The 41982-nt window shown below is 43.8% G+C and carries 45 protein-coding genes, 1 tRNA gene and 1 pseudogene; 11 read left to right on the top strand and 36 right to left on the bottom strand.

The genetic code is table 11. The annotated features are described in order from the left end of the window. The 21 genes and pseudogenes from KDK67_RS14655 to coaBC all read right to left on the bottom strand — a co-directional run. Positions 1 to 133 (bottom strand): annotated as a pseudogene (locus tag KDK67_RS14655) (IS1 family transposase); the annotation flags it as partial. Between the two features lie 165 nt (positions 134 to 298). Then, positions 299 to 610, bottom strand: coding sequence for a 30S ribosomal protein S10 (gene rpsJ, locus KDK67_RS05780; RefSeq protein WP_250867885.1), 312 nt, complete (start codon positions 608 to 610; stop codon positions 299 to 301). Positions 611 to 644: 34 nt separating this feature from the next. Next, entirely contained in the window at positions 645 to 1916 is a 1272-nt protein-coding gene (gene tuf, locus KDK67_RS05775; RefSeq protein WP_250867889.1) for a translation elongation factor EF-1 subunit alpha, read from the bottom strand. Between the two features lie 120 nt (positions 1917 to 2036). Next, entirely contained in the window at positions 2037 to 4229 is a 2193-nt protein-coding gene (locus KDK67_RS05770) for an elongation factor EF-2 (RefSeq protein ID WP_250867884.1), read from the bottom strand. Positions 4230 to 4276: 47 nt separating this feature from the next. Beyond that, positions 4277 to 4837: a 30S ribosomal protein S7 gene (locus KDK67_RS05765; RefSeq protein ID WP_250867883.1), complete on the bottom strand. Its 561-nt coding sequence runs from the start codon at positions 4835 to 4837 to the stop codon at positions 4277 to 4279. 4 nt (positions 4838 to 4841) lie between these two features. After that, on the bottom strand, positions 4842 to 5270 hold the full coding sequence (locus tag KDK67_RS05760) for a 30S ribosomal protein S12 (protein WP_250867882.1): 429 nt from the start codon (positions 5268 to 5270) through the stop codon (positions 4842 to 4844). A gap of 78 nt (positions 5271 to 5348) precedes the next feature. Next, complete coding sequence (locus tag KDK67_RS05755) at positions 5349 to 5774, bottom strand: NusA-like transcription termination signal-binding factor (RefSeq protein ID WP_250867881.1); 426 nt, start codon at positions 5772 to 5774, stop codon at positions 5349 to 5351. Positions 5775 to 5790: 16 nt separating this feature from the next. Then, positions 5791 to 6078, bottom strand: a complete 288-nt coding sequence (locus KDK67_RS05750) for a 50S ribosomal protein L30e (RefSeq protein ID WP_250867880.1) — start codon at positions 6076 to 6078, stop codon at positions 5791 to 5793. A gap of 90 nt (positions 6079 to 6168) precedes the next feature. Further along, positions 6169 to 7299: a DNA-directed RNA polymerase subunit A'' gene (rpoA2, locus tag KDK67_RS05745; RefSeq protein WP_420846922.1), complete on the bottom strand. Its 1131-nt coding sequence runs from the start codon at positions 7297 to 7299 to the stop codon at positions 6169 to 6171. A gap of 29 nt (positions 7300 to 7328) precedes the next feature. Beyond that, positions 7329 to 9974, bottom strand: a complete 2646-nt coding sequence (locus KDK67_RS05740) for a DNA-directed RNA polymerase subunit A' (protein WP_250867888.1) — start codon at positions 9972 to 9974, stop codon at positions 7329 to 7331. 11 nt (positions 9975 to 9985) lie between these two features. Continuing rightward, entirely contained in the window at positions 9986 to 11800 is a 1815-nt protein-coding gene (gene rpoB, locus KDK67_RS05735; RefSeq protein ID WP_250867878.1) for a DNA-directed RNA polymerase subunit B, read from the bottom strand. Next, a complete protein-coding gene (locus KDK67_RS05730; protein WP_250867877.1) occupies positions 11797 to 13428 on the bottom strand; it encodes a DNA-directed RNA polymerase subunit B'' in 1632 nt (543 codons plus the stop codon). The genes rpoB and KDK67_RS05730 overlap by 4 nt, the downstream gene beginning before the upstream one ends. Before the next feature lie 240 nt (positions 13429 to 13668). After that, the gene (locus KDK67_RS05725) at positions 13669 to 13905 is read right to left on the bottom strand and encodes a DNA-directed RNA polymerase subunit H (protein WP_172368762.1); all 237 of its coding nucleotides are present in this window, start codon (positions 13903 to 13905) and stop codon (positions 13669 to 13671) included. Positions 13906 to 13951: 46 nt separating this feature from the next. After that, positions 13952 to 14028 (bottom strand) — tRNA-Lys (locus tag KDK67_RS05720). A gap of 555 nt (positions 14029 to 14583) precedes the next feature. Beyond that, complete coding sequence (locus KDK67_RS05715) at positions 14584 to 15819, bottom strand: adenosylhomocysteinase (protein WP_250867876.1); 1236 nt, start codon at positions 15817 to 15819, stop codon at positions 14584 to 14586. Positions 15820 to 15870: 51 nt separating this feature from the next. After that, positions 15871 to 17175, bottom strand: coding sequence for an amidohydrolase family protein (locus tag KDK67_RS05710; RefSeq protein WP_250867875.1), 1305 nt, complete (start codon positions 17173 to 17175; stop codon positions 15871 to 15873). A gap of 15 nt (positions 17176 to 17190) precedes the next feature. Beyond that, positions 17191 to 17829 carry an HD domain-containing protein gene (locus tag KDK67_RS05705; RefSeq protein WP_250867874.1) on the bottom strand — a complete coding sequence of 213 codons (639 nt, stop codon included), beginning with the start codon at positions 17827 to 17829 and terminating at the stop codon, positions 17191 to 17193. An 8-nt stretch (positions 17830 to 17837) separates the two neighbouring features. After that, complete coding sequence (locus KDK67_RS05700; RefSeq protein ID WP_250867873.1) at positions 17838 to 18593, bottom strand: 4-phosphopantoate--beta-alanine ligase; 756 nt, start codon at positions 18591 to 18593, stop codon at positions 17838 to 17840. A gap of 14 nt (positions 18594 to 18607) precedes the next feature. Continuing rightward, positions 18608 to 19558, bottom strand: coding sequence for a prohibitin family protein (locus tag KDK67_RS05695; RefSeq protein WP_250867872.1), 951 nt, complete (start codon positions 19556 to 19558; stop codon positions 18608 to 18610). A gap of 94 nt (positions 19559 to 19652) precedes the next feature. Then, the gene (locus tag KDK67_RS05690) at positions 19653 to 20534 is read right to left on the bottom strand and encodes a pantoate kinase (RefSeq protein WP_250867871.1); all 882 of its coding nucleotides are present in this window, start codon (positions 20532 to 20534) and stop codon (positions 19653 to 19655) included. Then, a complete protein-coding gene (gene coaBC / locus KDK67_RS05685) occupies positions 20524 to 21768 on the bottom strand; it encodes a bifunctional phosphopantothenoylcysteine decarboxylase/phosphopantothenate--cysteine ligase CoaBC (RefSeq protein ID WP_250867870.1) in 1245 nt (414 codons plus the stop codon). The genes KDK67_RS05690 and coaBC overlap by 11 nt, the downstream gene beginning before the upstream one ends. A gap of 95 nt (positions 21769 to 21863) precedes the next feature. Between coaBC and KDK67_RS05680 the strand changes: the two genes are divergently transcribed. From KDK67_RS05680 to KDK67_RS05670, 3 genes are read left to right on the top strand one after another with little or no spacing between them, the layout of a single operon-like run. Beyond that, positions 21864 to 22874: a Vms1/Ankzf1 family peptidyl-tRNA hydrolase gene (locus tag KDK67_RS05680; RefSeq protein ID WP_250867887.1), complete on the top strand. Its 1011-nt coding sequence runs from the start codon at positions 21864 to 21866 to the stop codon at positions 22872 to 22874. 11 nt (positions 22875 to 22885) lie between these two features. After that, positions 22886 to 23659: a DUF7109 family protein gene (locus KDK67_RS05675; RefSeq protein ID WP_250867869.1), complete on the top strand. Its 774-nt coding sequence runs from the start codon at positions 22886 to 22888 to the stop codon at positions 23657 to 23659. Between the two features lie 30 nt (positions 23660 to 23689). Next, positions 23690 to 24490, top strand: a complete 801-nt coding sequence (locus tag KDK67_RS05670; protein ID WP_250867886.1) for a 23S rRNA (uridine(2552)-2'-O)-methyltransferase — start codon at positions 23690 to 23692, stop codon at positions 24488 to 24490. An 18-nt stretch (positions 24491 to 24508) separates the two neighbouring features. On the opposite strand, the gene KDK67_RS05665 is transcribed toward KDK67_RS05670, so the two are convergent. Next, a complete protein-coding gene (locus tag KDK67_RS05665; protein ID WP_250867868.1) occupies positions 24509 to 24799 on the bottom strand; it encodes a DUF211 domain-containing protein in 291 nt (96 codons plus the stop codon). A gap of 208 nt (positions 24800 to 25007) precedes the next feature. Here KDK67_RS05665 and KDK67_RS05660 point away from each other — a divergent pair, with 208 nt between their 5' ends. Further along, the gene (locus tag KDK67_RS05660) at positions 25008 to 25646 is read left to right on the top strand and encodes a histidinol phosphate phosphatase domain-containing protein (protein ID WP_250867867.1); all 639 of its coding nucleotides are present in this window, start codon (positions 25008 to 25010) and stop codon (positions 25644 to 25646) included. 8 nt (positions 25647 to 25654) lie between these two features. On the opposite strand, the gene KDK67_RS05655 is transcribed toward KDK67_RS05660, so the two are convergent. The 4 genes from KDK67_RS05655 to KDK67_RS05640 are packed head-to-tail and all read right to left on the bottom strand — an operon-like array spanning position 25655 to position 28398. Continuing rightward, positions 25655 to 26248 (bottom strand): hypothetical protein, encoded by a 594-nt coding sequence (locus tag KDK67_RS05655; protein ID WP_250867866.1) that lies wholly within the window; start codon positions 26246 to 26248, stop codon positions 25655 to 25657. A 32-nt stretch (positions 26249 to 26280) separates the two neighbouring features. Then, positions 26281 to 26826, bottom strand: a complete 546-nt coding sequence (locus KDK67_RS05650) for an XTP/dITP diphosphatase (RefSeq protein ID WP_250867865.1) — start codon at positions 26824 to 26826, stop codon at positions 26281 to 26283. Further along, entirely contained in the window at positions 26819 to 27391 is a 573-nt protein-coding gene (locus KDK67_RS05645) for a Kae1-associated kinase Bud32 (protein WP_250867864.1), read from the bottom strand. The genes KDK67_RS05650 and KDK67_RS05645 overlap by 8 nt, the downstream gene beginning before the upstream one ends. Further along, positions 27391 to 28398: a bifunctional N(6)-L-threonylcarbamoyladenine synthase/serine/threonine protein kinase gene (locus tag KDK67_RS05640; RefSeq protein WP_250867863.1), complete on the bottom strand. Its 1008-nt coding sequence runs from the start codon at positions 28396 to 28398 to the stop codon at positions 27391 to 27393. The genes KDK67_RS05645 and KDK67_RS05640 overlap by 1 nt, the downstream gene beginning before the upstream one ends. 116 nt (positions 28399 to 28514) lie before the next feature. On the opposite strand from KDK67_RS05640, the gene KDK67_RS05635 reads away from it, so the two are divergent. Continuing rightward, positions 28515 to 28778: a hypothetical protein gene (locus KDK67_RS05635; protein WP_250867862.1), complete on the top strand. Its 264-nt coding sequence runs from the start codon at positions 28515 to 28517 to the stop codon at positions 28776 to 28778. Positions 28779 to 28858: 80 nt separating this feature from the next. On the opposite strand, the gene KDK67_RS05630 is transcribed toward KDK67_RS05635, so the two are convergent. The 8 genes from KDK67_RS05630 to KDK67_RS05595 form a co-directional block, all read right to left on the bottom strand. After that, positions 28859 to 29980 (bottom strand): DNA topoisomerase IV subunit A, encoded by a 1122-nt coding sequence (locus KDK67_RS05630; protein ID WP_250867861.1) that lies wholly within the window; start codon positions 29978 to 29980, stop codon positions 28859 to 28861. A 1-nt stretch (position 29981) separates the two neighbouring features. Continuing rightward, a complete protein-coding gene (locus tag KDK67_RS05625) occupies positions 29982 to 31850 on the bottom strand; it encodes a DNA topoisomerase VI subunit B (protein ID WP_250867860.1) in 1869 nt (622 codons plus the stop codon). Between the two features lie 238 nt (positions 31851 to 32088). Continuing rightward, a complete protein-coding gene (locus tag KDK67_RS05620; RefSeq protein WP_250867859.1) occupies positions 32089 to 32520 on the bottom strand; it encodes a nucleoside deaminase in 432 nt (143 codons plus the stop codon). A gap of 82 nt (positions 32521 to 32602) precedes the next feature. Further along, a complete protein-coding gene (locus KDK67_RS05615; RefSeq protein ID WP_250867858.1) occupies positions 32603 to 33823 on the bottom strand; it encodes a peptidase U32 family protein in 1221 nt (406 codons plus the stop codon). A gap of 79 nt (positions 33824 to 33902) precedes the next feature. Continuing rightward, positions 33903 to 34388 carry a GyrI-like domain-containing protein gene (locus tag KDK67_RS05610; protein ID WP_250867857.1) on the bottom strand — a complete coding sequence of 162 codons (486 nt, stop codon included), beginning with the start codon at positions 34386 to 34388 and terminating at the stop codon, positions 33903 to 33905. Positions 34389 to 34517: 129 nt separating this feature from the next. Then, on the bottom strand, positions 34518 to 34844 hold the full coding sequence (locus KDK67_RS05605; protein WP_250867856.1) for a hypothetical protein: 327 nt from the start codon (positions 34842 to 34844) through the stop codon (positions 34518 to 34520). A gap of 150 nt (positions 34845 to 34994) precedes the next feature. Beyond that, positions 34995 to 36116: a cytochrome c biogenesis protein gene (locus KDK67_RS05600; RefSeq protein ID WP_250867855.1), complete on the bottom strand. Its 1122-nt coding sequence runs from the start codon at positions 36114 to 36116 to the stop codon at positions 34995 to 34997. Beyond that, positions 36079 to 36534, bottom strand: a complete 456-nt coding sequence (locus KDK67_RS05595; RefSeq protein ID WP_250867854.1) for a hypothetical protein — start codon at positions 36532 to 36534, stop codon at positions 36079 to 36081. Before KDK67_RS05595 ends, KDK67_RS05600 begins: the two co-directional genes overlap by 38 nt. Before the next feature lie 221 nt (positions 36535 to 36755). Between KDK67_RS05595 and KDK67_RS05590 the strand changes: the two genes are divergently transcribed. From KDK67_RS05590 to KDK67_RS05565, 6 genes are all read left to right on the top strand, one after another. Next, positions 36756 to 37022, top strand: coding sequence for an N-6 DNA methylase (locus tag KDK67_RS05590; RefSeq protein ID WP_250867853.1), 267 nt, complete (start codon positions 36756 to 36758; stop codon positions 37020 to 37022). Positions 37023 to 37034: 12 nt separating this feature from the next. Beyond that, the gene (locus KDK67_RS05585) at positions 37035 to 38756 is read left to right on the top strand and encodes an ATP-dependent nuclease (protein ID WP_250867852.1); all 1722 of its coding nucleotides are present in this window, start codon (positions 37035 to 37037) and stop codon (positions 38754 to 38756) included. After that, positions 38731 to 38898, top strand: coding sequence for a hypothetical protein (locus tag KDK67_RS05580; RefSeq protein WP_250867851.1), 168 nt, complete (start codon positions 38731 to 38733; stop codon positions 38896 to 38898). The genes KDK67_RS05585 and KDK67_RS05580 overlap by 26 nt, the downstream gene beginning before the upstream one ends. Positions 38899 to 38931: 33 nt before the next feature. Continuing rightward, positions 38932 to 39207 carry a zinc ribbon domain-containing protein gene (locus KDK67_RS05575; RefSeq protein ID WP_250867850.1) on the top strand — a complete coding sequence of 92 codons (276 nt, stop codon included), beginning with the start codon at positions 38932 to 38934 and terminating at the stop codon, positions 39205 to 39207. A gap of 43 nt (positions 39208 to 39250) precedes the next feature. Continuing rightward, positions 39251 to 39427: a hypothetical protein gene (locus tag KDK67_RS05570; protein WP_250867849.1), complete on the top strand. Its 177-nt coding sequence runs from the start codon at positions 39251 to 39253 to the stop codon at positions 39425 to 39427. A 128-nt stretch (positions 39428 to 39555) separates the two neighbouring features. Continuing rightward, positions 39556 to 40089 carry a J domain-containing protein gene (locus tag KDK67_RS05565; protein WP_250867848.1) on the top strand — a complete coding sequence of 178 codons (534 nt, stop codon included), beginning with the start codon at positions 39556 to 39558 and terminating at the stop codon, positions 40087 to 40089. A gap of 23 nt (positions 40090 to 40112) precedes the next feature. Here KDK67_RS05565 and KDK67_RS05560 read toward each other — a convergent pair whose 3' ends face one another. Beyond that, the gene (locus KDK67_RS05560) at positions 40113 to 40715 is read right to left on the bottom strand and encodes a hypothetical protein (RefSeq protein WP_250867847.1); all 603 of its coding nucleotides are present in this window, start codon (positions 40713 to 40715) and stop codon (positions 40113 to 40115) included. A gap of 165 nt (positions 40716 to 40880) precedes the next feature. After that, a complete protein-coding gene (locus KDK67_RS05555; RefSeq protein ID WP_250867846.1) occupies positions 40881 to 41435 on the bottom strand; it encodes a cohesin domain-containing protein in 555 nt (184 codons plus the stop codon). Positions 41436 to 41982: the final 547 nt, after the last annotated feature.

The following is a 41982-nucleotide window of genomic DNA, read 5'->3' as shown; positions in this document are numbered from 1 at the left end:
TAATACGTTTACCTTTGATCTGATAAGTTCCATTACCTACAACATTACCTTTTCCAGTAAGGCCATAGTATTCACAGTCTTCATTAGGACAAGCAACATCATTAAATTTTGGTTTTGGTCCCCGTTTCCCCATGATATATATGTATATGATTCACATTACATAATATCAACTAAATATTGATGGACTACCATAAAAGTATAAGCTCAAATAATAAGAAAAAAGAGAAGTAAGTAAAGTGGGAGGAGAAATGTTACAGATATAGATCTGTAACTAATTTAAGTCGTTTTTCAATAGTACTCAATTCTGGAGTACGATCTCAATACTGATATCTTTTGGAACATTAATTCTCATGAGCTGTCTAAGTGCACGCTCATCAGCTGCAATGTCAATAAGTCTTTTGTGGACACGCATTTCCCAGTGGTCCCATGTTGCTGTACCGTCGCCACTAGGGCTCTTCCTTACAGGAACTACCAACTTCTTTGTTGGAAGTGGAACTGGACCGGATATGCTTACTCCAGTGCGGTTTGCAATGGCTTTCACCTGGTCGCAAACACCATCGAGGTTTACAGGACTTGTGCCTGATAATCGTATTCTTGCTTTCTGTGCCATGTTTTTCTCCTATTAAAAAAAAAGAGAAAGAGTGTTATTTCTTCTGTGTAACACTCATACACATACCGGCAGCGATCGTCATACCCATATCACGGATAGCGAATCTGCCGAGCTGTGGAATCTCACTTACAGGCTCAATACACATTGGCCTTGTTGGCTTGATTGTAACGATAGCTGCATCTCCAGCCTTGATGTAGGTTGGGTTCTCTTCCTTGACCTGACCGCTCTTTGGATCCAACTTCTTGTTGATGGCCATGAGAGTACATGCAGTCTGAGCTGTGTGGCAGTGGAATACAGGAGTGTATCCGACTGTGATAGCGGATGGGTGCTGAAGGACAACGATCTGTCCGGTGAACTCTTCAGCTACCGATGGTGGCTTTTCTGCAGGACCACATACGTCACCTCTCCTGACGTCGTTCTTTCCAATACCTCTTACGTTCCAACCGATGTTGTCACCAGGTACAGCCTGATCCCATTCTTCGTGGTGCATCTCAATTGACTTGACCTCACCAGTTGCGCCGCTTGGCATGAAGGTGACCTTCTGGCCCTTCTTCATGATACCGGTCTCTACCCTACCTACTGGAACGGTACCGATGCCGGAAATGGTGTATGCATCCTGTACTGGGATACGGAGTGGAAGTGTGTCTGGCTTACTTGGCACAGTAAGATTGTTGAGGCACTCAAGCAATGCAGGACCAGTGTACCATGGAGTGTTCGCGCTTGATTTTGTTATGTTGTCGCCTTCGAATGCGGAGGTTGGAATGAATGGGACATCCTCTGCCTTGAATCCTACCATACCGAGGAGCTGTGATACTTCTTTCTTTACCTCGTTGTATCTGTCCTCGCTGTATTCAGCTGCGTCCATCTTGTTAATAGCAACGATAAGCTGGTTGATACCAAGGGTCCTTGAAAGGAAAACGTGCTCCTTTGTCTGGGCCATTACACCGTCAGGTGCTGCAACTACAAGAACAGCTGCATCTGCCTGGGAAGCACCGGTGATCATGTTCTTTACGAAGTCACGGTGACCTGGACAGTCCACTACTGTAAAGTAGTACTTGTCGGTGTCGAATCTCTTGTGTGAGATATCGATGGTAACTCCTCTCTCACGCTCTTCCTTGAGTGTATCCATGACCCATGCGAATGCGAAGGATTCCTTACCCTTCTCTTTTGCTTCTGCCTTATATTTCTCGATAAGGTGTGCAGGTACTGCGCCTGTCTCGAACATCAACCTTCCGACAAATGTTGATTTACCGTGGTCAACGTGTCCGATAACTGCTAAGTTCATATGTGGTTTCTCAGCCATGATAATATTCTCCTTTATTTTTAATTGGTATAATCTGTAATTTTGAGCATAATGGTTGTTTCTACTCTTAAACCTTTCCAGCGAATTGTCTCAAGCAGAAAAAAAGATGGATTGATATCCACCTTACAAGCTCATAAAGTCTTCTGCCTGTGGCAAAGCTGCTTTGAGTCCTTTTCGCTTGCGGATGCCTGTAACAACTTCAGCCATGAGGCTCATTGGGAGTGGTTCGAAACCTGCGAACTCTGTACTCCACATTGCACGGCCTTCTGTTGCGGATCTGATATCACCAGCGAATCCGAACAACTCTGAAACTGGTGCTTTGGACTCGATGATGGTTGTGTCACCTTCGGAAGTCATGTCTATAATGACACCGCGACGACCCTGGATCTCCTTGGTTGCTCCACCCATCTGCTCCTGTGGGACCTGGATGAATACCTTCTGATATGGTTCAAAGAGCGTATCATCAGCCATAAGCATTGCAGCCTGGATTGCCTGTCTTGATGCAGGAATTACCTGTGCAGGACCTCTGTGGACAGCATCCTCGTGGAGTTTTGCATCCATGAGCTTTACTTTGACACCCATGCATGGTTCCTTGGAAAGTGGTCCAGCCTTCATGACCTCGGTGAATCCCTCAAGGATAAGCTCCATTGTTTCGTTCAGGTACTGAATACCCTTTGTCATATCGAAGTAAGCATTGCTCTCGAAGATATTTACGATCTTCTTTGCTTCATCCTTATTAAGACCTGCTGCCATGAGCTTCTCCCTTCTCTCAACTTCAGGCATCCTCATGGAGATCTCGTCATTGCGTATAAGCTCACGGACTTCTGGCTCCAGTGGCTCGACGATAACATAGAATCTGTTGTGCCTGTTAGGGGATTTACCTTCCACAGGACCAGCTGTACCTACGATCGTCTCACGATATACGACAAGCGGAGGTGTTGTTGTGATCTCCACACCTTTGTCACGCTCGATCCTGTGAGCAATGACCTCAAGGTGAAGTTCACCCATACCAGCCATTAAGTGCTCACCGGTCTCTTCATCAAGAGTGATCTTGAGTGTTGGGTCTTCCTTAGCGACCTGGCGAAGAACTTCAACGAGCTTTGGAAGGTCCTTCATGTGCTTTGCTTCGACCGCAACAGTAACTACAGGTTCACTTGCGTGCTTGATACTCTCGAAAGGCTCCATGCCTTCAAGTGTGGTTACTGTGGCACCTACAAATGCATCCCTGAGACCTGTTACCGCTGCAATGTTACCTGCAGGGATCGCATCAACTTCAAGTCTCTCAGGGCCCATGAAAACACCGACCTGCTGGATTCTGTTCGTCTTTGATGCGCCTGAAACGTAAACTTCCATACCACGGGAAAGTGAACCGCTGAAAAGTCTACCTGTTGAAACTTCTCCTGCGTGTGGGTCCATGGTAATATCAGTTACCATGAAAGCAACATCTCCTGTGGCATCTGCAACAGACATCTGCTTACCGATACCGGACTCACGATCACCATGCCAGATAGCTCCGACCCTGCCCTTCTGTGCATCGATAGGACTTGGAAGGAATCTGATAACCATATCGTTAACTGCTTCGTGGAGTGGACATTTCTCTGCAAGTGCCTTCATGTCTTCTTCACGGCAGTAATTGAAAACGTCACTAAAGCTTACACCGGTCTTCTTCATCATAGGGACACTGATAGCCCAGTTATAAAGAGCGGAACCGAATGCTACAGTACCCTCAGCTGCATTTACCTTCCAGCCTGCGTTGTAGCGCTCTTCGTTCATACCTTTGATAAGCTTGTTTACGTGATCGATGAGCTTTCCGAGCCTGATCTGCATCTCCTGATCATCGACCTGCAACTCGTTGATAAGACGGTCTACCTTGTTAATGAAAAGTACCGGCCTTACGTGCTCTTTCAGTGCCTGTCTCAGAACGGTCTCGGTCTGAGGCATTGTACCTTCAACAGCATCGATGACAACTACTGCACCATCTACTGCACGCATTGCACGGGTAACGTCGCCACCAAAGTCAACGTGACCTGGTGTATCAATAAGATTGATAAGATATTCCTTGTCCTCATATTCGTGCACCATTGACACGTTAGCGGAGTCGATTGTGATACCTCTTTCCTGCTCCTCTGCGTCAGAATCCATGAACAACTGGCGACCTGCGAGCTCCTTAGAGATCATCCCAGCGCCTGCGAGGAGGTTATCTGAAAGAGTTGTTTTTCCGTGATCGATGTGAGCTACAATACCGATGTTCCTAATCATTACTGGATCGCTCATCAGCGCTGTAACACGCTCAACCATTTTCTTCCTTCGTCCCATGATAAAACCTACAATTGAATATTATATAAAATAAAAAAGCAACACGGTTAACGTGCTGCCTTTGCGACTCTTTCCTTTCCATCCTTCCTGTTGATGGAGTAGCTCTTTGCATCACGGTTAGAAGCTGCGATGAGCTCAGATGCAAGGCATTCTGCTGCAGTGCGCTTTGATTTGAAAGCTGCCTGATTAGAACCTATTGAGATATTTCTCAATGCATGGTCAACACGCCTCTGTGGAGCTGTGTCAACTGCCTTTGGTACAGATATACCACCGTATTTAAGTCTGACAACTTCTTCCCTTGGGCCTGCATTTGAAATAGCTTCCACGAGAACCTGAACAGGATTCTTCTTTGTCTTCGAGTTAACGATATCTAAAGCCTCATCCACAATACGAAGAGCAATCTGCTTCTTACCGGTGTTCTGTGCATTACGCATTACATTGTTCACAAGACGCTCGACGATTGTAATGTCGGACTTGTTGAACTGCTGCCTTGCGTGTTTACCTGATGTATGTGGCACGATAACAGGATCTAGGTTGACATATCTCTTGATACCAGCGTCAGCAACTTCGACCTCTGTAAGGTCCCACTTTCCGAATAACTTGTACATGGAATTATCTCCTTGGTTTTTCCTTTCTGCCAATGACCATTTCTCTCAATGATACATTGTTCACAGCAATGACCTTGAAGCGCACGCCAGGGATATCACCCATTGCACCACCCATACGGCCACCTATTCTTTCTACGGTCACTTCATCGTGCTCATCAATAAAATTGATAGCACCATCACCAGGACAGAAAGCTGTTGCCTGACGACCGTTTTTGATCAACTGGATCCTAACACATTTCCTGATAGCGGAGTTAGGCTGTTTTGCCTCGACACCCACTTTCTCAAGTACTATTCCACGACCCTGTGGCGCACCACTTAGAGGGTCAGATTTAATGTCCAGACCTAAGGTACGCCTGCTGTAGTTGGTGTCTTTCCACCTAGCGTCTTTGCGAACCTGCTGAAGTCTGTGAGCTGCATACTTTCCATTTGGCATATATTATCCTCCCAATTAATTTTCCGTAAATTTTCGTAAATAAATCAGTTGAATTAGATAATTTGTGTGAACAAAAGTTCACTGTAAGATAACATCATCGATATAGTGATGGCGACCTACCACCCTTTTTATCTTATCGATATTGCTTCCGTTACGCCCTATAGCAAGCCCTTTTTCATTTGCTGCCACATCCACATAGGCAATTTTCTTATCGCCTTTACTGGATATCCTGACGGACTTAACAGACACAGTACCGAAAGCATTCTTTATAAATGTAACCGGTTCGGCCGAATATTCGATGAGTTCAATGTGTTTGTCAACGGACTTTTTAACCCGATTGAGATTATCCCCACATTTACCAATAGCTGCACCCATGTCACCAGTATTTACGACATAGATGATCCTATCATCATCGACAATGCAATCCTTAATAGAAGCGTGAGTCACACTTTCAAACAGTGCAATGTATCTGATACATTCTGTTGAAAGTCTGATCTCGCCCAAATAAACAACTCCTGACTTAGATCCCTGCAAGTATATCGGATTCGCCTGCATCCATGATCGCCATGGTAGCAATGGTAAATGGCTTACCGCATGCAGGACCGAGATCGACACCGGTACCAGCATAATCTAAAATAGGTACGCTGGTTGCCTCGATCTGCTCTCTTATGTTTGCAGGGCAGTTGGATGCAAGAACTACCATCTTTGCTTCATTTTTAACTGCTGCCTCAATAGTGCGGTTCGCACCCATGATAACAGTACCTGTCCTGATAACTTTGATAAGTGCTTTATCAATATTAATATCCATTTTACATCAACCCATCTATATTGTCAATTTGAGATTTGTATTCTAATATCTGAATCCTTATATCTACTTTCTGGTTGCAACCTAATGCTCTTAAAGGTCTTTGAGAGGATTTCTTGCAACCAGGTGAACATCACCAGTACCGAGCTTGATCGGCTGACCGACAATAATGTTCTCAGTAACACCATTAAGCTCATCGATATCACCGCGCATACCAGCATCAAGCAAGTGATTAACAGTAACCTCGAACGCTGCACGGGCAAACACACTGGCCTTCTCACCGGAAATACCGTGACGACCGATCTGCTTTACCTCTCCATCACAGGTCATGATGTCTGACACAAGCATGAGGTGGCGGATATCCACAGTAAGACCCTGCTCACGCAGAGTGTCACTGGCTTCCTTAATGATGGCAAAACGAGCAGCCTCAATACCGAACACTTCATAGATCTCACCAATATTGTTAGTAGAAGTCCTTGAAAGGTCTATACCTTCGACTTCGAGAATTTCCTTGAGCATTGAGCCTTCAGTATAAAGAGTGTATTCTTCACCATCTTTTCTGATGACTACCCTCTTGATACCCTCAATACCTTTCAAAGTGATACCATGAATGTTCTTGGCAAGCTGGAGCAGATCCCTGTACAAAGGTTCCTTCGGGATCACAATGATCTGATTTGCAACCTCACTGGGGATCTTTACCTTTACACCAAGACCAGCTTCAAGCTTTTCAGCAATGGCCTCAACGCCAATGCCCCTCTGCAAAAGAATCTTCTCATTAAGATCGAGGATAAGGTTCATGTTAGCAAGATCGGTCGTAACGTCCGCCAGATGCTCGATATGAGTAGCTTCGATCTCCCATGCGACCTTCCTTGCGAATTCCCTGTCTGCAGCATACTCTTTGACAAGAGCAACGGTCATCATAGGAGTACTTGGAGTCTTCCTTGCATCCACGATCTCGATAAGACGTGGCAAACCCAACGTAACGTTGATCTCAGCCACACCAGCGTAGTGGAAAGTACGCATGGTCATCTGAGTACCAGGTTCACCAATGGACTGTGCAGAGACCACACCAACCGCTTCACAGGGCTCAACACATGCATACTCATAGTCTGCCATGACACGTTCGATGATCACTTCCATTTCTTTTTTCGTGACACCGACATCCACTACATCCTTTCTTAACGTAGCAAGTGTCGTCTTTGGAAGCGGAAGACCGCTTATCATAGAATCGATAGTAGCTTCACTGATGGACATTATGCCACCTCCTTACCTGTAACAGACCTGACAACACGGTGTATTGCCTCCGGCTTACTGTAATCACTCTTTGTGGAGTCGATACCATCTTCACCGTACTTGAATTGTACAATGACACCTCTCGTCTCGCGCACAGAACCATCATACTGCACCTCAAGATCCTGCAACGCATTCACAAGACGCCTCTGAAGGTAACCTGACTGGGAAGTACGGACCGCAGTATCCACAAGACCTTCACGACCACCAATTGCGTGGAAGAAATACTCAGTCGGATTCAATCCGCTCTTGTAACTTGCCTTCACGAAACCGTGAGCATCTGCACCAAGGTCACCCTTATCGAAGTGAGGGAGGGTCCTTCCTGCATATCCTCTCCTGATACGCTCACCACGAACCGCCTGCTGACCTACACAAGCCGCCATCTGGGTCAAGTTCAAAATAGAACCACGAGCACCAGACCTTGCCATTATAACCGCAGAGTTCTCAAGACCAAGACTCTGGTCAGCCATCCCACCAGTGTCATCTCTTGCCTTACCCAGGGTCTGCATGATCCTCATTTCAATGGTCTCATCAAGGGTCCTGCCCGGCAAAGCTTCAAGCTCCTTGTTCTCATACGCCTGAACAAGTTCAGCTACCTCTTTTTCAGCATCCTGTAGCCTTATAGCAATGCCTTCCTTGGCCTCTAGCGGAATATCCTCATCACTGATACCAAAGCTCAGACCTGTGTGCATCACACCTCTGATAGCAAGCCTTGTGAAATCATCTACGAACTGTGCACCTGCAGTGGTACCGAATTCTTTAACGACCTTATCAAGAACACGTCCTTTGAACGCACCAATAGCCTGCTCATCGATAGTACCTTTGATCAGCTCACCATCTTCGATGACAACATAAGCATCGTACTCACAGTCCCCTTTCTTACAGGTATCACACTTGAAACATACCTGCGCAGGGAACTCGACATAAAGTCCCTTAGGAAGGATCTGACTGAAGATCTGCTTTCCGTCCCAATAAGGCTCACCATCTTCAAGATGACCAGCAGGCTCTGGAAGCACACGCAATTCAGACTTACGGAGAAGCTCCAGTGCATCGTTCTTACTAATGAACTTTTGATTCCTTGTCAAAAGGAACAGACCGGAAATGTGATCGTGGATACCACCGATGATAGGACCACCGAAACGCGGGGAAAGGATGTTTTCCTGAACCTGCATAAGGATACTGGCCTCTGCACGTGACTCTTCTGTCTGAAGAACGTGCATGTTCATCTCATCACCATCAAAATCAGCATTGTATGGCGGACATACAGCCGGATTGAGCTTGAAGGTCTTATTAGGAAGTACCTTTACGCGATGAGCCATGATACTCATCTTGTGCAATGAAGGCTGCCTGTTGAACAGCACGATATCTCCATCCTGCATCTGCCTTTCAATGGTCCATCCAGGCTCGAGCTTCTCAAGAAGTTCTTCTTTGTTGATATCGGTGACCTTGATACGACGTTCATCATCACGGATAACATAATTCGCACCCGGATGAACTTCGCGTCCACGGCGGACATATTCCCGCATAAGGTCAAGGTTCTTTGAAATGACCCTTACAGGAATTGTCATATGTTGTGCAATAGAAAGGGGAACACCGACTTCATTGATACTAAGGTTGGGATCAGGAGATACCACAGTACGTGCAGAGAAGTTCACACGCTTACCTGACAGACTTCCTCTGAAACGTCCTTCCTTACCCTTAAGACGCTGGGTCAAGGTCTTCAGCGGCCTTCCTGACCTGTGCCTGGCAGGAGGTACACCTGAAACCTCATTATCGAAATAAGTTGTAAGGTGATATTGCAAAAGCTCCCAAAGGTCCTCAATGATAAGCTGAGGAGCACCAGCATCCCTATTTTCCTGGAAACGCTGGTTGATACGAATGATATCCACAAGCTTGTGGGTCAGATCATCCTCACTGCGCTGACCGGATTCAAGCGTGATGGATGGCCTCACAGTGACCGGAGGTACCGGAAGAACTGTAAGGATCATCCATTCAGGACGGGCAGTATCAGGGTTCATCCCCATTACACGGATATCATCATCCGAGATGTTCTCGAACCTGTCCCTTATCTCGGTAGGGGTCAGCTTATGACCATTCTCAATGTACTCACTTGGCTTCTCGAACTTTATATCGAGCTGCTCCTCATTACAGTAAGGGCAGGTCTTTGACTTCCTTGCTTCCTTGAAGACATTATTGATAACATCATCAGGAAGGTGACCCATATCCTTCTGCCTGGACAGCTGTTCAAGGAAGTCCCTCTTCTTGCCTTCCTCAAGCAGAAGGGAACTGCACTTGCAACAGACCGAACGTAAGATCTTACGAAGGATCTTATTGAAACCAACGTGGATAACAGGTGCCACAAGTTCGATATGCCCGAAGTGACCAGGGCATTCACCAGCACGGCTTCCACAGGACTTACATTTAAGTCCAGGATCGATCACACCAAGACGCAGGTCCATAAGACCCATGTCTATCGGATAACCGTCATCATCATAGGTATCCGCAGTTATGATCGATGTAACGCTCATTTTACGTACTTCGCGCGGAGAGATCAAACCGAATTTGATCGCACCGATCCTTTTTGGTATTGAAGGTACCATATTGTCCATCTGCATTATTATCACACCGCATCATCAAGTCTAAGTCTTGGAGCAACCCCAAGGGATTTGATCTCATCAAGAAGCAACTTGAACGCATAGCTCATTTCCACCGGGTGAATGTCCGTTTCAGCACCACAGTTCGAACAGTATCTGATATTACGTGTCCTGTCAAAGGTTGCCACCATACCACAGTGTCCACATACGAGTTCTACGACCTTATCAGACTCATCGAGAAGCCTTTCCTTCAAGGTCATCGCAGCACCGTGTCCGATCAGTACATCTCTTTCCATTTCACCAAACCTAAGACCTCCTTCACGAGCACGTCCCTCAGTTGGCTGACGGGTCAATACCTGCACAGGACCTCTGGACCTTGCATGGATCTTTGATGCAACCATGTGGTGGAGCTTCTGGTAAAGGATAACACCAACGAAAACATCTGCCTGGATCTTCTTACCGGTAACCCCATCACAGAACACCTCTTTTCCTGTGTGCGAGAAACCATTTTTCTGAAGCCCTGCACGGATACCATCCTCCTTATCACCGGAGAATGCAGTACCCCTCATACGCTGACCTTCAATAGAACCAAGTTTCCCACCGATCATTTCCAGAACGTGGGCAACGGTCATACGTGAAGGGATAGCGTGAGGATTAATAACAAGATCAGGGACCATACCCAGTTCTGTAAATGGCATATCATGATATGGAACTATCAAACCGATAACTCCCTTCTGACCGTGTCTTGATGCGAACTTGTCACCGATCTCAGGAATCCTCTCATCCCTTATCTTCACCTTTGCAAGCCTTGTACCATTGATAGACTCAGTAAGAATAACAGTATCAACGATACCTTTCTCGTTAGAGCGCATCGTGATCGCACTTTCCCTGCGCTGTTCAATGGTTATACCAAAGTCAGACTGCTCTTCAAGGAACCTTGGAGGACTTGTCTTACCGATAAGCACATCATTTGGACCTACAACGGTCTCAGGGTTCACAAGACCATCAATATCGAGGTTTGCATATGCTTCTGCACTACGGGCACCCCTGAACTCAGAATCCGGTATCTCGAACTTGTCTTCCTGGCCACCAGGATAACGGCGTTCTTCACCTTCAAAGGTTCTCAGGAAGTGGCTTCTTCCAAGACCCCTCTCAATGGAACCTTTATTGAAAACCAGTGCATCCTCAATATTATGCCCTTCGTAGGACATGACAGCGACAACGAAGTTCTGTCCAGCCGGACGGTCATCGAAATGGATAGCATCACAGGTCTGAGTACGCGTCATTGCCTTCTGCGGATAGTGAAGTACATGCGCACGTGTATCAGGCCTGAGTTTCAGGTTGGATGAAGAAACCCCGATACACTGCTTGATCATAGCTGCACCCATGGTGTTCCTCGGAGAAGCATTGTGCTCCGGATATGGGACCATACCAGTACAGATACCAAGCATTAGGGAGGGGTCTATCTCAAGATGGGTGTGTTTAGGAGTAAGGTCCTTTTCATAAAGACCAATGAACACATTCTCTTCCTCCTCAGCATCCAGATATTCAACAAAACCCATATTCAAGATATCACGGAACGAGATCTCGCCATCCCGGAGCTTTTCGATATGTTCCTCAGTGATCAGCGGAACACCATCTTCAACAACGAGGGCAGGCCTTCTTGCACGACCCATATCAGAGCTTATGATTAATTCGTGAATATCCTCATAAAGAGTTACATTCAACTGATCAGGCAACATACCACTGCGGCGCTGCCCCCTTATACTCTCGACAAGCTCTACCGGATCATCGTGAGTTCCGATAAATTCCCCATCGAGGAAGACTTTTGCTTCAGTCATTCTTGCACCTCCGTCTCATCGCCGCCCACGGGATCGGCATTTTCATCCATGTACTTATGATAATCAACAACGTTGGGCCCAGACTCTGCCTTGGTTTCAACCTTTACAGCAGGTCCTTCGCCCTCATCATGAGGAGTCAATTCCAGGTCTTCCTCATAATCAACATCGGCAGCCAATTCCAAGATAATTTCCGGAACGTAGATTTCCACAGGAGTTACACCAAGTCCGTAAATGATATTCTTAACAACTTCCTTATCCTCTATACCAGTAGAAAGCTCGACCATCTGGGCAAAGTTCTTCACCAGACCACAATTTGGACCTTCGGGAGTCTCTGAAGGACAAAGGCGTCCCCATTGAGTAGGATGCAGATCACGAGCCTCAAAGTGAGGCTGTGCCCTTGAAAGTGGAGAAATGACACGCCTTAAGTGAGAAAGAGTTGAGATGTAATCCGTGCGGTCAAGCAACTGAGATACACCACTTCTACCGCCTACCCAGTTACCTGTGGCAAGGGGGTGCTGAAGACGATCTGTAAGAACATCCGCACGCACAAGTGTCGCTACGTTCAATTCCCTGTTCCTCATGTTAGCCCTTTCAAGCTGGTATTTTACATCACGTGCAAGACGGTTGAAAGCTACCCTGAAAAGATCTTCCATAAGGTCACCGGTCAACTTAAGCCTCTTGTTGGAGTAGTGGTCCTTATCATCATCTGAGCGCCTTTTAAGAGCAAGCTCGAAACATGACTCTGCCATCCTACCAAGGAAATGTGCCTTTGGTATTCTGTCAGCAGGATCGTTGCCAAGGTGCGGAAGAAGATAACGGTCGATCACATAGTTCGCACGCTTCATCTGGTATTCCCTTGCCTGCCCGGAAGCCACGCGACCACCGATCTTCTCAATAGCATCTTCTATTGTGAAGACCTCTGCCTCTTCGAGGTTCTCGAACATGAACTTCATGATCTCAGGATCGGTCGAAACGATCTTTGCGACATCTTCATCGGTCTCAACACCCAGAGCACGCATCAATGTAATGAAGTTGACACGTCCGGATATAGATGGGAATGAGATCTCCAAAAGGGATTTCCTGCCTCTTTCCACAACTACCAGTGCCCTGTAACCTCTCCTCTGAGAGAACACCTTTGAAACTTCGATGGAGTCACCGTAACGCTCACCGAGCTCAGTAAGGATCTTGTTAGGGGCAAGGTCCTCAAGTGTCATCACGACACGTTCAGTACCATTTACAATAAAATATCCCCCAGGATCAAGCGGATCCTCACCATGTTGGATCATTTCGGCATCGCTTATGCCAACAAGGTTACAGATCTCCGATTTGATCATTACAGGAAGCTGGCCGACCTTTGCCTCCCTTGGCTCTCCTTCCTCACCATTCTGTACAACAGACATTTCCAGGAAAAGAGGAGCAGAATAAGAAAGGTTACGCAACCTTGCCTCGTTTGGATACAATTTCTCAATTGCACCATCTGCTTCCTTTACTACTGGATGTTCCACCCTTATCTTACCAAGTTTGACATAGATATCCTCGAGATCGGTCTCGATTATACCTTGTTCATTAATGATCTTCTGAAGACCATGTTTGACAAACTTGTCATAAGAGTCAATGTGATGCTGCACAATCTTGTCCTTTGTGAAATAGGCTTCTGATAATACGCTCGTGTCTAACGCGATGATAGCACCCTCTTTTAGTTAATTGGATTTTAGAAAGAAAAATTAGTGGAATTAACGGTCACTGCGACCACATAGGCGGTCACAGTATCAACTCGGTCGAATGCACCCTCGAAACAATGCATTAAAAAGCAACCAAAATAAGTGGATAAAGAATAAACAAGATATTTCAAATATTAAAACCTCGTTTCACTCTATTACATATCTGTAATACAGTGCTTCACCTGCAGTCTGGCTTTTGCGAATAACCTTCACAACATTGCCAGGCTCCGCACCAATCTCTTGTGCGATAGGATCTGTTACTTTCAACTTTGGTAACTGTTCCCTTTCAACATTATAATGTGTCAGGACAGTTTTCAGATCATCCTCATCCATAATTTCATGATGGGGGATTAATTCGTGGTCAAGCAGGCTGAACTTACTCAAATTTACTCCTCCTAAAAAATATGCAAGCAATATATCCATGAATTGCTGGCGGGCTTGTAGGGATTTGAACCCTAGACCGTCTGGTTAAAAGCCAGACGCTCTGCCTGACTAAGCTACAAGCCCACGGTGACTACTGCACTGGCACCATAAATGCCGCCTCATACAGCGAGGTAACAAGGGAACACTACTATATAAGCATACCGGTTACACATCGTGCATATTTTTTGAGTGAACGTGCTCAATCCACACGTACAAAATACATATTGAAATATAAATGAAAGAGGTATGAAATTGTCAATACATATTTATAGGATTATTTTCACTTTTTACAAAGTTAACCCTTTTTTCACATGGAATTATTGAACATTCTGCCCTTATCAATATCAAGCGCATTTATCAGACCGCTAACGCACTAATCAGATCTTTGCAAAGTACTATTCAGCCTGAATAACAACTTACAGATAAAGTTGCACCAATACCCGCAAAGAGAGTTAGCATATTGCATTCTCGGGATTTCCATTATATGCCTCTCATTATATAAGCTTTGACCCCGAAAATCACCAACCAATGACTTGAATGCATCAAAAAAGAAGATATATACACTGAAATTTTAAATTTTGAACATACCGATCAAACGATAAAAAGAAAAAAACAATTAAAAAAATAATTACAGGACAATTATGTCCCGCACTCCCATCCTTCCATATATTCGGTCTGATGAGGTTCAAGTTCATCAATTTCAATGCCCATTGATTTCAATTTCAGTTCAGCAACATACATATCAAGATCATGCGGTACAGGATGTACACCATTCTCAAGCTTGTTCTCAGCAATATATTTGACACATAGTGCCTGATTTGCAAAGCTCATATCCATGACCTCTGCCGGATGACCATCACCCGCTGCAAGATTAACAAGTCTGCCATCTGCAAGAACGTTAATTCTCTTACCCGCAACATTGTACTCCTTGATATTCTTCCTGACCGCCCTTACAGAACTGGCCATGGCAGTCAGCTCTTCAAGATTGATCTCCACATTGAAGTGACCTGAATTTGCAAGAATTGCACCATCTTTCATTACCTCAAAGTGCTTCTTTGAAAGGATATCGACATTACCCGTAGTTGTGACGAATATATCACCATACTTTGCAGCCTCGGCCATGGACATGACCCGGTGACCATCCATACGAGCCTCAAGTGCACGAATAGGGTCGATCTCTGTCACAATGACATCCGCACCAAGTCCTGAAGCACGCATTGCAACACCCTTACCACACCAGCCATATCCACCGATAACAACGGTCTTTCCAGCAACCAGAAGATTGGTGGTCCTCATGATACCATCCCATGCTGACTGACCTGTACCATACCTATTATCGAAAAGGAATTTTGTCATTGCATCGTTTACCGCAACAACTGGCATCTTCAATGCACCATCTTTCTCCATTGCCTTGAGTCTGTGAATACCGGTCGTGGTCTCTTCACAGCCACCAAGGATCCCTGGGAGCAGATCTGTGCGCTCGGTGTGAAGCTTGAAGATAAGGTCGGCACCATCATCAATAGTGATATCAGGCTTCATATCGAGCACTTTATCGATAGCCTCATAATATTCATCACTGCAGCAATCATACTTTGCATAACATTTGATATTATCACGCGTATTGAGAGCTGCTGAAACATCATCCTGTGTGCTCAACGGATTGCAACCTGTAATGGCAACTTCAGCACCACCGATAGCAAGTGCCTCCACAAGAGCGGCGGTCTTTGCTTCGACATGCAACGCCATTGCGATCTTATGTCCTTTCAAAGGCTGTTCACGTTCGAAGCTCTCACGAATGATAGAAAGAACAGGCATGTGACTGCGCACCCACCCGATCTTCATATCACCGGATTCTATCAAATCTTTATCACTCATATTTAGATCTCCAGTATAAATTCAAATATTGTATAACAAAACGGACCCGCATCAGTTCTTGGCATCGACCCTTGACACCAGATCGGAAGCCGCCTCTTTAGCATCATCGATGATCTTCTGCTCGTCCATGCAAAGCACCTTATGATCATCCATGAGAACCTTACCATTGACAATAGAAGTCCTCACATCACTTCCGCCTGCCGAATATACCAATTGTGAAGGCACATCGAACAACGGAGTCAGGTGGGATCTGTTCATGTCAACAATTATAACATCTGCATTATAACCTTTCCTCAACATCCCACCCTTAATATCAAGTGCCTTTGCCCCATTGATAGTGGCCATCTCAAGCACCTTCCTTGCAGGAAGTGCAGTTGGGTCCATGGTATCCACCTTTTGCAACAATGTGGCAGTTTTCATCTCATCGAACATATCGAGATTATTATTAGAAGCACAACCATCAGTACCAAGACAGACATTTGCATCCCTATCAAGCAATTTCGTCACCGGTGCGACACCTGATGCCAGCTTCATATTGCTCACCGGATTATGCGAGATATTGACATTATTGTTGGCCAGGATGTCCATGTCCCCATCAGAAAGCCAGACACAATGTGCCGCAAGAACATCAGGTCCAAAGAAATCGATACTATCCAGCATATTGACAGAGCACATACCGTACTGTTCCTTCATCTGGTTCAGTTCAGCCTCGGTCTCAAGCACATGAATATGTATCTTAGCATTATCTGCAACAGCCTGTTCTTTTACTTTAATGAGGAAATCCTTTGAACAGGTATTGGGTGCATGCGGACCATACATTGCAGAGATCCTCCCGTCTGCCTTTCCATTCCACTCGTTCACAAACCCTTTACCTTTCTTAAGTTCGTTCTTCCCCTTTTCAGCATCCCCCAGTTCGATCATGCCGTAGGAAAGAGCAGCCCTTAGGCCTGAAGACTCCACGACCTTACCGACCTCTTCCATGAAGAAGTACATATCCGCAAAGGCCACGGTTCCGCTTTTGATCATTTCCAGACATGCAAGGTTCGTACCCGCGACCACGTCTGACGCAGTAAGCTCAGCTTCTGCCGGCCATATATGGTCCTGAAGCCATGACGCAAGCGGAAGATCGTCTGCATAACCCCTGAAAAGCGTCATGCCTGCATGGGTATGTGTATTAACGAAACCCGGCATAACGACGCCGCCACGTGCATCGATAACAGTATCTGCTGTCGCTTCAGTTGACTCGGCAACCTCGACTATACTGCCATCATCTATAACCACAACCCCGTTTTTAAGGTCCCCTAACTCAGGGTCCATTGTCAGAACATTACCGTTCTTAATTATAATATCCGCCATATGATCATATACCTGTTACTTGTTCGATGTTTCAACCTCAAGTGCATCAAGGTATTGATGCATTATCCTGAGCCTGTCCGCTGCAATCCTCTTTGCAGTCGTAGTGTTTAAGCCACCCATTATTTTAAAAGGTTTCATTTCCATATATTCAGCAAAGCCATCCAGAGGATCTGCTGCATAAGCATTTCTTGATGAACTTTTCTCGATCCCACTGGAATGTTTCAAGCTACGCAGAGCACCCATTGACATTACCGCCCTGAATATCCCGATAGCCCCAAGAGCATCGATACGATCGGCATCCTGCAATATCTGCCCTTCGAGCGATCCTGCCTTGTGCCCCCGACTGAACCGGTGCGTACGGATGCAGGAAACGACATGATCGATAACCGAAGACTCAACACCTTCCTTCATGAGAAGATCATACGCCATCTCAGCACTATGGACAGCATGGTCACCACCTTCACGATGCTCTTTTACTACCCCCACATCATGAAGCAGAGCTGCAAGCCGTATAACCTGAATGTCGCCACCTTCCTCACTCTGTATCACCATACATGAGGATTCAACCCGTTCAATATGGGACATCTCATGAGAACTCGGCTCATCGGCAAGCACATCCGCAACGAATTTACGGGTTTTTTCAATAAGGACCATACCCAACCTCACATATCAATGATCATACCATCAAGCCCATCGCGGATCTCACGAACAGATTCTGACAATATCCTGCCATTGTCATGCTCTTTTACAATGTTTTGAAGTTCAAAAGGATCAAGCTTTTTTAGTTCGGTTGCAAGCCCGACCATATTTGCAAGTGCCCTGACAACATTATCAACAATGGTCACACTTGCAGTTTGGGACGTACGTGACATTGGGTTCAGGTCTATTGCAATAACGGTCTTGCCCATATCAACAAGTTTCTGACACCGGTCACCATCCTCAAGAGGAACAAGCACAACATCTGCCTTGTAAATACCATCCGAATCCACGATGGCTCTGCCATGATCAAGAGAAAGCCTTGCATCCCCCTTCCCACCAAGCACCTCAGACGCACCCTTTTGCTTAAGATAAGAAATTATACGCTCCACACGTTCATCACTACGGTGGAACAAATTCACTTCAAGCGGAGCACCGACCAGTTCGGAAAGTTCCACAAGGAACTCCGGCACAAGTGCCGCAGCATTCCCATTGACAGACAGGACAGGACGTTTAGCAAGAAGCAGCATACATACAGCTACTTTCTCTGCCAAAAAAGCAGAGGTGGTGGTCCTCTCACCGACAAGATAATCGAAACACTCACCTCTGCCCTGTGCAACCAATCCCTGCTGACTGGTAATTCCAATATCCACACCCTCGACTATCCGCTCCCTTGTCATAAGGGAAATGTAGCGAGGGTGATCCTTAGGAATATCACTCATACATACCACTGATCTTACGCGGTAGCATCAAGAATGATTCCCTGATCCGAAGGCACTATTATAGTCTGCACTTCCTGGCCCTCAAGCATCTGTATGTACTTGTAGTTGATAAGCTTCGGGTTCTTTGCAAGCTCCTTATTAATTAGACGCAGAGCCTCTGCCTCACCCGTTGCCTGAACGATCGTAGCGTTGGCGATACCGTTAGCTTCGATGATCCTCCTTTCAGCTTCGAGCTGCTCTTTCTGTTTCACGAAGATCATCCTCTGGGCATCCTGATCTGCCTGAAGCTTGGACTCAATAGCATCAGCGATCTTTGCTGGAAGCTGGACATTCCTGAGTAGGACCTCTTCAACGATTATACCATCGGCAACGAGAGCCTTTTCCATCTCGTCCCGCATTTCAGTAGCTACAAGGTCTCTTTGCTCACCATATATGGCCATGGCCGTATGGCCGGAAACAACTTCCCTTATAACTGATTTGATAGTAGGTCTGATGATCTTCTCTGCATAAGCGGTACCAAGTTTTGTATGAACAACGCTTGCATCTTCCGAAACAAGCCTGTACCTGACAGAGATATCAAGCCCTAGCGTCAAGCCCTCATTGGTCAATGCATTTATCTGGTCATCACCGGTAACTTCACCCTCTGCAGCTTTGGCACTCATTGTGTACATCTCGCTCCTGACAGAATACTTTGTAACGCTTACCCAGGGAGGTACAATATGCAAACCTTCACCAAGTTCATCATCCATTACACCACCGAACTGACTGAACTTCACTCCGACCTGTCCTGCACCAACTGAAACGAATATAGATCCGAACACTGCCGAAAAGATCAGCAATATCACAAGAACTATTGCACCACCACGAAGGATGTTTGCCACCATTGGAGGGATCTTTATCTCCGGCATCTGTGGGTCTTTAGTACTTTTTGGGCCTTTGGGATCCCAATCTTCTTCCATTACCATTATTTTTGCTCCTTTTTATAAAATAAGACTGATTCAGAATATACTGTGATAGTTAATATGTCTTCTTCAATGTTGCGAACAAAATAATCCGCGATCAAACATTCAAAGGAAGTCGATTGCAAGAACCAACATTGTAGGTAATGACATCACCGAACTCCTTAAGGGATCCTATCACTTCCTCCCTCGAAGCAGCCCCCGAAAACGCAAAAACAGTATCCCCCAGCATTGCCTGAGATGACAGACCACCAATAGCATCCACAGCTTCGATAGCATCCAACAAGCGTTCACTTGCAAGCCCACATCTTAATGTGAACTGTTTAGAGAGTAACATGAAATTCTTGAGCGTAGGCTTTGAAAGTAACGAACGTAAAGCTTCCCTGCCGGCAGAATTGATCTCATTCATAATAGTACGGTCCTCAAGTATAGAACCAGTAGAAAGTTCACCCAACACAACACAGAATATCTCGAAAGGAGGTGAAGGAACCCTGTCAAGCTTACCATACGGAGGACAGCCCGCAGAAAGACGGATAGGTATCCCACCCTGTGACTGACCTTCCACATCACCCATCCCACTTCCATTCGTAACCTCTGCAACATGAGCAGTTTCTAACAGCTGATTGGAAGTAAGACCTAGAGAGAAGGCTTCGTTCAACGCATAGGCCACGCTCAGCGCACCTGCAGCGGAAGCACCAAACCCACACCCGATCGGAATAGAGGAAGTGCAACTAACTTTGACCGGAAAATCCACTAATTTATCTACAACTGCCCTTGTCGTCTCTGCTACCACAGGAATACCATCAAGGAAAATTTCCGTCATATCCACGCATTCAGAAACTGTAGTCTCAATACCACCATCAAGAACAAGACCGCATCCTGTAGAACCTCTCTTTTGAGGCAGGGGGTCATTATGGATCTCAAAGAAACCGGTAATATGCCCCGGAGCAAAAGCCCTGCCAACAGAACCCTCAGTGGACATTTAATTCCCGGTTCCTCAACATTTCTTCTATATTATCCGCCAATGCTTCAGCAATCAGTCTTTTGTTCCCACTGATATGAGTGATAGCACCATTTTCAGCAGGTATTATGTAGACATCGTTCTCAATTGTACCTATGCCGCTGGTACCAACCTCATTAGCCACAACCATATCCAGATCCGCATCCTTCATCGAATCTTTTGCACGGGCAATAAGCTCATCTTCAGAAATGTATGCCTCTGCCTTAAAACCTATTATAGATATATCGGGATAAGCATCACGCACCTCGCGTATCAGTTTTCGGGTGCTTCTAAATTTCAATGATAGATCACCGCCGGACTTGATCTTATTGTCCCTGGCATCAATAGTATAATCAGAGATCGCTGCCGCACTGATAAGCATATCATAACCGTGCTCAAGTTCCTTTAATGTAGCATCCACCATCTGACCGGCACTTTCCACAAGTATCTCGCTGACACCATCAAACTCGAGATTGCCCCTGTGAACCACAGTAACCTCTGCACCCCTGCGATAGAATTCCAGTGCGATCTCCCTGCCAGTATTGCCTGAAGAACGGTTGGTAATTATTCTGATAGGATCGATGGATTCTGCTGTCGCCCCACTCGTAATGAGCACTTTTTTACCTGAAAGGATACTATCCCCAAGAACACGCTCCACAGCAAGTACTATTTGGTCGTTCGATGCTATCTTCGCGATACCCTCACTGAGATGAGGACCAACAAATGAAATATCCCAGCCCTTTAACTTATCGACATTTTCCATCACTGCCGGATGTTCATACATGGAATTGTGCATGGCAGGCACAACTATTACCGGAATACCGGAACCTATGGCAGTGGTCGCAAAGGTAGTCACCGGTGTGTCATCCACACCGCATGCCATCTTACCAATAGTGTTAGCAGTTGCCGGTGCTATCAGAAGAAGATCGGCACACCCTTCAGCACCACAGAACTTAACATGTTCGACTTCGCCAGCAAGGTCAGTAATCACTTCATGCCCTGTTGCATAATGTAATGCATCCGAATGGATTATATGCTGTGCAGCATCGCTCATCACACCATAGACCTCTGCACCATTACGGATAAGTTCACGTGCAAGTTCTATGACCCGTACTGCACCGATACTGCCCGTTACTGCAAGAACTATTGTCTTTCCGGAAAGAGAAGCGCTTTTCTGCCCCTTTATCCACATAGTAGGATGGCGTGAAGTATTCATCAGATAGAGTTTGTATTCTAATAATAAGTACCTTACTGAATGTTTCAAGAAGATATGACAGATTTTTTATTTATGGAGAACTTAACTTGAGTAAAATGGATGATAAGAAAAAAGTGGCGGATAACCTGAACTCGCTTTTCAGCCGGTATTCAGGAAAAGAAAAGTTGGAAAAGGAGATAGAGAAGCTACAGTCACATCTACTTGAAATGGAGATAGACAAAAAGCGGCTTGAAAAGAACGAAACTAATACAAAAAAAGCCATTGCCGCAAAACAGGAAGCTGAACAGAAGCTGAATGAGGCTAATGTCCGTATAGAAACGCTTACGTACCAACTTGAAGAGCTCAGGAACAAAGGAACGAATGAGAACTCATTTTCCCTTATTGAAGAGATAGCACCATCGTCTTTCGAACCTTACATCGAAAGGTTAGCATCCATAACTTCCGGCAACGATTCGTTCATCACTGCATACACAACATATGAACAGATGCAGGCCAACGAGATACAGGGAAAACTCACAAATAATCTCGACCAGGACACATTGCAGTTGCTCAAAAAGATAAATTCCAATACGGGATATGTGCTATTTTACGACAACATGAAGATGGTATGCGAAGTAATAGTACCCCCCACCCCCATAACCGAAAGTTTATTGGAGATTGCCGGATCGTTCAATGTAGAACCACTTACAAAGCTGTTGGACCGGGAAATGACCGTCTGCGTACTTGCAACACATGCAGGGGAATCGCTCATAGGAATAACATCAGATAAGACCGTCTTTGATGAGGACATGGTCATCAGAAGCAGTGTCAAGGCAAAACACACAAAAGGTGGATTTAGCCAGAGACGTTTTGAGAGGCTTCGGGATGAAGATATTGCGCACCACGCAGATAAAGTCAGAAGTGCACTGAAAGATCTACTTGCAAGCTCGATGATCGACATCGATATGATGTTCCTCTGCGGCGATATTGTCCTTGCCGGCCATATAGTGGATGAGATGAATATCGAGATACCGTTGATGGAAAGGAACATTGACGCAAGGATAGAAAAACATGACACAGGCAATATTCTGAGAAGTATTTTTAGTTGCCGTCGTTATAGATTATGAGAGATGTTCACATGATAGAGCCGGAAGAACTCGAAGGAATCGTAGGTGCCCTTGGTGCAGCAACTCATGAAGAAGTGATCAGCATCGTGAAGGAACTTGCCTATGAAAGGGATGAAGATGAGCCTTTGCATGACGAAATTGAGAAAATGTGTGAAAAAGCTGTTTCCGAACATCTTCTTGAGACCATCTCTTCAGAAGAACTAATTGAAGAATGTGACAAATGTGAAGAGGGGATGGAGTTCTATATCCTTGGACCCAATGCATTTCCCGAGTATCCATTTGAACTCAGTGAAGTATTAGATATACTGAAACTGGACAAGCGCGAAGTTGATTCGGAAAAGCTCACACAGAGATATTCCGAAAGACTAAAAGCAAGACTCGCAGAACTCCGGCACAATATAGACAAATATTCGGAGAATGTGAAAGAGGGTAGGGAGTTCTATATCCTTGGACCCAACGCATTTCCCGAACATCCATTCGAACTCAGCGAAGTAATGGATATACTGAAACCGGACAGGAACGAAGTTGATTCGGAAAAGCTCACACAGAGAAATTCCGAAAGACTAAAAGCAAGATTCACGAAACTCAAGCACAATATGGACAAATGTTCGGAGAATGTGGAAGGGAGTCCGGATATCCCGACACTTGAACAACAATACAGCGACCTTCTGAACGTTTACTACGATTATGATTCATGGCTCGAAGGCGGCATTGCAGATATGGAGAACGACATATTAGCTCTTAGCAAACAGATAGATTCCCTTGGTACAGCACAAGATATTTGATGTTTGCATGCGATGAGAGGTCAGATATACATGGCAAGGGATAGAAGAGATACTTATTATTGGAGAGCAAAGGACGAAGGCTATCGTTCAAGGGCAGCCTACAAGCTTTTCCAGATCAATGAAAAACATGACGTGATCAAAGAAGGCGATACTATCGTGGACCTGGGTGCCGCTCCAGGAGGATGGTTGGAAGTCGCCAAGAAGATCTCCGGCGGAAAGATAGTAGGAGTTGACCTTCGCCGCATAAAGGAGATCGAAGGTGTGGATACCATCAAAGGGGATATCACATCTGACGAAACAATTAAAAAGATAATAGAACTGGTAGGTGAAGGAGGCGCTGATGTAGTTATATGTGATGCTGCACCAAACCTTTCCGGCAACTGGAGCCTTGACCATGCACGTTCCATCGACCTTACCACATCTGCCCTTGAATGTGCAAAGAAGATCCTTAAACCAAAGGGACATTTTATTGTGAAAGTATTTCAGGGTGATATGTTCAAAGAGTACATGGACAAAGTTCGCGACAGTTTCACGTACACCCGTGCATTCTCACCAAAAGCCTCAAGGCAAGAGAGTGCAGAGATCTATGTCATCGGGAAGAAATTGCTAACAGCACCCTTAAAGATCGATGATAAGTTCGATGTCACCATCAAAAAGATAGGATCTAAGGGCAATGGTATAGCCTTTGTTGAAGACTTTGTGGTCTTTGTGCAAGATGAGGTTAAAAAAGGAGATCTCGTCCGGATAAAGATAGTAGATGTTAAACCGGAATTTGCTTTTGCAATTGTCATTGCACGTTATGCACCTGATGGATCAAAAAAAGAGGAATGAAGCAAAAAGTTACATCCTTCAGCGATCCTGAAGGGTTTCCACTTCTTCCACAAGGAGCGAGCCGGCAGCGACCTCATCTATGCTGTGAATGACCGCTCCAAGTTTTTCGATCTCCTGTTTTACCACTTCATATTCAATATTATCACCTTCAATGGTGATCTTGATGTTCTCTGTCCTCTGGTCGACCTCATACAGACCGATATTCACACCCGTAACACCATCAACACCACTCAACTTTCCAGCCAGTTCGATAGTAGAGGGATGATGGGGTTTCAATACATCCAGAACCAATCTTCGAATTCTTGTCAATTTGTTCAGCCTTCCCAAAAACTTCTGGTCAATTCGGAGAGTAATAGAAATATAGATAATTATCTGATAATTAACAATTTAAGTTTTGTCAGCAAACCTTATATAAACATTGATAGGAATACTGTTCGTACACAAACGATTAATATGAACAGGTCATTAAAAACAAAAATTAATTCATAATTTATACAATAAAATCCCAGGTGAGTACATGATCGACCTACACACACACACCGTCTTCAGTGACGGAGAACTTATTCCAAGTGAACTTGTACGAAGAGCTGTTACTTTTGGATACAGAGGTATCGGGCTTACAGACCATGCTGATTTTACCAACGTGGAACACATACTCTCATGCATCAAGAAAGCAAGATACATGGAAGAGGTCATGGACATCAGAATTATCCCCGGAGTTGAGATAACACACGTACACCCAGACAAGATAGCATCCCTTGCAAAGATGGCAAGGGAACTTGGAGCAGAGATAGTTGTCGTTCACGGAGAAAGCCCGGTGGAACCTGTTGCACCTGGTACGAACGCTGCAGCAATTGCCTGTGAGGATGTTGATATTCTTGCACACCCTGGTTTCATAACCGAAGAAGAAGCACAAATGGCTGCCGACAATGGGACCTGCCTCGAGATAACCGCAAGGAACGGTCACAACAGAACGAACGGACACGTTGCAAGGCTCGGAACAGAAGTTGGTGCGACCATGGTGGTCAATACGGACACCCACAGTCCGGAAAATCTCATTACAAAAGAGACCGCACTCAAGGTCGCCATGGGTACAGGATTAACTGAGTCACAGGCAAAGAAAGTGCTTGAGAACTCTGTTCGCTTTATCGAGTAAAACGGTCTTTAAAAATGGCTGAGGGTATATTTGCCCTCACCTTCTACGAACACAGGTTCAAATACGAATTCTCCTGAGATCGGCCCTTCGAGCACGACACCTTTGCCAGAACCTAAAGCAGAACTGTCATCATCAGGGACCCAAACATCCCCATTATTGGAGATTCCTTTCCTGAACTCTATCGGGTCACCATTGATATGAACACGTGTTTTGAAACCTTCGGAATAGCTACAAAGAATGGTATTCTTTTCCACAGCCCATTCCGTATTCGTCAGATTACCATCCATATCCGGATCGGGATCGACACCGAATGAGACATAATCCACATGTTCTGGCAATGAAAGGTCAAGGACACCCATACTGCCTTCAACATCATTACTTGAGATGTCCTTGGCATATCCATTCTGAATAGATGATATCCCAAGTGCAACATCCTCGAGTTGTTTGTCCACGTGAGCATCATCGACCACAGGAGAAATGTTGTTCCACGAAAACGCGGTCATCAGGATTATCATGCCTGCAATTGAGAGATAGAACACCATCTTCAACGGTATAGTGTCAACACCCCGAGTGTCAGCTAAGAACCGTTGAAGAGAATTCATATCATCCACCTAAAAATTGCAGTATCTTGTGTTCAGTCAAGCCAGGCGAAGAACTTGTCCAGCGCTCTTTTGCGATGGGACATTTTATTTTTCTCCTCGGTACCAAGCTCGCCGAATGTCTGTCCCTTATAATCGAAGATAGGATCGTAACCAAATCCCCCACTTCCACGCTCTTCATAGGCGATCTCACCTTCGACGGTGCCAGTAAAGGTCACAGGTTCTCCTCCGGGTTCGCAATAGCCGATGACCGACTTAAAAACAGCACTCCGGTCAGACTCATCTTCCATGAGCTTTAAGACCTTCTGATTACCAAGGTTGTCTTCCACGAATGCGGAATAAGGACCCGGAAAACCATTCAGTGCATTTATGAAAAGACCCGAGTCATCCACCATTACAGGATGTTTTAACTTTTCAGCACAGTATTTTGCACCATATGCAGCTATAGGTTCAAGTTCGTCTTCCTGAAGTTCAGGATAGCCATCCTTATTCTGCATAAGTTCAATATCCTTAGCTGCAAGTATCTCTTTTGCCTCACTGAATTTACCTTTATTTCCTGTCACAAATACCATTTCACGCATAACGACCCCTCTTTTCAATCTCTTTAACTCTATCCAGCACTTCATCCGCCATATCAAGGGTTATCCTATAACCGCGACTGAATGCCTTTATCAATACCTCATGATCCGGATGTGTGCTCTCAAGTGTCTGGAACAGAACATGGATGTCAACACCTCTAGATTCGACCGATCCATCCACATATGCAAGCCCGAAATCTATAAGGTAGATACGATCCCCACTGTAGAGCATATTGGAAGTTGTCAGATCCCCATGGATGATACCACCACTGTGAAGCCTTCCGATAAGCTTGCCCATAAGCTTACACATCCTTTCATCAATAACATATTTTACAGGCTTGCCGTCGATATATTCCATTTCAATGGTAAAATCATAAATATCATGTATTATTGGAGTAGGCACTCCACAACGCCTTGCATCGGACATCAATCGAGCTTCTGCACGCGTCCTTTCCTTGCGTATCCTCTCGTCCAGTTCCGCAACCCTATATCTTTTCGGGATACGGTCCTTGATGATGAAACCATCTTTAAGGGAAACCACCGCTTCAGCTCCGCTTTGAAGATACATCAGAGAACCTCCTGTTCATCAGCTATCCAGGTCACATCGACCGTATCCGGCCTGAAGCTCGGGTCCACATGAGAACTTTCGATCGGTAAAGTGGTCCCTGAATCGAACATCAACAGACCTGTATAAGCTATCATGGCACCATTGTCACCCATGAAACGTTTTTCAGGCACGTAGAAGCTTGCACCTCTGTCCTCACACATGACATCAAGCATTTCACGAAGTCGCATGTTCGCACCCACACCTCCTGCAAGAAGCACTTCACTCTTACCGGTATGGGCCAGTGCACGCTCGGTCACCTCCACAAGCATTGCAAAAGCATTCTCCTGGAAAGAATAACAGACATCTTCAAGGGAATTATCCTTCAAAGCATCCGTTGCAGCAGTGGATAGCCCTGAAAATGAGAAATCCATACCCTTTACAACATATGGCATTTTCACATAGCTTGTAGCTTTCCTGGCATACTCTTCCACCTTGGGACCACCCGGATGGGTCAGCCCTGCACCCCTCGCAAATTTATCAAGAGCATTCCCTATACCGATATCAAGGGTTTCCCCGAATATCCTATACTTGCCAGCCCTGTGACCAAGCACCTGCGAATTACCGCCACTAACATACAGCACCACAGGATCAATTGCCGGTGTTTTCCATCGTCCAATCTCAACATGGCCAATACAGTGATTCACACCCACAAGCGGGATATCCAGCAATAATGCCAGTGCCCTTGCAGATGTCGCAACTGTCCTCAGACATGCCCCCAATCCCGGCCCCTGTGAAAACGCAATAGCATCGATATTTTGAGGAGAATAACCTTTATCCTGATATTCCCTCAGCAATCTTTCAATGACATCGGACGCATACAAAGCATGATGCTGTGCAGCTTCCCTTGGATGAATACCTCCGGTCTTTGGCCGATATGTCTCAGTCACCTCTGCGATAACATCATCTTCGTCAACAATTGCTGCACTTAAATTCCAGGCTGTGCCTTCTATACCGAGAACAGTTGTCAATAAGTTAGTCTCCTTTTAGAAATAATGGTTTTTGTGTGTATTAGATTTAATGGATTACATATAACTTGTCATCCCATTGAGAAACGTTTTAGTACTTAGCAGACTAATCCACACCCATGGAAGAAAAGGAATCACCAGCAAAAAACCCTGATATCAAAACCAAGGAAATGCTCCACACTGTCGGGAAAACGAGCCTTGGACTTCACATTCCACCATCCTTGAGCAATGAACTGCCTGCCCTTGATGGCATCGAGTATATGCCACACAAGTCAGCAGGATTACAGTCCGCTTCGGACATGTGGATAGACAAAGCAAGGATGACAGACAACCTTCAGAACAAGCCGGTCATAGAGAAGATCCTGAAAGGCAGGACACTCTAAAACCTTTTTAATAAATTCAGATCTACTTTTTTTCCTGGAAGGTATTTCTAAAATTATTTTTAAAAATAAGTGTGAGAGAATCATATAATATCCATCTCACTCAACCTGTTCGGCAGGTACGTATCAGTTACAAAATCCAGACCCTTTCCGGCAAAAGCTTGTTGTTCCGCCTTTTTCTTGATACTAAGCTGTAAGCCTATCTGCTCTTTCCAGTAATCGCTTGCGAACCTCGGGTCCGTAAGCTCACTTCTAAGCGCATCCACATCCTTGTCTGTAAGCTTATCGGTTGAAAGCTCATACTCAACGATATCCGTTGGCTGAACACCAATGAACTTTGCAGCAGGGGTCGCCATGAACTCCGAAAGATGGGCACTCTTGATAGCACCGTATGCAACTGAAGCGAATATCCTGTAAGACCACGGATCACCATCAGTGAAAACAACAACAGGGATACCAAGCTCCTCGTTCATCCTCTTGATAAGACGGCGTGTTGACCTTGCAGGCTGTCCTTTAAGGTGCACAAGGATAGCATTGTACTTCTCATCAAAGCCGTTCTCAATAAGCCTTGCATACATACCACCAGTCTCTATGGCAATGATGAACTTGGCATCGTGGTCAAGGAACTCGATGTTCTCCACATTGAAAGGGATCTGATAACCACTTTCACCGATATCTTCCTGACAGTGTATGATACGGGAACCACGTTTGGTCTCCTCGCGTATCCTTATAGGACCGAACATGGTCGCACCATCTTCTTCAGGACGCATATGGAAATATTCCCTCTGAAGGGCTGTAATGATCTCAAGGTCTTCAATAAGGCGATTGCTCTCCGCCTGCTCACGGAATTTAGCAATATCCCAGTTCTCGGAGATATAATACAGCTCCCTTAAGGTCGAACCGCGGTCCTGTGCCAGATGGTTCTTCACAAGGAAATCAATGGAATGTACGGTCTTAAGCAACTGGAAAGCCCCTTTGACCGTTTTTGCGGTCCTTTGGGTTTCCTTATCACCATATACCCACACATCACTCTCATTACTGTATTCGATATTGTTCTTGGTACGGCTGGATATAGCCACATTCGGAACTATCTCATCAATGAACTGGTCGTACAGACCTTCTGCAAGTCCCATCAACCGGTTCTTTGCCAGATGATCGTTCTGTTTTTTCTGCTCTGTGTAATTGGAATTAATAGTATCTACCATTTCAGATCAACCCTTTGATAGCTTTCGCACCTGTGACCAGCTCTTCATCCAGACCTTCAACGATCAATTGAGGTAACCTCTTTATCTCGTCCTCGCTCATGGAACTCAACGAATATGTTACCGCTTTAGAGCCTTCAGGAGAAACCTTCATAGCCCATACATAATCAAAATCACTGCCCATGGAGATCACCTTTGGTTCTGGCGATACATCACCTATCTCATAGGGGTGCATATCGTGCAGCTTGAACTCCGCAAGCTTACTACTAAAGTTCTTCACCTTTATTGTGACCGCTGCATCTCCGTTAGCCCCATGTTCCACATTGCGCATAACAAGAAGATTACCCATTACCTTTGCGACTACCGGATTGATGTCCGGGAGATCACGCTCAAGTGTATCCGCAAGTTTCTGGGCCATCTTAGGCAATACCTTAGTAATGATGATCTCCTTCTCACGCCTTTTCTTAAGTGAGACCTGTCGATTCAGATAACGGTTCATCTTCCTCGAGACCTCTTTAATTGCAAGCTCCACCTCATCCCTTATCTCAGGAATATCAGCAATGGCATCCTTGGATTCTGATGTGAACGGTACGTTCGTAGAAGCCACATGGACAAGCAGAACCACCGGACCTGTTGGCATTCCGCCTCCGGGCTGGTTCAGACCATACTGTTTCCATTTGATCCCTTCGACAGCATGAGTTGAGGCACATCCTCCCTGCTGATACAGCAAAGGAACACGGTTTGCAAATCTCATGATATCAATGCGGTCATCTTTCTGGAGAACGCCACCGTATGCGATACCAACCTCCACAACGAAAGGATTGCCTGAAAAGACAGAAGGGCTACGAGTGGTCGTGGCAATAAAATCGACATTGAACTCCTTTTCAAGACCTTTGTAGATGAGTTCTTCACCAATAGGAGAAAGACAATCCGTCGGTGGCGCCATTATCTTCACTTTTTTGAAGGCATCCAGCAATTTCTTCGTCTGGTCCCTTGTAAGCTCCGAAGGCAACATCTCCGTATCAAGTCCCGCTGCCTTGCAGATCTCCTCGGCTGTAAGCAGACCGATCTTTGAGAACGAATAGCGTAGGAACGGAGCTAATTTCTGGCGGTCAGTATAGCGCAGCATCTTCATGAGAGTACCAAGCTCAATTCCATGAGGATGCGGCAATATTTCCTTTGCAGGTATTGGAAGCTTGTCGGTAGCCCTATCAAATATGACCTCATTGCCATCTGGCTCTATCAAAGTGAGCCGTGCATGAGGATTAACGATAGCAGTTGCCTTCAGATATTCATAGATGGACTGTCTGCGTCCCTTTACATAAGACGCTTCCATTTCCAGCTCCACACGAGTACCATGCGGCCTATCCCAGTCGATCACCTCATCAAGAAGGATCTCAGGGTCATTGGTACTGGTGTTTATCATTACTTCATAGTGATGCGCAGGGGAGTCTGGACCGATCTTGGAAATGACACTTGTTGGATGACCTGCTGTCAACTGTGCATAAAGGACAGAAGCTGAAATACCAATACCCTGTTGTCCACGGCTTTGTTTCAGTGCATGGAAACGTGAGCCATAGAGCAACTTGGCAAACACCTTGGGTATTTGCTCTTTAACGATACCCGGACCATTGTCCTCTACTATCACACTTACATTATCCTTTCCGACACGCTCGATATGAAGCAAGATGTCAGGAAGGATCTCTGCTTCCTCACATGCATCAAGGGAATTGTCCACTGCTTCCTTTACGGTAGTTATCAGACTACGCGGAGCAGAGTCAAAACCAAGGATCTGCCGGTTCTTCTCAAAGAATTCTGCAACACTTATTGCTTGCTGCTTTTTTGCAAGTTCTTCTGCAATTGGGGCTGCCATATAATACTCATCCTACATTACTAAAAATTTGGTTGAAACAACGACTATACATATTCTGATAGAGATATCAGGAGCTATTGACTGTGGTCATTAAAAAATAGGATGCAAGATATTTATTCGTTTGCAGCCATTTTAAATTTCAGCATGATCACTGCGATAGATCTCTGCGAAACGGATCCACGAAATGACATACCGGGGCAGGATACTACACCGAACACCATAGTAGATCATGTTAAGATCATTTTCCAATATCTTCGTTCCAGAGTTCCGGATCTTTACTGATAAAATCATCCATCATTGCTACACATTCATCAAGGTCAAGGTCGACCACTTCAACTCCATGGGATTCCATAAATTCCCTTGCTCCTGAGAAGGTCCTGGATTCGCCAACAATTACCTTTTTTATGCCAAATTGTACCACAGCACCGGCACAAAGATAGCAGGGCATCAAAGTGGAATAAAGAATTGAATCACGATAGCTCCCAACCCGTCCGGCATCCCTTAGGCATGAAATTTCAGCATGTGCCATTGGATCATCCTGTTGGACACGTAAATTGTGACCCTTGCCAATAATTAGATCATCCCTTACAAGAACCGAACCAATGGGAATTCCACCACTGTTAAGTCCCGATCTCGCTTCATCTATTGCTACCTGCATAAATTCATCCATATCTTTACACCCCGAGAATTCAAATGGAAATATTAATAAGTATAAATATATTAAAGATTATAAATGTTTTGAAAAAAATGATTCATTCCGGGATCTCCAACCTGTAGACCCTGTCATTTTCACGCACCTTATCCTTGACAGCAATTCCCACGACATCCCCTGAGGATGCAGATAGGACAGAACCTTCATCCGACCTTATTTCAGTGACATCCTGTTCAAAGTATGTACTTTTGCCTTCGATGATAATGTGGTCCCCAACAGCGATACCCGTTTCGAGAAGCTTTACTTCCGCCGCCCCGCTCTTCCTGTAATAATTGGTAACCACCCCTACAGCATGTCTTTTGGTAGTTGATACGTTCATATCAGATTCGATGGAAATACCATCCGGACCGGGTACCCCGAAGTAGAACCCTGTGGAAAAGCCACGGTTAAAGACCGAAGCCAGCTCTTCTTTCCATGACCTTGCTTTTTCAATTGTGTACGAACCATCACAATAGGAATCGAGAGCTTCACGATAACAGCGGGATACAATAGATGTGTATCTCGCATCCTTCAATCTGCCTTCGACCTTGAAAGCATTCACACCAGCATCGATTAGCTCAGGGATATGTTCGATCATGCATAGGTCCCTTGCACTTAACAGATATTTCCCTTCAAGATCGACCTCACTGCCATCCTCACCAACAAGTTTCCAACTCCATCGGCATGGTTGGGAACATTCGCCACAATTTCCGGATTTGCCGAGAACATAAGCGGAAAGATAGCATCTGCCGGAGATAGCCTGACACATGGCACCGTGAATGAAAACCTCAAGCTCGACATCGGTGTTCCGGCGGATCTCCTTTATGTTCTCCATACTGAGCTCTCTTGCCAGAACAACACGGGAGGCACCCAGAGAACTATAGAATTCCACGGTCTGCCAGTTCGATACATTCGCCTGAGTAGATATGTGAACCCTCAGACCGGCATCTACTGCTTTTGTGATAACTGCCGGATCCCATGCAATGACAGCATCTACATCCGAAGATGCGACAGAATCTATAACAACATCAAGATCATCGAGGTCATCGGGATATATCACCGTATTCAGTGCAAGATAAGCATTAAGATCATTCTCTTTGATATCCCCTACAAAATCATTGAGACCATCAAGCGTAATATCACATGCTCTTGCCCTGAGACTGAATCTGTCGATAGAGAAGTAGACCCCGTCTGCATAGTCCCTGCACGCAGCCAGAGCTGCACGATTCTTGACACCCATCATAAGTTCAGGGATCTTTACAGATGATCCAGAGCAGTTCATGGAGTAACATCGTAAATGATAGTTTAAATCAGTTATTGTTGAAAAAGAAAAGAAAAGAAAAGAAAAGAAGGGATTGGAGTTAAAGGTCGATAACTTGCTCGACCGGAGCATATATTTCAGTAAGGATATCTTCAGGAGCAATCTCTTGCGGATCGTTCAGATATACCTCCCTCATTGAACCGATAATAGCAAATCCATTCTCAGCCAGCCATGCAAAAAGAGCCTGATATGTAGGACCACATTCCTCATAAGGACCTTTGTGAATGGACTTAGCCATTTTCCCACCAGGCAGTTCGTAACACTTGACACTACCAGTATCCCCTATCTTTTCTGATACAGGGATAACAACTTCCAGATCAGCGTTACCTTCAGAATTTGCCCTCAGGGCATCTTCTTCACTGGTCCTATGCATGACGAAAATTGGCGGACCGGCAATCTCAATATTGTTCCCAACAGCAAACTGGAATATCTCAGGGAACATTTCTGGAAGTAATTCGTAACTCCCGATCCTTCTGATTCCTATGACCAGTTGTGGTTCTATTTCAACTATGCTTATATCGGACATTTCAACACCTCACAATATCATTGCACAATATTACTTGCAACTATTTTTTTAAATAGTTACTCAATGGTTGATGCCAATGGTACTTTTATTATAAGCATTCCAATTGAACAATGGACAACTCCCTGGACATCATTCCCCAACAAATGGACGGGATACCCTGATAATAATAACTGACACCAGACCCCAGGCAAACGGAAGCCAGAGTGGGATGTTAAAGAAAAAAGCAGCAGCGTATGTCCAGACCCCGAGATAAGTGCCGATGAACTCTGCACTACATCCAATGATGACACCGGATACAAATACAATATTATCCCCTTTCTCAGACCAGAAATATTCACGTATGCCATATATCGATAATATCAGAAAGGTTAGCAAAAGGTTGTTTTCCCAGAATTGTACTGCCACGATCAGTGCAAGCGCAAAGATGAACAGGTCCCTGAAGATCGCTTTTTTCATGTAGTCCTCCATGCAGTAATAGAAAGCATAATTGTATAAATAAAATTTGGAGTTTATATTGGTCAAAGTAAGGGAACTAAGCCATCATCTTAGAGAAGAAAACAAACGGTTGAAGATAGGTCCAGCAGACCTAACTACCTCCAACCCTTTTCAGATAACATTGAAATACAACAGCAGTGCAAGTAATAACAATACGACACCTGTAACGAACCTTATCCCAGACCGTCTCTTCTCCCTGAATTGCATTACAGTTTCAGGACTCATCCCGAACGCCAGAAATACACCAAGTCCTAACACCGGAAGCACGACTCCGAAATTGTAGAGGAAGAGATATACAGCTCCCTCCAGCAGATTTGTCCTTGCTATTAACATGTCCAGTATAGAAAGATAAACGGCACCTACACAGGGAGCTTTGACCAATGAGAATAAACCGCCTGCGAAGAACGATAGAGCAAGAGCATTCTTCCCGTGTATGCTGTCCATAAAAGATACTATTGAACCCGGTGTTTTGAAGGTCGATCTTGAGTGACGCTTGAGGTGGTATGCGTCATAGATGTGCCAGATACCGAGTACCCCTATCAACACCGTCATGAACAATGTGATGGAATCCCTTGATCCGGGGAAGATAGTGACGGCTTTCAGGAAACTTATTCCGAATATCATGTAAGTGGTGAATATACCAGCGCAGAAACCACCGATGACCACCAGCATTTCTTTCTTTCCACCGTTGGAGGATATCGTGACCGAAGCCAGGAATGCCATCACCGCGAGAAGGCAGGGATTGAAACCGGCGAGCAGGCCTGTGATCAGTACAATTAACGGTGAGAGTTCAAAGGAAGTAACGCTTCCATCAACATTTTTGGCTAAGGGTAAAGTACCATTGGCAGGAATTGCCGGTGCGTTCTCAATAGCTTCTACCAGAAGGCTTTCAAGTAATATATCATCCCCATCGTAATCGGAATAGGCGATAACCGTACTCTTGTTTATGACAATAGCGGGAACAGTGTATACTCCGTATCCTTTCATGATACTGTAGGAGGTCGCTACGTTGTGACTTGTGTAATTGATGCTTTCAAGCCTGCCGATCACCGAATCTATGACAGGGGATGTTTGCTGGCATTTCAGGCAGCCATCCTCGTAGAAATATTCAACCATCACTTCGTCTGATCGGGCTGCCGAAGCAGAGAACATGCTTGAAATGACAAGCAGAAGTATCAATAAGGGCAATATCGATTTAGTGGCATACTGTCGTAGCACATGTCTGTTTTTCATATTCTCTCTCTGAAACCTTCTGTTTTGATATTTCCAGCACTTCACCGGTGTCTGCCGAGACATAACCTTCCAAAACATACAGATCGCTTATCTTCTGGCAAGCGCAACTGCGTTCCATGATCTCAACTTTCCAAATATTGTTTGCCTGCATAGCAGTGCCATTCTGGTCGTAAGGTGTTTCCTGGACAAAGGTTGTCCTGGTTAGCCTCCAATCAGGTTCTTTGAAGTAACGTGACATGTAATCGGATGCAACCGAATCGTTCATCGTGATTTCTACGGCTTGAGAGACATTAAAATTTGACCTCAACTGCAGATTGTCCTCCTGCTGAGAGTAACTGGCATAAACAAGACCTACTCCCACAAGACAAAATAGAACCACTACAGCTACTGCTGCTACAACTAAATTTGATCTTTGCATAAAGTACCCCCTTATTATATACAAATTATAATTCATCTAATATAAGGCTAATTAGCTGATTTTTGTATATCATACATTATTTATTCAAGAAAGTCAATGCTAAGTTTAATTTTGTGATGAAATATAAAGTTGAGTATAGAGGAAAGAATAGTTATTGGGAGTTAGTTTTTTTTGTATTAGTACAAAAATAAGCATAAACTGTTAGAAGGCAATGTGGTAATTTGTATGTACTAAGGGAAGAGGACATCCAGAGAATTGTTGATGCCTATGAGAAGTATGAAGACATTGACAAGTTTGCGCATGATGCATCACTGGATGAAATCAAGGAAAACGAATACAACTTAAACATCCCAAGATACGTGGACACATTTGAAGAGGAAGAGCCTGTTGATATGGATGCAGTCAAAGAGAACATCGCAAACATCAAACAAGAGCTTGCAGAAGTTGAAGCAAAAATGGAACTATTTCTTGAAGAGTTCGGTCTATAAAAGGTATGGAACATGTTATTAAAACAAATAAAAATCTGCAATTTCAAATCAATTTCTCATTTAAATTTTGAAGTAAAAAAACATGGAAATAGTTATACTTCAATGTTTGTCGGTATTAACGAAGTTGGTAAAAGCAATATATTGCAGGCAATGTCTTTTATAGAAACGCCAGAAGAAGAATTTAATTTTCTTGATTTAAATAATCAAAATAATGATAAAGAGGAATATGTTGATATTTATTTTGAATTTGAATTTGAGAATGATAAAGCATATTTATCCGTGTTAAAAAAGAAAATAGTTGAATCTAATGCCTTTCTAAAGTTATTAAAAATACAAACCATAACAAAGAATGTATATTTAACACGAGGTGAATCTCATTTTAAAGAAGCATATACGGTAAGTTGGGAAGATAATAAATTGAACGATTATTGTTATTTCTTCCTTCCTACAGGAGAATATAAAATCAAACATGTAAGTGAATTAAATTCAGAAGAACTGACAGCATTTGAGATATTAGATGTAGATAAACTACATGAAATACTTATAGATTTACTTGAAGAAACAATTAAAGAATATAAAAATAAGGTTTCTTTCTGGAAACCGGAAAAAGAATACTTAATAACTGAGCCAATCAACCTCCAAACTTTTAAGGATAATCCTTTAACAAACATCCCTCTGAAAAACATTTTTGTATTAAGTGAATACAAAACTAACGAGGAAATAAAAGCAAAAATTGAAGAAATTATTAATAACCACTCACTTCGCAGAGGTTTGCAATCAACTCTATCAAAAGATGCAACGAAATATTTTGGTAATGTTTGGAAACATGAAATCGAAATTGATATAGAGATTTCTGAAACACTCCTGTGTAATGTTCATATTAAAGATAAAGGAAAAGCCAACGAAAATAAATTCTTCAATATGAATTCAAGAAGTCAAGGTTTTCACCAATTTGCCTCCTTAATACTGTCTTTATCTATTCAACATCACAGCTTAGATATGAAGAATAGACTCATCCTTATAGATGAACCTGAAAATCACATTCATCCATCGGGAATCAGGGACATAAGGAAAGAGTTATTGAAAATTGGAGAAAATAATTATGTATTCTTGGCAACGCACTCTTGTTTTATGATTGACAAAAAGAACAAAGAAAGAAACTTTATAATAAAAAAAGACAATGCGAAAAACACCATTCACCAGCAGATAAGTGGAGAATCTAGTGTTTTCGACGATGAAGTATTACAAGAAGCATTTGGCATCAACGTATACAAAGATTTTCTTAGTCCATACAAACTCTTAGTTGAGGGGCAATCTGATAAAAAAATAATTGAAAAAACACTAGCTAAATTAAAAGTCAAAGAAACAATTCTTATAACTAATGGTCATGGTGATAATATTGTTTCTATAGCAAGCAAGCTAAATTATGAAGATATATCCCCACTAGTTATTCTAGATGATGATGAATCCGGTAAAAAGAATAGAGACAAAATAATAAAAATCGGTAGCAATTTCACAGACACAAATGTTCTAAGCCTAAAAGATTTAGAATCTCAGATTGTAACTGGGGGAACTATCGAAGATCTTATGGGGAAAGCATTTGTCGAAAGTAAATTTAAAGAACAATATAATTTAGACTTTGAAAAAGAATCGAACACATTTTCTTTGGATGAAACAAAGCCATTTCTGAATCAAATCAAAATATACCTTGCAGAAAAATGTAAATGGAGCTGATTATGAGAAGTTTTCAGAAAGTATGAAAACAAAGATTGCAGACGATTTTAATCCTAGTGAGGCAGGACTTAATAACAAATTTCCCTTGTTAAAATCAGCTGTTGAAAAAGTAGTTAAGCACTTAGAGGCGGGAACAGAATGAAACAGGAAATTAAGGAAAGAGTGGGGTTAAAACATGGATATGAAAGAATTTGAAGGTATGGTTTTCTGCCAGAGCTGTGGAATGCCTTTGGGGAAAGACGAAGATTTTGGAGCTAATGCCGACGGGACAAAGAGTGATGAATATTGTCTCTATTGCTACCAGAATGGGAAGTTCACACAACCTGATATTACTCTGGAAGAAATGATCGAGCAAACTTCAAAAGCAATAGATAAAGAGGGAGTTATGTCTTTGGAAGAAGCAAAGGAACTGAGCCAACAGAATATTCCAAAATTAAAGAGATGGGAGTGAATTTGTTAATTAATACTATTAGCGTTGCTTTACCTGAAACATAATGCTAAGTCAGGAAAGCATTTCAGACTTAAGGATCTATGAAATGGGAGTTGACCTTCAGACACCCATTTGTGATGGAAACGTCCCGTGTGAGATCAATCAGGTGAATTTGATAACCAACCTGACAGAAGAAGACTGCCCTGACTTCACAGGTATTTGCCACTCCATTAAATTATGACTGCAATGCTCATGTTTTTTCGCAATTTCAACATGGATGAGGAAGAAAGTTGTTTCAGAAAATGCATATTTTTATATAAAGGAGCATAGTACTAACGAAGTCTTCAAAAACGAAAATGAGTGAATCAAATGATAAAAATAAAAGGACATGAAATTGACCCAGTAATTGTTAAGAACGCTGGTAATCGAAGAGCTATGCAATTCAAGAATAATATTATTACGGCTTTAAGAAGGGTAGGTGTTAATGAAAATGATATTGATGTCCCTCTTGAACGTCTAGCGATGAAAAAAACTCATGCTTCTGCAACCTGGTACCAGGATGGACATCGAATGCATTACACCCATGGCCTACAAAATAAATATGTAGAAAATCTTCATATCCTATCCAAGGTAATTGAGATCGAAGCAAATAGGGTTATTTCCGGGGAAAAACCACTGTCCGACTTTATTTTAGAGTTCAAAGAAGATAAAGATGTTCATGATAAGCGCAAAGAGGCACGAGAGTTTTTCGAATGTGCTCATGATGAGACCGATTTTGAGGTTATTAATAAAAAATACAAGGAAATGGCAAAAGAATTGCATCCAGATAAGCCAACTGGTGACACTGAGAAATTCAAGCAGCTAAATATTGCACATAAGGTATTGAAGAGAGAATTGACATAAGCTCCCTTCAGACCTCTTACTTTTCATTCCTCTCTGATCTGGCAGGATCCATTATACATCACCCTTACAAACCCGGATACACTACCGTAATTTTCCTTTGTACAGAACACGATACTCTTTTCACCGTATCCGGCTGAAAACGTAATGGTGCTGCTTGCAGGGTAGAATGTAGCCTTTTTAATACTTTTCCATTTCAGATTCTGGTCCTGACCGGAATGTGCAAGAAAACCTGCACCTGCTGCTGTGAGATTTCGGGCAAGGATCCCGACGATCACCAACAGGAAGTTCAACTTACTGTTCCTGCTGCGTTGTTCTGTTCTGGTGATGGTCATTACACTCTTATTGTCCATCTTGTAGGAAAGCATGTAATTATTCCCATAGTATGCGAATATGAACAGCGCCGTTAGCAAGAACATCGATCCTATCAAGATCAAGGCATACTTCATATCTCTCGCATTACTGCTGTTGGAATGAAGGTCACCACGGAGAACAGAAGGAAGCGTTATCAAAAGCACGATGCCAACTGTGAAGAAAGTTGCAATTCCCAGGACTTTTAGCAGTTCTTTCATAATGAACTTATTAGTCAATATTGAAACATCAATATCCCATTTCATCTCGTCTTTCATGTTCGTATTCCTCACCATCAGCAATAATGGACTGGTCGTATGTCAGCGGGATTCAGCTGTACGCTAATATGGAATAAGATTCATAAAATGATCATTAGCATTAGTTAAAGAATCCAAGATATTTAGAAAAATAGAGGTTGAGAGATAATCACTCTCAACTACTTCTTAACAATATGGCTTACCTGTACGATACAGATCTATCAGTTCACTGACATCTGCAATCGATGTTGAACCCTGTAAACGGTAGTCATCGATTGCCGCACTCACTTCACCAATATCGATCATACAGTTCTTATTTTCATCGTACGGATTGTATGTAGCTACATGGGCTTCATTAATAGTCAGAGTCGTATTTATGATCAAAGCTTCTATGGCAGATCCTAATGAGTCACTTATGATCACATTTTTCAGACTAATTGTTGATGTGCCTGTTGCCTGCTCCTTTACACTTATTGTGATGCTTGCAACTGACTCAGGTTCTAAGATGCCTGGAGAACCCATTATCAAACTGTAAACACCTGAAAGTGTTCCTGCATTGTTGTCTATGCTTCCGGCGTTGAAAAATGTTAAAGCTCCATTCTGGCTAAAGAACATGCCTTCAGATACGCTGTCTACCTGCATTTTTGAGCTATCGAACTCGAGATCGAACTGTAATCCTGCAATTGCAGTATCAGGTGATACAAAGACATCTACTGTGAAACTTTCACCAGTTGTAAGCATTTGAGTTGATGGTTCAAGTGTTACTTCTGTTGCAGTTGAATTGAAACAACCAAAAACAAGCAGAAGTAAAAATATAGTAATTATTGTAATGAGTTTGATGGATAACCCTCCGATTTTAGAACTCGTCGATTTATAACCATATATACTCATTTGAGCATTTGGATTACAATATAATAATCGACCCTAAATAAAATCATTTTGGTACGTTTCAAATAAAGAGTTTATAAAAAAGTTAAAAGGATATGCTTTTTTTATTTAGTAGAGCAAAAATTATTGCTTGAAAATTAGCCGAAATACTCCGAACAATAGGATCATTGAAAGTTTACGGTAAACTTTCTGCTTATTTTGAGGGTTCGATTTTTTTGTGTATCCTATATCCCCGAATGATTGTGCGAGGGGTATTATAGTCAAACACCCAACATTTTGGACTTCTGTTTTTCACTAAGAAACTTTTCAATCCATCTCTTTGCAAAGCTAATTTTTGATGAGCACTCCATAAATTTCTCATGTATTAAATCCCGCATATGATCAATATCGATAATGAACT

It is taken from the genome of Methanococcoides seepicolus (assembly GCF_023684405.1).
GTDB lineage: Archaea > Halobacteriota > Methanosarcinia > Methanosarcinales > Methanosarcinaceae > Methanococcoides > Methanococcoides seepicolus.
The sequence above is the reverse complement of the archived record's forward strand: the minus strand, read 5'-3'. Positions and strand labels throughout refer to the sequence as shown.

Excerpts from the sequence above, each read along its gene's own strand:
- rpsJ (WP_250867885.1), bottom strand. The coding sequence starts at position 610 with ATGGCACAGAAAGCAAGAATACGATTATCAGGCACAAGTCCTGTAAAC.
- KDK67_RS05770 (WP_250867884.1), bottom strand. The coding sequence starts at position 4,229 with ATGGGACGAAGGAAGAAAATGGTTGAGCGTGTTACAGCGCTGATGAGC.
- KDK67_RS05765 (WP_250867883.1), bottom strand. The coding sequence starts at position 4,837 with ATGTACAAGTTATTCGGAAAGTGGGACCTTACAGAGGTCGAAGTTGCT.
- KDK67_RS05760 (WP_250867882.1), bottom strand. The coding sequence starts at position 5,270 with ATGCCAAATGGAAAGTATGCAGCTCACAGACTTCAGCAGGTTCGCAAA.
- KDK67_RS05750 (WP_250867880.1), bottom strand. The coding sequence starts at position 6,078 with ATGGATATTAATATTGATAAAGCACTTATCAAAGTTATCAGGACAGGT.
- rpoA2 (WP_420846922.1), bottom strand. The coding sequence starts at position 7,299 with ATGATAAGCGGTCTTCCGCTTCCAAAGACGACACTTGCTACGTTAAGA.
- KDK67_RS05740 (WP_250867888.1), bottom strand. The coding sequence starts at position 9,974 with ATGGACAATATGGTACCTTCAATACCAAAAAGGATCGGTGCGATCAAA.
- rpoB (WP_250867878.1), bottom strand. The coding sequence starts at position 11,800 with ATGACTGAAGCAAAAGTCTTCCTCGATGGGGAATTTATCGGAACTCAC.
- KDK67_RS05715 (WP_250867876.1), bottom strand. The coding sequence starts at position 15,819 with ATGAGTGATAAAGATTTGATAGAATCCGGTGATATGAAGATCGGGTGG.
- KDK67_RS05710 (WP_250867875.1), bottom strand. The coding sequence starts at position 17,175 with ATGGCGGATATTATAATTAAGAACGGTAATGTTCTGACAATGGACCCT.
- KDK67_RS05705 (WP_250867874.1), bottom strand. The coding sequence starts at position 17,829 with ATGGTCCTTATTGAAAAAACCCGTAAATTCGTTGCGGATGTGCTTGCC.
- KDK67_RS05700 (WP_250867873.1), bottom strand. The coding sequence starts at position 18,593 with ATGAGTGATATTCCTAAGGATCACCCTCGCTACATTTCCCTTATGACA.
- KDK67_RS05695 (WP_250867872.1), bottom strand. The coding sequence starts at position 19,558 with ATGGTAATGGAAGAAGATTGGGATCCCAAAGGCCCAAAAAGTACTAAA.
- KDK67_RS05690 (WP_250867871.1), bottom strand. The coding sequence starts at position 20,534 with ATGTCCACTGAGGGTTCTGTTGGCAGGGCTTTTGCTCCGGGGCATATT.
- coaBC (WP_250867870.1), bottom strand. The coding sequence starts at position 21,768 with ATGAATACTTCACGCCATCCTACTATGTGGATAAAGGGGCAGAAAAGC.
- KDK67_RS05680 (WP_250867887.1), top strand. The coding sequence starts at position 21,864 with ATGGATGATAAGAAAAAAGTGGCGGATAACCTGAACTCGCTTTTCAGC.
- KDK67_RS05675 (WP_250867869.1), top strand. The coding sequence starts at position 22,886 with ATGATAGAGCCGGAAGAACTCGAAGGAATCGTAGGTGCCCTTGGTGCA.
- KDK67_RS05670 (WP_250867886.1), top strand. The coding sequence starts at position 23,690 with ATGGCAAGGGATAGAAGAGATACTTATTATTGGAGAGCAAAGGACGAA.
- KDK67_RS05660 (WP_250867867.1), top strand. The coding sequence starts at position 25,008 with ATGATCGACCTACACACACACACCGTCTTCAGTGACGGAGAACTTATT.
- KDK67_RS05655 (WP_250867866.1), bottom strand. The coding sequence starts at position 26,248 with ATGAATTCTCTTCAACGGTTCTTAGCTGACACTCGGGGTGTTGACACT.
- KDK67_RS05650 (WP_250867865.1), bottom strand. The coding sequence starts at position 26,826 with ATGCGTGAAATGGTATTTGTGACAGGAAATAAAGGTAAATTCAGTGAG.
- KDK67_RS05645 (WP_250867864.1), bottom strand. The coding sequence starts at position 27,391 with ATGTATCTTCAAAGCGGAGCTGAAGCGGTGGTTTCCCTTAAAGATGGT.
- KDK67_RS05635 (WP_250867862.1), top strand. The coding sequence starts at position 28,515 with ATGGAAGAAAAGGAATCACCAGCAAAAAACCCTGATATCAAAACCAAG.
- KDK67_RS05630 (WP_250867861.1), bottom strand. The coding sequence starts at position 29,980 with ATGGTAGATACTATTAATTCCAATTACACAGAGCAGAAAAAACAGAAC.
- KDK67_RS05625 (WP_250867860.1), bottom strand. The coding sequence starts at position 31,850 with ATGGCAGCCCCAATTGCAGAAGAACTTGCAAAAAAGCAGCAAGCAATA.
- KDK67_RS05620 (WP_250867859.1), bottom strand. The coding sequence starts at position 32,520 with ATGGATGAATTTATGCAGGTAGCAATAGATGAAGCGAGATCGGGACTT.
- KDK67_RS05615 (WP_250867858.1), bottom strand. The coding sequence starts at position 33,823 with ATGAACTGCTCTGGATCATCTGTAAAGATCCCTGAACTTATGATGGGT.
- KDK67_RS05610 (WP_250867857.1), bottom strand. The coding sequence starts at position 34,388 with ATGTCCGATATAAGCATAGTTGAAATAGAACCACAACTGGTCATAGGA.
- KDK67_RS05605 (WP_250867856.1), bottom strand. The coding sequence starts at position 34,844 with ATGAAAAAAGCGATCTTCAGGGACCTGTTCATCTTTGCGCTTGCACTG.
- KDK67_RS05600 (WP_250867855.1), bottom strand. The coding sequence starts at position 36,116 with ATGAAAAACAGACATGTGCTACGACAGTATGCCACTAAATCGATATTG.
- KDK67_RS05595 (WP_250867854.1), bottom strand. The coding sequence starts at position 36,534 with ATGCAAAGATCAAATTTAGTTGTAGCAGCAGTAGCTGTAGTGGTTCTA.
- KDK67_RS05585 (WP_250867852.1), top strand. The coding sequence starts at position 37,035 with ATGTTATTAAAACAAATAAAAATCTGCAATTTCAAATCAATTTCTCAT.
- KDK67_RS05575 (WP_250867850.1), top strand. The coding sequence starts at position 38,932 with ATGGATATGAAAGAATTTGAAGGTATGGTTTTCTGCCAGAGCTGTGGA.
- KDK67_RS05570 (WP_250867849.1), top strand. The coding sequence starts at position 39,251 with ATGCTAAGTCAGGAAAGCATTTCAGACTTAAGGATCTATGAAATGGGA.
- KDK67_RS05565 (WP_250867848.1), top strand. The coding sequence starts at position 39,556 with ATGATAAAAATAAAAGGACATGAAATTGACCCAGTAATTGTTAAGAAC.
- KDK67_RS05560 (WP_250867847.1), bottom strand. The coding sequence starts at position 40,715 with ATGAAAGACGAGATGAAATGGGATATTGATGTTTCAATATTGACTAAT.
- KDK67_RS05555 (WP_250867846.1), bottom strand. The coding sequence starts at position 41,435 with ATGCTTACAACTGGTGAAAGTTTCACAGTAGATGTCTTTGTATCACCT.